The 51,021-nt window shown below is 60.0% G+C and carries 49 protein-coding genes and 4 tRNA genes; 30 read left to right on the top strand and 23 right to left on the bottom strand.

Features of this window, described 5'->3' with window-relative positions:
- Positions 1-187: 187 nt before the first annotated feature.
- From msrQ to BBF94_RS24990, 6 genes are all read right to left on the bottom strand, one after another.
- Positions 188-811: a protein-methionine-sulfoxide reductase heme-binding subunit MsrQ gene (gene msrQ / locus BBF94_RS25015; protein ID WP_065261611.1), complete on the bottom strand. Its 624-nt coding sequence runs from the start codon at positions 809-811 to the stop codon at positions 188-190.
- Entirely contained in the window at positions 811-1,824 is a 1,014-nt protein-coding gene (gene msrP / locus BBF94_RS25010) for a protein-methionine-sulfoxide reductase catalytic subunit MsrP (protein ID WP_065261610.1), read from the bottom strand. The genes msrQ and msrP overlap by 1 nt, the downstream gene beginning before the upstream one ends.
- A gap of 63 nt (positions 1,825-1,887) precedes the next feature.
- The gene (gene pssA, locus BBF94_RS25005) at positions 1,888-2,745 is read right to left on the bottom strand and encodes a CDP-diacylglycerol--serine O-phosphatidyltransferase (protein ID WP_065261609.1); all 858 of its coding nucleotides are present in this window, start codon (positions 2,743-2,745) and stop codon (positions 1,888-1,890) included.
- Between the two features lie 149 nt (positions 2,746-2,894).
- On the bottom strand, positions 2,895-3,911 hold the full coding sequence (gene ilvC / locus BBF94_RS25000; protein WP_017903922.1) for a ketol-acid reductoisomerase: 1,017 nt from the start codon (positions 3,909-3,911) through the stop codon (positions 2,895-2,897).
- Positions 3,912-3,959: 48 nt separating this feature from the next.
- Positions 3,960-4,451, bottom strand: a complete 492-nt coding sequence (gene ilvN, locus BBF94_RS24995; RefSeq protein WP_003205610.1) for an acetolactate synthase small subunit — start codon at positions 4,449-4,451, stop codon at positions 3,960-3,962.
- Positions 4,452-4,453: 2 nt separating this feature from the next.
- The gene (locus BBF94_RS24990) at positions 4,454-6,178 is read right to left on the bottom strand and encodes an acetolactate synthase 3 large subunit (protein WP_065261612.1); all 1,725 of its coding nucleotides are present in this window, start codon (positions 6,176-6,178) and stop codon (positions 4,454-4,456) included.
- A 400-nt stretch (positions 6,179-6,578) separates the two neighbouring features.
- Here BBF94_RS24990 and BBF94_RS24985 point away from each other — a divergent pair, with 400 nt between their 5' ends.
- On the top strand, positions 6,579-6,995 hold the full coding sequence (locus BBF94_RS24985; protein WP_065261608.1) for a DUF4124 domain-containing protein: 417 nt from the start codon (positions 6,579-6,581) through the stop codon (positions 6,993-6,995).
- Between the two features lie 18 nt (positions 6,996-7,013).
- On the opposite strand, the gene BBF94_RS24980 is transcribed toward BBF94_RS24985, so the two are convergent.
- Genes BBF94_RS24980 through mrcB form a run of 3 tightly spaced genes read right to left on the bottom strand, consistent with a single transcriptional unit; the run spans position 7,014 to position 10,445 of the window.
- On the bottom strand, positions 7,014-7,349 hold the full coding sequence (locus BBF94_RS24980; protein ID WP_065261607.1) for a YqcC family protein: 336 nt from the start codon (positions 7,347-7,349) through the stop codon (positions 7,014-7,016).
- A complete protein-coding gene (locus tag BBF94_RS24975) occupies positions 7,349-8,104 on the bottom strand; it encodes a tetratricopeptide repeat protein (protein WP_065261606.1) in 756 nt (251 codons plus the stop codon). Before BBF94_RS24975 ends, BBF94_RS24980 begins: the two co-directional genes overlap by 1 nt.
- A gap of 16 nt (positions 8,105-8,120) precedes the next feature.
- Positions 8,121-10,445: a penicillin-binding protein 1B gene (mrcB, locus tag BBF94_RS24970; RefSeq protein WP_065261605.1), complete on the bottom strand. Its 2,325-nt coding sequence runs from the start codon at positions 10,443-10,445 to the stop codon at positions 8,121-8,123.
- 117 nt (positions 10,446-10,562) lie between these two features.
- Here mrcB and BBF94_RS24965 point away from each other — a divergent pair, with 117 nt between their 5' ends.
- From BBF94_RS24965 to BBF94_RS24950, 4 genes are all read left to right on the top strand, one after another.
- The gene (locus tag BBF94_RS24965) at positions 10,563-12,119 is read left to right on the top strand and encodes a bifunctional aminoglycoside phosphotransferase/ATP-binding protein (RefSeq protein WP_065261604.1); all 1,557 of its coding nucleotides are present in this window, start codon (positions 10,563-10,565) and stop codon (positions 12,117-12,119) included.
- Positions 12,120-12,210: 91 nt separating this feature from the next.
- Positions 12,211-12,555 (top strand): pentapeptide repeat-containing protein, encoded by a 345-nt coding sequence (locus tag BBF94_RS24960; RefSeq protein ID WP_065261603.1) that lies wholly within the window; start codon positions 12,211-12,213, stop codon positions 12,553-12,555.
- A gap of 207 nt (positions 12,556-12,762) precedes the next feature.
- Entirely contained in the window at positions 12,763-13,035 is a 273-nt protein-coding gene (locus BBF94_RS24955; protein ID WP_003228231.1) for a TfoX/Sxy family protein, read from the top strand.
- Positions 13,036-13,050: 15 nt separating this feature from the next.
- Positions 13,051-13,842, top strand: coding sequence for a Crp/Fnr family transcriptional regulator (locus tag BBF94_RS24950; RefSeq protein WP_065261602.1), 792 nt, complete (start codon positions 13,051-13,053; stop codon positions 13,840-13,842).
- Positions 13,843-14,058: 216 nt separating this feature from the next.
- On the opposite strand, the gene BBF94_RS24945 is transcribed toward BBF94_RS24950, so the two are convergent.
- From BBF94_RS24945 to BBF94_RS24930, 4 genes are read right to left on the bottom strand one after another with little or no spacing between them, the layout of a single operon-like run.
- On the bottom strand, positions 14,059-14,907 hold the full coding sequence (locus BBF94_RS24945) for a ChaN family lipoprotein (protein WP_065261601.1): 849 nt from the start codon (positions 14,905-14,907) through the stop codon (positions 14,059-14,061).
- 21 nt (positions 14,908-14,928) lie between these two features.
- Positions 14,929-15,696, bottom strand: a complete 768-nt coding sequence (locus BBF94_RS24940) for a heme ABC transporter ATP-binding protein (RefSeq protein WP_065261600.1) — start codon at positions 15,694-15,696, stop codon at positions 14,929-14,931.
- A complete protein-coding gene (locus BBF94_RS24935) occupies positions 15,696-16,679 on the bottom strand; it encodes a FecCD family ABC transporter permease (protein WP_176704504.1) in 984 nt (327 codons plus the stop codon). The genes BBF94_RS24940 and BBF94_RS24935 overlap by 1 nt, the downstream gene beginning before the upstream one ends.
- Before the next feature lie 50 nt (positions 16,680-16,729).
- Positions 16,730-17,602 carry a heme/hemin ABC transporter substrate-binding protein gene (locus BBF94_RS24930; protein WP_065261598.1) on the bottom strand — a complete coding sequence of 291 codons (873 nt, stop codon included), beginning with the start codon at positions 17,600-17,602 and terminating at the stop codon, positions 16,730-16,732.
- A 163-nt stretch (positions 17,603-17,765) separates the two neighbouring features.
- Between BBF94_RS24930 and BBF94_RS24925 the strand changes: the two genes are divergently transcribed.
- Entirely contained in the window at positions 17,766-18,083 is a 318-nt protein-coding gene (locus BBF94_RS24925; RefSeq protein ID WP_065261597.1) for a Rieske (2Fe-2S) protein, read from the top strand.
- Here BBF94_RS24925 and sfsA read toward each other — a convergent pair.
- The gene (sfsA, locus tag BBF94_RS24920; protein ID WP_065261596.1) at positions 18,080-18,793 is read right to left on the bottom strand and encodes a DNA/RNA nuclease SfsA; all 714 of its coding nucleotides are present in this window, start codon (positions 18,791-18,793) and stop codon (positions 18,080-18,082) included. The genes BBF94_RS24925 and sfsA overlap by 4 nt on opposite strands.
- Complete coding sequence (locus tag BBF94_RS24915; RefSeq protein WP_065261595.1) at positions 18,793-19,965, bottom strand: pyridoxal phosphate-dependent aminotransferase; 1,173 nt, start codon at positions 19,963-19,965, stop codon at positions 18,793-18,795. Before BBF94_RS24915 ends, sfsA begins: the two co-directional genes overlap by 1 nt.
- A 333-nt stretch (positions 19,966-20,298) precedes the next feature.
- On the opposite strand from BBF94_RS24915, the gene dksA reads away from it, so the two are divergent.
- The 14 genes from dksA to BBF94_RS24850 all read left to right on the top strand — a co-directional run bounded on the left by dksA (position 20,299) and on the right by BBF94_RS24850 (position 39,644).
- Positions 20,299-20,742, top strand: a complete 444-nt coding sequence (gene dksA / locus BBF94_RS24910) for an RNA polymerase-binding protein DksA (protein WP_065261594.1) — start codon at positions 20,299-20,301, stop codon at positions 20,740-20,742.
- Positions 20,743-20,825: 83 nt separating this feature from the next.
- Positions 20,826-21,722 carry a tRNA glutamyl-Q(34) synthetase GluQRS gene (gluQRS, locus tag BBF94_RS24905; protein WP_065261593.1) on the top strand — a complete coding sequence of 299 codons (897 nt, stop codon included), beginning with the start codon at positions 20,826-20,828 and terminating at the stop codon, positions 21,720-21,722.
- Between the two features lie 77 nt (positions 21,723-21,799).
- Positions 21,800-21,976, top strand: a complete 177-nt coding sequence (locus BBF94_RS27805) for a hypothetical protein (RefSeq protein WP_003176118.1) — start codon at positions 21,800-21,802, stop codon at positions 21,974-21,976.
- Complete coding sequence (locus tag BBF94_RS24900) at positions 21,960-24,914, top strand: sensor histidine kinase (protein WP_176704503.1); 2,955 nt, start codon at positions 21,960-21,962, stop codon at positions 24,912-24,914. Before BBF94_RS27805 ends, BBF94_RS24900 begins: the two co-directional genes overlap by 17 nt.
- Positions 24,915-24,936: 22 nt before the next feature.
- The gene (locus BBF94_RS24895; RefSeq protein ID WP_065261591.1) at positions 24,937-26,373 is read left to right on the top strand and encodes a sigma-54-dependent transcriptional regulator; all 1,437 of its coding nucleotides are present in this window, start codon (positions 24,937-24,939) and stop codon (positions 26,371-26,373) included.
- A gap of 729 nt (positions 26,374-27,102) precedes the next feature.
- On the top strand, positions 27,103-28,491 hold the full coding sequence (locus BBF94_RS24890) for a polynucleotide adenylyltransferase PcnB (RefSeq protein WP_065261590.1): 1,389 nt from the start codon (positions 27,103-27,105) through the stop codon (positions 28,489-28,491).
- A gap of 3 nt (positions 28,492-28,494) precedes the next feature.
- Positions 28,495-28,980 (top strand): 2-amino-4-hydroxy-6-hydroxymethyldihydropteridine diphosphokinase, encoded by a 486-nt coding sequence (folK, locus tag BBF94_RS24885; RefSeq protein WP_065261589.1) that lies wholly within the window; start codon positions 28,495-28,497, stop codon positions 28,978-28,980.
- 380 nt (positions 28,981-29,360) lie between these two features.
- Positions 29,361-30,161, top strand: a complete 801-nt coding sequence (panB, locus tag BBF94_RS24880) for a 3-methyl-2-oxobutanoate hydroxymethyltransferase (RefSeq protein ID WP_065261588.1) — start codon at positions 29,361-29,363, stop codon at positions 30,159-30,161.
- Positions 30,158-31,018 carry a pantoate--beta-alanine ligase gene (gene panC / locus BBF94_RS24875; RefSeq protein WP_065261587.1) on the top strand — a complete coding sequence of 287 codons (861 nt, stop codon included), beginning with the start codon at positions 30,158-30,160 and terminating at the stop codon, positions 31,016-31,018. Before panB ends, panC begins: the two co-directional genes overlap by 4 nt.
- A 358-nt stretch (positions 31,019-31,376) precedes the next feature.
- The gene (pgi, locus tag BBF94_RS24870; RefSeq protein ID WP_065261586.1) at positions 31,377-33,041 is read left to right on the top strand and encodes a glucose-6-phosphate isomerase; all 1,665 of its coding nucleotides are present in this window, start codon (positions 31,377-31,379) and stop codon (positions 33,039-33,041) included.
- Between the two features lie 191 nt (positions 33,042-33,232).
- Entirely contained in the window at positions 33,233-35,170 is a 1,938-nt protein-coding gene (acs, locus tag BBF94_RS24865) for an acetate--CoA ligase (protein ID WP_065261585.1), read from the top strand.
- Between the two features lie 100 nt (positions 35,171-35,270).
- On the top strand, positions 35,271-36,287 hold the full coding sequence (locus BBF94_RS24860) for a class I SAM-dependent rRNA methyltransferase (protein WP_065261584.1): 1,017 nt from the start codon (positions 35,271-35,273) through the stop codon (positions 36,285-36,287).
- Positions 36,288-36,396: 109 nt separating this feature from the next.
- The gene (locus BBF94_RS24855; protein ID WP_065261583.1) at positions 36,397-39,348 is read left to right on the top strand and encodes a DUF748 domain-containing protein; all 2,952 of its coding nucleotides are present in this window, start codon (positions 36,397-36,399) and stop codon (positions 39,346-39,348) included.
- Positions 39,348-39,644, top strand: coding sequence for a DUF2845 domain-containing protein (locus BBF94_RS24850; protein WP_065261582.1), 297 nt, complete (start codon positions 39,348-39,350; stop codon positions 39,642-39,644). Before BBF94_RS24855 ends, BBF94_RS24850 begins: the two co-directional genes overlap by 1 nt.
- A 161-nt stretch (positions 39,645-39,805) precedes the next feature.
- Here BBF94_RS24850 and BBF94_RS24845 read toward each other — a convergent pair whose 3' ends face one another.
- Together BBF94_RS24845 and BBF94_RS24840 are read right to left on the bottom strand one after the other, a co-directional pair.
- The gene (locus BBF94_RS24845; protein WP_065261581.1) at positions 39,806-40,162 is read right to left on the bottom strand and encodes a BON domain-containing protein; all 357 of its coding nucleotides are present in this window, start codon (positions 40,160-40,162) and stop codon (positions 39,806-39,808) included.
- Positions 40,163-40,461: 299 nt separating this feature from the next.
- Complete coding sequence (locus BBF94_RS24840; RefSeq protein WP_065261580.1) at positions 40,462-40,905, bottom strand: pilin; 444 nt, start codon at positions 40,903-40,905, stop codon at positions 40,462-40,464.
- A gap of 226 nt (positions 40,906-41,131) precedes the next feature.
- Here BBF94_RS24840 and pilB point away from each other — a divergent pair, with 226 nt between their 5' ends.
- From pilB to yacG, 5 genes are read left to right on the top strand one after another with little or no spacing between them, the layout of a single operon-like run.
- Entirely contained in the window at positions 41,132-42,832 is a 1,701-nt protein-coding gene (pilB, locus tag BBF94_RS24835; RefSeq protein ID WP_065261579.1) for a type IV-A pilus assembly ATPase PilB, read from the top strand.
- 2 nt (positions 42,833-42,834) lie between these two features.
- Positions 42,835-44,052, top strand: a complete 1,218-nt coding sequence (locus BBF94_RS24830; RefSeq protein ID WP_065261578.1) for a type II secretion system F family protein — start codon at positions 42,835-42,837, stop codon at positions 44,050-44,052.
- Between the two features lies 1 nt (position 44,053).
- A complete protein-coding gene (locus tag BBF94_RS24825; RefSeq protein ID WP_065261577.1) occupies positions 44,054-44,926 on the top strand; it encodes a prepilin peptidase in 873 nt (290 codons plus the stop codon).
- Positions 44,923-45,546, top strand: a complete 624-nt coding sequence (gene coaE, locus BBF94_RS24820) for a dephospho-CoA kinase (RefSeq protein ID WP_065261576.1) — start codon at positions 44,923-44,925, stop codon at positions 45,544-45,546. Before BBF94_RS24825 ends, coaE begins: the two co-directional genes overlap by 4 nt.
- Entirely contained in the window at positions 45,543-45,743 is a 201-nt protein-coding gene (yacG, locus tag BBF94_RS24815; RefSeq protein WP_011335983.1) for a DNA gyrase inhibitor YacG, read from the top strand. The genes coaE and yacG overlap by 4 nt, the downstream gene beginning before the upstream one ends.
- Positions 45,744-45,748: 5 nt before the next feature.
- On the opposite strand, the gene BBF94_RS24810 is transcribed toward yacG, so the two are convergent.
- Together BBF94_RS24810 and BBF94_RS24805 are read right to left on the bottom strand one after the other, a co-directional pair.
- On the bottom strand, positions 45,749-45,964 hold the full coding sequence (locus tag BBF94_RS24810) for a hypothetical protein (protein WP_065261575.1): 216 nt from the start codon (positions 45,962-45,964) through the stop codon (positions 45,749-45,751).
- Positions 45,965-46,029: 65 nt separating this feature from the next.
- On the bottom strand, positions 46,030-46,719 hold the full coding sequence (locus tag BBF94_RS24805) for an energy-coupling factor ABC transporter permease (protein ID WP_065261574.1): 690 nt from the start codon (positions 46,717-46,719) through the stop codon (positions 46,030-46,032).
- Positions 46,720-46,852: 133 nt separating this feature from the next.
- Between BBF94_RS24805 and BBF94_RS24800 the strand changes: the two genes are divergently transcribed.
- From BBF94_RS24800 to BBF94_RS24780, 5 genes are all read left to right on the top strand, one after another.
- On the top strand, positions 46,853-47,479 hold the full coding sequence (locus tag BBF94_RS24800; protein ID WP_065261573.1) for a DUF1780 domain-containing protein: 627 nt from the start codon (positions 46,853-46,855) through the stop codon (positions 47,477-47,479).
- Complete coding sequence (locus BBF94_RS24795) at positions 47,476-48,003, top strand: MOSC domain-containing protein (protein WP_065261572.1); 528 nt, start codon at positions 47,476-47,478, stop codon at positions 48,001-48,003. The genes BBF94_RS24800 and BBF94_RS24795 overlap by 4 nt, the downstream gene beginning before the upstream one ends.
- Before the next feature lie 51 nt (positions 48,004-48,054).
- Positions 48,055-48,228 (top strand): DUF3094 domain-containing protein, encoded by a 174-nt coding sequence (locus BBF94_RS24790; RefSeq protein WP_065261571.1) that lies wholly within the window; start codon positions 48,055-48,057, stop codon positions 48,226-48,228.
- Positions 48,229-48,294: 66 nt separating this feature from the next.
- Positions 48,295-49,593, top strand: coding sequence for an NAD(P)/FAD-dependent oxidoreductase (locus BBF94_RS24785; protein ID WP_065261570.1), 1,299 nt, complete (start codon positions 48,295-48,297; stop codon positions 49,591-49,593).
- 209 nt (positions 49,594-49,802) lie between these two features.
- The gene (locus BBF94_RS24780) at positions 49,803-50,210 is read left to right on the top strand and encodes an HvfA family oxazolone/thioamide-modified RiPP metallophore (RefSeq protein ID WP_065261569.1); all 408 of its coding nucleotides are present in this window, start codon (positions 49,803-49,805) and stop codon (positions 50,208-50,210) included.
- A gap of 142 nt (positions 50,211-50,352) precedes the next feature.
- Here the strand turns inward: BBF94_RS24780 and BBF94_RS24775 are convergent.
- The 4 genes from BBF94_RS24775 to BBF94_RS24760 all read right to left on the bottom strand — a co-directional run bounded on the left by BBF94_RS24775 (position 50,353) and on the right by BBF94_RS24760 (position 50,768).
- Positions 50,353-50,429, bottom strand: a tRNA-Pro gene (locus BBF94_RS24775).
- Between the two features lie 97 nt (positions 50,430-50,526).
- Positions 50,527-50,602, bottom strand: a tRNA-Lys gene (locus BBF94_RS24770).
- Between the two features lie 5 nt (positions 50,603-50,607).
- Positions 50,608-50,684 (bottom strand) — tRNA-Pro (locus BBF94_RS24765).
- 9 nt (positions 50,685-50,693) lie between these two features.
- Positions 50,694-50,768: transfer RNA gene (locus tag BBF94_RS24760), tRNA-Asn, on the bottom strand.
- Positions 50,769-51,021 lie beyond the last annotated feature (253 nt).

The raw sequence follows: 51,021 nt of genomic DNA, 5'->3' as shown, positions 1-51,021 counted from the left end.
TCGATCGAGAAGACCGAACCGTCAAAAGAGCCAAACACCACCGCTCTTTCAACTCCTTCCAGGCTTCGATGAACTGAAGCAACTCGCCATCGAAAATCGCTGAACTCATTGAATCTCAAGGAGTTTTCCGTTTCGACAGCGCCGGAAGTGGGGCGAATTATAGACATCTGAAATTCGCCGTCAACACTTAATTTCGCTTTTCTTGCAGAACGCGTCTTTTCCCCAACAAACGCGGGATTCGGCGAGCGACTGGCGGAAGGCGAAACATGAGAAGCAGTCCCCCCATGAAGGCGTAGAGCGCCCACTCCTTGAGATCAGCGCGCACAATCCAAAGCATATGCAGCAGTCCAAGCCCGAGAATCACGTACACCAGGCGATGTAATTTCTTCCAGCGCACGCCCAAACGACGCTGACTATAGCGATTGGACGTTACCGCTAATGCCAGCAACCCCAGAAACCCGAGCGTGCCGACAATAATGTACGGACGCTTGCGCAACTCCACGCCCAGTTGAGACCAGTCGAAACCCAGAATGAATGCCATGTAACTGCATAAATGCAAAACCACATATGCAAAACACCACAGCCCCACCTGCCGCCGCACAGCAATCCAGCCGGCCCATCCGGTGAGCCTCTGCAACGGCGTCATACTCAAAGTAATCAGCAACAACACCAACGCCCCAAGCCCAAGCCGATCAACCAGAACTTTCCCGGGGTCCGGTCCGAGCAGACCTTCAAAGGCCTGATAGAACCACCACAACGGCCAAACCATCGCGGCGATGAACACGCCCACACGCCAGAACGGATATCGCATCAGTAGTTCTTCCGCAGATCGAGCCCTGTATATAAAGAAGCGACCTCATCCGAGTAGCCGTTGAACATTTGCGTATCACGCACATTCGGTTTGAACAGACTATTGGGAAGACGTCGCTCCCGCGCCTGAGTCCAGCGAGGGTGGTCGACCGTCGGGTTCACATTCGCGTAGAAACCGTATTCATCCGCTGCGATGCTTTGCCAGGTCGTCTTTGGCTGCTCACTGACCAGACTGATACGCACGATGGATTTGACACTCTTGAAACCGTACTTCCACGGCACCACCAGACGCAACGGCGCACCGTTCTGATTCGGCAATTCCCGACCGTACATGCCCACAGCCAGAATCGCCAACGGATTCATTGCCTCATCCAGACGCAGGCCTTCTACATAAGGCCAGTCGATCAGGGCAAACCCTGAACGCTGTCCAGGCATGCTCTTGGGATCCTGCAGGGTTTCAAAACGGATGTACCTGGCATTGGAGGTCGGCTCGACCTGCTTGAGCAGCGCCGAAACAGGGAAACCGATCCAGGGAATAACCATCGACCACGCCTCGACACAACGCAGACGATAGATGCGCTCCTCCAACTGGTAAGGTTTCATGAAGTCTTCCAGTGCATAGCGCCCCGGCTTACCCACCTCCCCGTCCACCACCACACTCCAGGGTTCGGTCTTCAGCGATCCGGCATTGGCTGCCGGATCCCCCTTGTCGGTACCGAACTCATAGAAGTTGTTGTAGTGAGTCGCGTCCTTATAGGGCGTGATCGCCTCATCCTTGACGTCCACGGCTCCCCATTTGATAGAAGACTTCTTCTCGGCAAACCAGGCGGGCGCATTGCCAGACTCGACATCGGCATAACGGGTGGCCTCTTCGGCACTGCCCCAGCGCGGCAGACTGCTCAGGGCCAGACCGGCCGCCGTAGCACCGAGCAATTGTCGGCGAGAGAGATAAATGGATTCAGGCGTGACGTCCGATTCGTGGCAATCGGACGCTTTGGGAAATTTGATCAGCATGACTACTCCGCAGTTTTGGAGGACAGATGCACCCATAGACTGCGGAGTATGAGGGAAATTACATCACTCGACGTTTTTGTGGCGACGAAGATGCAACAAGTACTGCACTGGCCCCGAAGCCGCATAGGCAAGGAACACCAATAACAGAATGCGCGGAGGATCACTGAACACAACGGCGAACACCAGCACCACGGCCAGAATCGCAACGAAGGGTACGCGCCCCTTCAGATCCAGTTCCTTGAAGCTGTTGTACTTGATGTTGCTGACCATCAGCATACCGGCAGCCGCGACCATCAGTGCAACGAGGAACGACATCTTCGAACCCTGGATCCCGTAATCGCTGAATGCCCAGACAATCCCGGCGACCACACCGGCAGCCGCCGGGCTGGCCAGACCGATGAAATAACGCTTGTCGGCAGTCCCTACCTGAGTATTGAAGCGCGCCAGACGCAACGCCGCACCCGCAACATAAATGAAGGCGACCATCCAGCCGACCTTGCCCATGTCACCCAGCGCCCAGCCAAACGCGAGCAATGCGGGCGCGACGCCGAAGGCAACCATGTCCGACAGCGAGTCGTACTCGGCACCGAATGCACTTTGTGTATTGGTCATGCGCGCCACACGACCATCGAGACCATCGAGCACCATGGCGACGAAGATCGCGATGGCCGCGAAGGCGAAGTACTTGCTGGCGTTTGCCGCGTCCCCGGCGCTCAACGCAGCCTGAGCACTCATCGAGTTGATGATGGAGTAGAACCCCGCGAACAGGTTCGCGGTGGTGAACAGGTTCGGCAGAAGATAGATACCACGATGCCGGACTTTCCGACCTTCTGCGTCATGCCCTTCTTCGACATGTTCATCGATGGGCAGCAGGCTTTCGGCGTCTGAAGCCTGGTTCGGCTCTTCGGGGCGTTCGCTCATGAACATTACCTTGCAACGGATTGGACATTTTCGACAGGTGTCTGGGACGACGGTTCGACCACAAACGATGCAGCTTTATACCAGAACAGCCCGCCCATACGAAAAAACGCGGCCAGGGCCGCGTTTTTTTTCTTACAAGGGTCGACGACTCAGTTTTTGGTTTTGTCGACGATCTTGTTGGCACTGATCCACGGCATCATGGAGCGCAGTTGCTCACCGATGATTTCGATACCGTGTGCAGCGTTGTTACGGCGCTTGGCGGTCATCGAAGGGTAGCCGGTAGCACCTTCGCTGATGAACATCTTGGCGTATTCACCGTCCTGAATACGTTTCAGGGCGTTGCGCATGGCCTGACGGGATTCGGCGTTGATCACTTCCGGACCGGTCACGTACTCGCCGTATTCAGCGTTGTTGGAGATCGAGTAGTTCATGTTGGCGATGCCGCCTTCGTACATGAGGTCAACGATCAGTTTCAGTTCGTGCAGACACTCGAAGTAGGCCATTTCCGGCGCGTAGCCAGCTTCGACCAGGGTTTCGAAACCGGCTTTCACCAGCTCGACGGTACCACCGCACAGAACGGCCTGTTCGCCGAACAGGTCGGTTTCGGTCTCGTCCTTGAAGGTGGTTTCGATGATGCCGGTACGACCGCCACCAACGCCTGCAGCGTAGGACAGCGCAACATTCTTGGCATTGCCCGAGGCGTCCTGATAGATCGCGATCAGATCAGGAATACCGCCGCCTTTCACGAACTCGGAACGTACAGTGTGGCCTGGCGCTTTCGGCGCGATCATGATCACGTCGAGGTCGGCGCGCGGAACGACCTGGTTGTAATGGATCGAGAAACCGTGGGAGAACGCGAGGGTAGCGCCTTTCTTGATGTTCGGCTCGATTTCGTTCTTGTACAACTGGCCCTGGAACTCGTCCGGGGTCAGGATCATGACCAGGTCGGCGGCAGCGACAGCGGTAGCCACGTCAGCGACTTTCAGACCGTGGGCTTCAGCCTTGGCAACGGTAGCCGAACCTTTACGCAGACCAACGGTAACGTCGACACCGGAGTCTTTCAGGTTGCACGCTTGAGCGTGGCCCTGGGAGCCGTAACCGATGATGGCAACTTTCTTGCCCTGGATGATCGACAGGTCACAGTCTTTATCGTAGAAAACTTTCATGAATTTCCCCTTTATATCCAGGCCGCTCAGGCCATTCGCTAATTTGGTTTAGATGCTGAGTACTTTGTCGCCGCGGGCAATACCGGTCACGCCACTACGGACGGTTTCCAGAATCGAGGCGGTGCCGATGGACTGAATGAAGCTGTCGAGCTTGTCGCTGGTACCGGTCAGTTGAACGGTATACACGCTGGCACTGACGTCGACGATCTGTCCACGGTAAATATCGGTGGTGCGCTTGATCTCGGCGCGCTGTGCGCCGGTGGCCTTGACCTTGACCAGCATCAGTTCGCGCTCGATGTGAGCGCTTTCCGACAGGTCCACCAGCTTGACCACTTCGATCAGCTTGTTCAGGTTCTTGGTGATCTGCTCGATGATTTCATCGTGGCCGACAGTGGTCAGCGTCAGACGCGACAGGGTCGGGTCCTCGGTTGGCGCCACGGTCAGGCTTTCAATGTTGTAGTTGCGCTGCGAGAACAGGCCGACTACGCGAGACAAAGCACCGGGTTCGTTTTCCAGAAGCAAGGAAATAATGTGCCGCATGATTAGGTACGCTCCGTCTTGCTCAGCCACATATCGCGCATCGAGCCGTCTTTGATCTGCATCGGGTAGACGTGCTCGCTGGTATCAACCGAAATATCGATCACGACCAGCCGATCCTTCAGGGCGAACGCTTCTTCCATCTTCGACTTCAAGTCTTTCGACTCGGTGACACGAATGCCGACGTGACCATAGGCCTCGGCGAGCTTGACGAAATCAGGCAGCGATTCCATGTAGGAATGCGAGTGACGGCTGTTGTAACTCATGTCCTGCCACTGGCGAACCATACCCAGCACGCCGTTGTTCAGAATGACGATTTTCACCGGCAAACCGTACTGCAAGCAGGTGGACAGCTCCTGGATGTTCATCTGGATACTGCCTTCACCGGTGACGCAGGCGACGTCAGCCTCAGGGAAGCTCAGGCTGATACCCATCGCCGCCGGCAGACCGAAGCCCATCGTGCCCAGACCACCGGAGTTGATCCAGCGGTTCGGCTTGTTGAACTTGTAGTACTGCGCAGCGAACATCTGGTGCTGGCCCACATCGGAGGTCACAAAGGCATCGCCCTTGGTCACTTCGCACAGGGTTTCGATCACGGTCTGCGGCTTGATCTTGCTGCCGTCGCCCTTGTCGTAAGGGAACAGACCGCGATCACCACGCCACTCATCGACCTGCTTCCACCAACTGGCCACGGCGTCCTTGTTCGGGGTTTCGCCGATTTCCTTGAGGATCGCAACCATTTCGGTCAGAACGCTTTCCACCGGGCCGACGATTGGCACGTCAGCCTTGATGGTTTTGGAAATCGAAGCCGGGTCGATGTCGATGTGAATGATCTTGGCGTTCGGGCAGAACTTTGGCGCGCCGTTGATCACACGATCGTCGAAGCGCGCACCGACCGCCAGGATCACGTCGGCGTGGTGCATCGCCAGGTTCGCGGTGTAACTGCCGTGCATGCCGAGCATGCCGATGAACTGACGATCAGTGCCCGGATAGCCGCCCAGGCCCATCAAGGTGTTGGTCACCGGCAGGTTGAGCATTTTCGCCAGCTCGGTCAGCGGCGCGGAGCCATTGCCGAGAATCACGCCGCCACCGGAGTACAACACGGGACGCTTGGCCGCCAGGAGCATTTCCGCCGCCTTGCGGATTTGCCCGGAGTGACCGCGAACGGCGGGGCTGTAGGAACGCAGTTTGGCTTTCTTCGGGAAGATGTATTCGAACTTCTCGGCCGGATTGGTCATGTCTTTCGGGATATCGACCACGACCGGACCCGGACGACCGGATTGCGCCAGGTAGAAGGCTTTCTTCATGACTTCCGGAATTTCCGAAGCGTGCTTGATCATGAAGCTGTGCTTCACGATCGGCCGGGAGATACCGATCATGTCGGTTTCCTGGAACGCATCGGTGCCGACCATGGTGCTTGGCACCTGACCGGAAATGATCACCATCGGAATCGAGTCCATATAGGCCGTGGCGATACCGGTGATGGCGTTTGTGGCGCCTGGACCGGAAGTCACCAGTACCACGCCGGCTTTACCGGTGGCACGGGCATAGCCGTCAGCCATATGGGTAGCCGCCTGCTCGTGACGAACCAGGATGTGGGTCACTTCCGGTTCTTTGAACAGGGCATCGTAAACATGAAGGAGAGCACCACCCGGGTACCCGTAGATATATTTGACGCCTTCGTCACGCAAGAAGCGGACGAGCATCTCACCGCCAGATAAAAGCTCCACGTTGTTCACCTCTAAAACGCCAGAATACCGTCCGCAAAAAGGCGAACGGGTCTTAATAGGTTTACTTCTCGGCAGAGCATGAGCGACGGTGGTCGCCGACTACGTCAGCACTGACTGAGCAAGTATTGGGATCGTCCCAAGTGTTGCGGGCCTTTCCCACCCAGCGCGAGGTAACGCGTTGCGGGTGTAACAGGTCGACGCGGATAGGCGCCTCATGATCTGCCGAGAGGGTCTGCTTCTGGCAGTCCCTGTACAGCGGACTTTGGATTCTTCTGTTTCGCCCTCTCCAAGTCAAGCCGTCAACGTGCTTAATTGTGGGTAACCACATGAGAACGCAAGAAAAAACCTGAAAAGCGCTACTCTGTTAGCGTCAATTGCGCAATTTTGCCAAGGAATCAGCATGCGAACGCTTCTCGCCGCTCTGCTGATCGGCCTCAGCCCCTGGTGCCTGGCCGGTCAGATCTACAAATGGGTCGATGCTCAAGGTGTCACGCACTTCGATGCACAACCGCCGCAAGGTCAGCCGGCAACGACAGTGCAAACGCCGCCCTCGCCTCCCCCGCGTCCGCCAGCCATACCCGGCAGCGGCCCGCTGGGTGATCAGAAAGCCATCGATGACAAGGTCAGAAAACAGGTCGCCGACCAACAGAACCAGCTCAAGGTCTTTTGCGAACAGGCACGCACGAATCTGGCGCAGCTGCAGAACAATCCGCGCCTGAGGGAGGAAACCGAAGGAGAGCTGCGCCGCCTGAGCGATACGCAACGTCAGGAACGTATCGCGGAGACGCAGAAACAGATCGCCGAAAACTGCCAGTGATCCCTGGCAGTCGGCGGTTCAATGAGTTGCAGTGATCAGCAGATCGAACTCTTTGAGCAATACCTGCAACTGCCGGTCCTGGCCCTGCAGATTGCGCTGGGCGAAGACCATCTGGGCCATTTCCTGAATGCCCGAGGCTTTGGGTAACGGCAGATCCTGCTCAAGGATCATCTTCATCCGCGGCAGAAAGATCCATTGCAGCCACTGCTCGAACTCGAGGGTGTCGACCGAGAACGGCTCGACACTGCTCAAGGCTTCGACAGAAGGCTGGACCTCGTCCCACCAACCCTGGGCACGCAGTTCACGCTCGATCAACAGCAGTTGATCGGCGACTTTCGAGAGACGCGGGTCCATCACAGCGAAACCCTGGCTTTCTGACGCGCCAGTGCAGCGCCAGCAGAATCACCCTGCTTTTCGCGAGCCTGGGCGATCAGCTCCCAAAGGCTGGCCTGCAGGTCCGGACGACCGTTAGCCATGGTCAGCGCACGGCGGGCGGTTTGCTCGGCTTGCGGGGCATCGCCCTGGGCCATGCGCACTTGCGCCAGACGGTAAAGCACTTGCGGCTCACGCGGTGCAACGCGCTGAGCACGCTCGAGGCTGGAGGATGCGCCATTCAGGTCGCCTCCGGCCTGCTGTTGCTGCGCAGTGGTCAGCAGAGCGAGGACCGGGCCGTCCAGTTGCTCATCTGCGGACAAACCGCCGCCACTGCTGGCCGAAGGAATGCCGCTCGGCGATGAAGGCATGCTGTAGCTGCCGGAGCTGATCGGCGCGGACTCGACCGGCGAAGGGTTGTAGGGGCCCGGTGTGATACCGCCAGAGGCCGGCCCCGGAACGATCGGCGAAGTGCTGATCGGTGCCGACGTCGCGGCGCCGCCACCGGGCACCATCACCACTACGCCAGTATCGCCCTGCGGGATGGCCTGGGATTGCGCCTGACCTTGTACCGGGCGCTTGACCGTGGTTTTGCGAAAGCCGCCATTGGCTGAAAGACGCTCGCTGTTGGACACGGTTGTGCCGGCGTCCACCACCGGGATCGAACCACGCTGTACGGTGGAGCAGCCGCTGAGCAAAGCCACGGCGGTCACCGCTGGAATCAACCACTTGTTCACTTGAAACCCTCTTCGCTTAATTCATCCAGCCCTTGACCCAATCCATCACCGACTCGCCCGATGTCGGGCTTTCGCCCGCACAGGATGCGCCGGATGGCGGTTCGCTGCCGCGAATATACGGCATCTGCACGGCGCCGGGACAGTTGGCATCAGAGCCCTGGCCGGTACGCGAATCGACCCACGCCTGAACCACGTTGTCCGGCTGCGGCATGTCCAGCGGCAGCGGATCGGCCTTGCGCATGAAACTGGTCCAGACCTGCAATGCGCCGGTGGCACCGGTGAACGGCGTCTTGCCGTTATCGTCGCGACCGAGCCAGACCACCGCCAGCAGATCCTGACTGAAACCGGCGAACCAGCTGTCGCGCGAATCGTTACTGGTGCCGGTCTTGCCGGCCAGTGTCAGGGTTTTGGGCAGCACGTTGTAGACCGAGCTGCCGGTACCTTCACGCATGACCCGCTGCATGGCGTTCTGGATCAGGTAAATCGACGCCGGATCGAAACGCTGCTCGATCTGGAACGGATAACGTTTGAGCGGCTCGCCTTCGGCGGTCAGTACACTGCGAATCCCGCGCATCGGCGTATTGAAGCCGCCGTTGGCCAGTGTCTGGTACATGGTTGCCACTTCGATCGGCGTCATGCCACCAGCCCCCAGCAGCATCGACGGGAACGCCGGAAACTCTCGGGTCACACCCAGGCGCCCGATGGTCTTGAGCACGTTCGGAACACCCACTGCCAGCCCGAGACGCGAGGTCGACAGGTTGTACGAATGCGCCAACCCCTGATAAAGGAAAACCGTACCGTGGGAGCGACGGTCATAGTTCTGCGGTTTCCAGACCTGGCCGTCCGCGCCCTTGATGGAAAGCGGATCGTCCGACAGCCAACTAGTGAGCGTGTACTGGCTCGGTTTTTCCAGCGCCGTCAGATAAACCGCAGGCTTGACCAGGGAGCCGATCGGACGCACCGCATCCAGCGCCCGGTTGAACCCGGCGTAACTGGCCTGACGGCTGCCGATCATCGCCTGGACTTCACCGGTCTCCGGGTTGGTCACGACCATTGCCGCTTCCACATCATCGGAACCCTTGCGGCCGGCAAGACGCTTGAAGGTGTCATTGACCGATGCTTCCGCCTTCATCTGCAGGATCGGGTCGAAGCTGGTGAAAATCCGCAGCCCTTCTTCGGTCAAGTCTTCGTCACGGTAGTCTTCACGCAACTGACGCTTGACCAGATCGATGAAGCCCGGGAATGAACTGTCGGCCAGTTTGCCGCGTGTGGTCACGCCCAACGGCATTTTCTTCGCGGCCTCCACTTGTTCGGCAGAAGCAACGCCCTGTTGCTCAAGCACATCGAGCACCAGGTTGCGTCGCTCCAGCGCCCGCTCCGGGTTGCGACGCGGGTTGTAATAGGACGGCCCCTTGACCATGCCGACCAGCAACGCGACCTGATGCAGTTTCAGTTCGGACAACGGCTGGCCGAAGAAGAACTGGCTGGCCAGACCGAAACCGTGCACCGCCCGCTGCCCGTCCTGACCGACGAAGACCTCGTTGAGGTAGGCCTCAAGTATTTCCTTCTTGTCGTAATGCAGCTCCAGCAGCATCGCCATCATGGCTTCGGTGAGCTTGCGGGTCAGGCTGCGTTCGTTGGTCAGGTAGAAGTTCTTGACCAATTGCTGGGTCAACGTACTGCCACCCTGGGTCATCCTGCCGCCAGACGTGTTGACCCAGATTGCCCGGGCGATCGACTTCGGCGACACGCCCCAGTGGCTGTAATAATCCCGGTCTTCCACCGCAACCAGGGTTTCCAGCAGATACGGCGGGACCTGATCGAGCTTGATCAGAATCCGGTCTTCAAGGTTTTTCGGGTAGATCCCGCCAATCAGCAGCGGCTCCAGACGCACCACCGACAGCTTCGAACCATTGATCGCCGAAAGTTCGGCCACGTAGTCACCGGAGAATCGCACACGAACCGGCTGCGGTTTCTCGAGACCTTCATAGAACTGGAAGCCGCGGGTGTTCAGATCGACAGTGTTACCGTTGACTGCGGCTGCGCCGGGACCGTTGCTCACGGCTTCGCGGCGATAGCCCAGGGCATCGAGTTCGGTGAGGAAATCGTCCTTGCTCAGCTTCTGTCCGACGAACAGCTCGAGCGGGCGCGCGTATACCTTGGCCGGGATGGTCCAGCGCTTGCCGGAGAATTTCTCCTGCACCACGGCATCGAGGTAAACGGCGAAGCCGGCCAGCACCACAAGGCCGACCAGACTGAGTTTCAAGGCCCAGCCCAACCATGGGCGCAGGCCCCGGGAAGGTGGTTTTTTAGGAGTGCGGGGGGATCGAGTACGAGTCATGGCGGCGGATTATACGCACTTTATTCATACTCAACAGGAGCGCTCCGAGGTTTGCGTCGAGCGGGCGAGCGGCCATAATGGCGACCTCGAATTCCCCCAGTCTCTGAAGGATCGCCTGTGAGCCAGTCCCTGATCGCTGCCCTGCAAAACCCGGCCTTATACCCGCACCCTGTCGAAGGGTTCCAGGTCATCGAAACCCACATTTCGTGGGTCCTGCTCACCGGTCCTTACGCTTATAAAGTGAAGAAACCGGTGAACTTCGGCTTTCTCGATTTCACCAGCCTCGAATCCCGCGAGCATTTTTGCGGTGAAGAGCTGCGTCTCAACCAGCGCCTGACCGACGATTTGTATCTGGAAGTGATTCCGGTCACCGGCACCGCTGAAACGCCGCAATTGGGCGGCGAAGGCCCGGCCATCGAATACGTGCTGAAAATGCGCCAGTTCCCGCAAACCGGTCTGCTGAGCACCCTGCAAGCCAATGGCGAACTGACCACCACCCACATTGACGAAATGGCCGAGCAGATCGCTCGTTTCCACCTCAATGCGCCGAAGGTCCCGGCCGGGCACGATGCCGGCACGCCTGAAAGCGTGATGGCGCCGGTTCGTCAGAACTTCGAGCAGATCCTGCCATTTCTCAGCGACAAGGCTGATCTGTTGCAACTGGATGCCCTGCAAGCCTGGGCCGAAAGCAGCTTCGAACGTTTGAAACCACTGTTCGCACAGCGCAAGGCCGAAGGTTTCACTCGCGAATGCCACGGCGACATTCACCTGGGCAACGCTACGCTGATCGATGGCAAGGTGGTGATCTTCGACTGCATTGAATTCAACGAGCCGTTCCGTTTCACCGATGTCTGGGCCGACACCGGTTTCCTGGCGATGGACCTTGAGGACCGCGGTCTGAAATCCCTGGCCCGTCGTTTCGTCAGCCAATACCTGGAACTGACCGGCGATTATCAGGGCCTGGAAGTGTTGAATTTCTACAAGGCCTACCGCGCACTGGTCCGTGCGAAAGTCGCGCTGTTCAGCATGCCGGCCGACGCGACTCCGGTACAGCGCGCCACCACTTTGCGCCAGTACCGCAACTACGCCAACCTGGCAGAAAGCTACAGCACCATTCCTTCGCGCTTCATGGCGATCACCCATGGCGTCTCTGCTGTCGGCAAAAGCCACGTGGCCATGCGCCTGGTCGAAGCGCTGGGCGCGATTCGCCTGCGTTCCGATGTCGAGCGCAAGCGTCTGTTCGGCGAACAAACCATCGCCAACGATGTACAGGCCGGGATCTACAGTGCCGATGCAAGCCTCGCTACTTATGCTCGTCTGCATGAAATCGCCAACGTGATCCTGCACGCCGGTTTCCCGGTTGTGATCGATGCCACTTACCTCAAGCGCGAACAACGTGACGATGCAGCCAAGGTTGCCGAGGCCACCGGCACGCCGTTCCTGATCCTCGATTGCAACGCACCACAAGCGGTGATCGAGAGCTGGCTGGCGATTCGTCAGGCAGACAAGAAGGATCCGTCCGACGCCACGCTGGCCGTGATCGAAGCCCAGCAGGCCAATCGTGAAGCGCTGACCCCGGACGAAATCCTGCGCAGCAAACGCGTGCAGACCAATGAATCCGGAACTCTGGATACCGTCGTGGCACAAATCCGCCAGCGTCTGCCGGGGCTGTAAGAAACTATTTCGGCCGTGAAGCCCTCGCTCGCTTCACGGCCGCCAAATAGTGGCACTATACTGGCGTCATAAAACCAACAGGTGATCTGACATGAGCCAGCCGAAACTTCTCGACACCCCGCTTTATGCCTTGCTGCACAAGGACGACATTGCCGGTTTCAACAAGGAACGCCCGAAAGACGGCCCGATCGACATGGTCGGTGGTGATTTCCGCGGCCTCGATCTGCGTGAACTGAACGCCGACGGCGTGGATTTCCGGGACGCCTACTTCCGTTCCGCCGACTTGCGTGGCATTGACTTTCGCAATGCATCACTGGAAGGCGCCAGCCTGGCCCATGCGCAGATCTCCGGTGCTTACTTCCCCCCGGAACTCAGTGCCGATGAAATCCTGATGTCGATGAATTTCGGTACGCGTCTGCGTTATCGCACCCGCTGAAACGCGTTGAAACCAACCCGTCCAGCGCCCCCGCTTTGCGCTGGACAAGGTGCTATTAGTCTCTCCCCGCCGTATTCCTCAGTGAAAAACTGACACCTCTTAGAAGCTTTTGCGTCGAATCCGACCAAACAACCACGCTTTTCCTACTGATGGCTACACTCCTGAGAAGATCGCCCACGCACCATTCGGCCGTCGCAAGGAGGCTTGATGAATGATGAACTGCAACACCTGAAGAATCTTGGCAAGACGTCGGCGCAGTGGCTGCATGCCGTGGGCATCCACAGCGCCTCGGATCTGCGTCGCCTGGGCGCCGTGGATGCCTACCGGGCCGTGCGTACGCGCGGGTTCCGGGCGTCGAAGGTGTTGTTGTATGCGATCGAAGGGGCATTGATGGATGTGCACTGGAACGACATTCCCGCCGAACGCAAGGATGCTCTGAACAAACAGCTTGAAGCCATTTCTTCTCGCCACAAGAACTGACGGGCACTCACCTTCATGTACCTGCTCGGGGAACAATCGGCGCCGGCCGAGGCGCTCATCAATCATTTGCAGAGCCTACCCGCTCAATGGCTGCCGGGGCTTGCGCCATGCGGCCCCGCCCTGGAACTGGAGGCCTCGCAGGATCTGCTGGCGCAATTGCCAGGCGATCAACTCTTTCTACTGACAGAGGGCACCATCAATGGTCGCCTCGGTGGCCGCGCGTTGCTCTATTGGCAGGAAGGTGACCTGATCGGCCTGCAACAAGGCCCGGAGTGGGCGGACTGCATCCTTTGCTGCGATGCACCAGTGAGCTTGCAACCGTTCCGGCGCAATGACCTGTTTCAACATCTGCGTTCGGATCCTGCACGCTTGGACTCATTTCTGAACTATCTGCTCGGGCAAATGGCACTGCTGACTCATGCCGTCGCCGAACTGAAGCCGAGAGAGTTTCGCAGTACCAATGGATTCAAACGGGTCGAGGCTGGAGAGGTGTTGATCCGCGAGGGTGATCCCGCTGATCACGTATTCGTGATCATCGAAGGACATGCGCAGGCATTCGTCGGCGGTCACAAGGTTGGCGACGTGCCCAGGGACGAGATTTTTGGCGCCATGGCGATATTCACCGGAGAGCCGCGTAACGCCACTGTCGTCGCTTGCGAACCGAGTACCGTGATGCTGATTCCCGGTGATCAGTTTTTGAGCATGACCCGCAGCAATCCGAAGATCGCCCACAGCCTGATCGAAAGCATGGCGCGGCGCATCGATCAACTCAACAGGCAGCTCACCGCCCTTGAGCGTCCAGGCTGAAAACCTGAGTTTTCAGCCATTCACCAGACGATTCAAAAGAAACGAAAAAACATCGATTGACATGTTAATGAGAATCGCTATGATTATCACAACTGATCGCGAGATCAGTCGATATTCTGAAAAGCCCTTGGTTCGGACTCTCAGATTATCTCCTCATCAGGCTAATCACGGTTATTTGACCCGGTTCTTCCGGGTCTTTTTTTGCCCGCAAGAACGTCATTTGCCGAATTGTTTGCGCATCTCGGCACAGTAATCCGGTTTCGGTGCAGCAGGCGTGAACCAGACATAATCGGCCATGGCCGGCGTAACCTCGCTGCCCTGCTCCGCCAGCATCAACACGGTCGGTGCTTCAGGTGCGCCCAGATCCAGCATATGCAGCGGTACGCCAATATCCTTGCGCGCGTGAAACGCACCGGCCAACAGCAATGCAGGCGCGGGTGCAGCCAACAAGCGGACAGCCATGCGCCGATCCCGTTGCTGCTGGACCGCCACCATCGCCGGCATTTGCGATTGAGGCAGCAAGCCACAGTGAGAATCGCTGATCTGCCGTGCCAGTTCGTCTTTCACCGACGCGACGCTACTGCGCTCCCCTTTCAGAATGGGAGGCTTGCGATAAAACCCACGAATTTCAGTGTCATCGAGATTGGCCGTCAGCAGCGGATAGGGTTGTGAAAGCGCAAACCGGACAATCGGCCCATACAGGTTCCAGTCCCATCCGTCCTGCCACGCCAGTTCGACCGCAAGATCAGCGGGCGGCTTGGATGCACGCCGCACTCCATCGACCCGCGCTTGTTGATCGGGCGTCAGCATTTCCAGTAACAGACTGCCCTGAGAACGCTTTTCGCCGAGATTCTGCAGCAGCCACAATTGCACGGCATGGTGATCGGCGTTGTCATGCTGCTCGCCGATGATCACCCGCGCCGGCTTGCCCAGGCGCGCCAAAAGCTCCTGCGGGGTCATCGCAGCTCCGCTGCGCAGATCAACAATCTCGCCGCTGAGCGGAGGCGGCGTCACATGCTGGCAAGCGCCCAGTAACAACACTGCAATCAGCACCATCGCGCGCATGTTTTCACCTTGATGATTGAATCAGCGGGCGATGATCAGCGGATGCCCGCGTTCCGGATGTGGCTGCACCAGTACTTCCAGACCGAAAACGGCCTTGAGCGACTCAGGACGCAATACCTGCGCAGGTGTATCCAGCGCTACCGGGCGTCCGCCGTCAAGCAGCAGGATACGATCACAATAGCGCGCCGCCAGGTTCAGATCGTGCAGAATCACCATGACCGCCGCGCCACGACCGGCAAACTCGCGCACCGCCTGCAACGTGGTGTGCTGATGCAATGGATCGAGCATCGAAGTCGGCTCATCCAGCAGCAAGGTCTGACCGGCCTGCCCCGGCCATAATTGCGCCAGCACGCGGGCCAGGTGTACCCGTTGACGTTCGCCACCGGACAGCGCGAGATAACTGCGCCCGCTCAGGTGTCCGACATCGGCGGCCGCCAATGCATCGGCCACAATCTCGGCGTCGCGAGCTCTTCCGCTCTGATAAGGCAAGCGCCCCATACCGACCACCTCTTCGACACGAAAGGCGAAATCCAGTGTCGAGACCTGCGGCAGTACCGCCAGGCGACGGGCACGCTGAGTGCCGCTCCAGCGATCGAGGCTTTCACCGTCGAGAAGGACATTGCCTTCGCTGGCACGCAGTTCACCGCATAACGCCCCGAGCAAGGTACTTTTGCCGGCGCCATTGGGGCCCAGCACGCCGAGCACTTCACCCGATTCCAGTTGCAGGCTGACATCAGCCAGCACCGTCTTGCGGCCACGACGGACCAGCAGATTGTGCGCACTCAGCATCAGGCACGCCCCCGCAACAGCAGATAAAGGAAAAACGGTGCGCCGATGAATGCGGTGACGATACCGATCGGCAACTCCGCCGGCGCCAGTGCCAACCGCGCCACCAGATCCGCCAGCAACAACAGACTGGCGCCTGCCAGCACCGATGCGGGCAGCAACACGCGATGATCGGGGCCGGCGAGCAGGCGCACCAGATGCGGCACCACCAGCCCGACGAAACCGATCATCCCCGCCGCCGCCACCGCGGCACCGACACCCAGCGCCGTGCAGAACACCAGTTCGCGCTTCAACCGCTCGACATCGATTCCCAGATGCCCGGCTTCCGACTCACCGAGCAACAGTGCATTCAAGGCCATGGCCCGGCGCGGCAGCCACAATGCGACACCGGCGCTGATGATCAGCAACGGCCACAATCGCGCATAACTCGCACCATTGAGACTGCCGAGGTTCCAGAAGGTCAGGGTACGCAGGGTGGCGTCGTCCGCCAGATAGGTGAAAAGCCCCACTGCCGAACTGGCCAGCGCCGTCAGGGCGATGCCTGCCAGCAACATGGTCGCGACATGGGTCTGCCCATTGCGACGGCCGAGCCGATAGACCAATGCCGTCACCCCAAGACCACCAAGAAACGCACACACCGACAACAGGTACGGCCCGAACCACTCCGGCAGACCGCCGAAAAACGTACCGCCGACAATCGCCACCGCCGCCCCTAGCGCCGCGCCGCTGGACACACCGACCAGTCCGGGATCGGCCAGCGGATTGCGAAACAGTCCCTGCATCGCCACCCCCGACAGCGCCAGCACGCCGCCGACCGCCAGCCCGAGCAAGGTACGAGGTAAACGAATCTGCCCGAGAATCAGCTCAGCCTGCTCCAGTCCCTCAGGTGCCAGTGGCAAGCCGATCATGCGCAATGCAGCGCGCAAGGTATCGAACAGCGGCAGACTGACCGGCCCCAGGGCCAGTGACAGCCAGGTGGCCAACAGGCACAGCAGAATCAGGCCGGTGAACAAGCCACGGGGTTTGACCAGCGTGGTCATTGGCCGCTCACACCCGGATAGAAACCGTCAGACAGGGCTTTCAATGCGGCCGGCAAACGCGGCCCGAGACCGCCGACCAACAACGTCGGATCTACTTCCAGCACGCGCCCGGCCTTGGCCGCCCGGCTGGAGTCGAGAATCGGGTTTTCCTTGAACAGCGCCGCTTTCGCCGCGTCGCCGGTCAAGGCGCGATCAGCGAACACCAGCACTTCAGGATCGAGCCCGGCCAGCGACTCCATGGAAAACGGCTTGTAGCCGGTGTGGGTGGCCAGGTTGTGTCCGCCCGCCTGTTGCAGCATCCAGTCGGCGGCGGTGTCCCTGCCGGCAATCAACGGTTTGCCGCCCGCATGCCCCAGCAGCAACAGCACACCCGGTGCTTTCTGTTTCGACTGCACCGCAACCACGAGCGCCTGCTGTGCGTCGAGTTGCTGTTGATAACTTTGCAGCAGTCGCGCCGCCTGAGTCTCGGCGCCCAGCAACCGCCCCAGACGGGTGACGTTCTTTTCCAGCGTCGGCAGATCCGGTTGGGCCGAAAACAGTTCCACCTGCACCTTGGCACTGCGAACCTGCGAAATCACCGGCGGCGGTCCCATTTCCTCGGTGCCGATCAGAATGTCCGGACGCAGGCTGAGAATACCTTCGGCCGAAAGACTGCGCTGATAGCCGATGCTCGGCAGCGATTTGAGGGATTGCGGATGCTGGCTGGTCGTGTCGACGCCCACCAGTCTGGCCTCGCCGCCCAGGGCACTCACCCACTCGGACAAGGCACCACCGGCGCTGACCCAGCGTTGCGGCAATTGGGCCGCAATAGCCTGGTAACTGACCAGAAGTCCGACACACAGTGCGGCAACGCGAGTAATCAGGCGCATAGGCAGCATTCCTTCATGGGATTTTCCCGGGCATCGAGACGGCAGGCCAAGTATCCTCGGCAGCGCCACCGCACAACGGGCGAAGGCGGCCATTTGATAATTGTTTGCATTTGAACGTCAAGCTCGGACATATCCGGACACGACCTGACACTTGAGGATAGCCATGAAGTTTCTGTGCACGGGCGCCGATCTGGGCGAGGCCGGCAGCCGCGGTTTCGAGATCGACGGGAAAAGACTGTTCGCCGTGCGCCGGGCCGGAAGGGCCTACGTCTACCTCAACCGTTGCCCGCACCGCGGCGTCGGGCTCGAATGGCAGCCCGACCAGTTCCTCGATCCGAGCAACAGCCTGATCCAGTGCGCCACCCATGGCGCACTGTTTCTGATCGAGGACGGTGAATGCGTAGCGGGACCGTGCGCCGGGCAATCCCTGACGGCCATTGATTGCCGTGAAGACGCCCAAGGGCTGTGGGTCGACGTTTAACCGTCGAGCAATACATCCAGACGGCGATCGATCAACATTTCCTCATGGTTCAATCGCACCCCATAAGCCAGCACCTCAACCCCGTTCGCCACCGCTTCGCGCAAGGCATCGGCGTAAGAAGAATCGATTTCCACGGCAGGACGCACTGCCTCGATGCCGGTCAGGTTCACGCAGTACAGCTGCACGGCCCGAATTCCGTCGCGCGCCAGATGCGCCAATTCACGCAGATGTTTGGCGCCTCGCTGTGTCACCGCATCGGGAAATGCCGCCACCGCCGTACCGTCGAACCCCAGCGTGACACTCTTTACCTCCACGTACGCCGGTCCGCCCGGGTAATCGAGGCGAAAATCGATGCGGCTTTTTTCCTGCCCGTAGGCCACTTCGCGTCTCAGCGCGGTAAAACCGCTCAGTTCGCTGATGACACCAGCCTGCAACGCCTCTTCCACCAACCCGTTGGCGCGACCGGTGTTCACACAGAACAATCGCCCCTGCGGGGTTTCGCCGATTTCCCAGGTACCGGGCAGCTTGCGTTTGGGGTCATTCGAGCGACTGAACCAGACCTGCCCGCCCTCGACCTGACAATTGAGCATCGAGCCAGTGTTCGGGCAGTGAATCGTCAGCAACTCGCCGTCAACGGTTTCGATATCGGCAAGAAAACGCTTGTAACGGCGGATCAATCGCCCTTCTTCGAGAGGAGGATGAAAGCGCATCAGCCTTGCCAGCTCTTCAAGCCGCGACCAATGCGTTCCACCGCTTCCTGCAGGCGAGGGAGGTCCTGCGTATAGGCAAAGCGCACATGATGGCTGGCCTGATAACGCCCGAAATCCAGGCCCGGCGTGAACGCCACATGTTCGGTTTCAAGGAAGTGGCGGCAGAACGCGAAGGCATCGCCACCAAACTGGCTGATATCGGCATACAAGTAGAACGCACCTTCTGGCTCGACTGCGATGGTGAAACCCAGCTCCCGCAACGCGGGCAGCAGGAAATCGCGTCGACGGCCGAATTCGGCCCGACGTTCCTCGAGAATCGCGATGGTATCCGGCTCGAAGCAGGCCAGCGCTGCCTGTTGGGCCATGCTCGGGGCACTGATGTAGAGGTTTTGTGCGAGCTTCTCCAGCTCACTGATTGCTGCATCGGGTGCCACCAGCCAGCCAAGGCGCCAACCGGTCATGCCGAAATATTTGGAGAAACTGTTGAGCACAAATGCGCTGTCGTCGACTTCCAGCACACTCGCCGCCTCGGCGCCATACGTCAGGCCGTGATAAATCTCGTCCACCACCAGATGCCCGTGACGCGCCTTGAGGGCTGTGGACAACCCTGCCAGTTCGTCACGGGTCAGAATCGTGCCGGTCGGATTGGCAGGCGAAGCGACCAGGGCGCCGACACTGTCGTGATCCCAGTAGCGCTCTACCAGATCCGGCGTCAGTTGATAGCGTACATCCGGCCCTACAGGCACAAGCTGCGCCGCGCCCTCGACCAGTCGCAGAAAGTGCCGGTTGCATGGATAACCGGGGTCGGCCAACAACCAGTGCTTGCCCGGATCCACCAGCAACGCACTGGCCAGCAGCAACGCCCCTGAACCGCCCGGCGTGATCAGAATCCGCCGGGGGTCGATATTCAGGCCGTAACGGGTCTGGTAAAAGCCGGAAATCGCCTCACGCAGCTCGGGAATCCCACGCGCGGCGGTGTAACGGGTCTTGCCCGCCGCCAGCGCCGCCTGCCCTGCGCGAATGATCGGTTCGGCCGTAGTGAAGTCCGGCTCGCCGATTTCCAGATGGATCACATCGTGGCCGGCGGCCTGCAATTCATTGGCCCGCGCCAGCAACGCCATCACATGGAACGGTTCGATCGCACGACTGCGCGCACTGTAGGGCTGAGCCATTGGCCTTCCTTCAACGAGTGAAAAAAGACGATTCTACCCATCTGCCGGAACGAGCGAGAGCCCGCCGTGGTCACAGCCTCAGGAACACTGGACTGTAACAAGACAAACGTACGCTCCAGGATTGACTAAAATCAGTGATTGTCAGGGCTCCAGCACCACCAGACATGGCCTGGCAAACATTTGCAGGCACCGCCGGCCGCGGGCTCGACATCCGGGAGTAGCGCGGGCCGGATTGATCTGGTAAGTTCGCCCGCTTGCAGTCGCAGGGCCGGCAGGTGTCGGTGATGGAGCAATCCTGCGCAATGGATTACAAGAGTAGAGGCGGTCCATTTCATGCCCACCCAAGCAAAGCAACAGGCAAGTCAGACACTCAGCGGTTTCGAGCCTTACGTCCCCAAAGAGGGCGAAGAGTACATGGGCGCCCCCATGCGCGCGCACTTCACCAAGATCCTGTCCAAGTGGAAACAGGAGTTGATGCAGGAAGTCGACCGCACTGTTGATCACATGAAAGACGAAGCGGCCAACTTCCCTGATCCGGCCGACCGGGCCAGCCAGGAAGAAGAGTTCGCCCTCGAACTGCGCGCCCGCGACCGCGAGCGCAAGCTGATCAAGAAGATCGACAAGACCCTGCAACTGATCGAAGACGAAGAGTACGGCTGGTGCGACTCCTGCGGCATCGAGATCGGCGTCAAGCGCCTCGAGGCCCGCCCGACTGCCGACATGTGCGTCGACTGCAAGAACCTTGCGGAAATCAAGGAAAAGCAGGTCGGCAAGTAATCCCGACCTGAACGAAGAACGGAGCGTGTGAACGCTCCGTTTTTGTTTCTGCTGTTTTTACACTCTCCAGTAGCATCGCTCTCATGACTGCCAACACCTCCCCCGCCTACATCGGCCGCTTTGCCCCGACGCCCAGTGGACACCTGCACTTCGGCTCACTGGTGGCCGCACTGGCCTCTTATCTGGATGCCCGCTCGGTAAACGGTCGATGGCTGGTGCGCATGGAGGATCTCGATCCACCCCGGGAGGAGCCGGGCGCGCAAGCCGCGATTCTCAAGGCGCTGGAAAGCTACGGTTTCGAATGGGACGGCGAAATGGTCCGCCAGAGCGATCGGCATGAAGCCTACGCCCAAGTGCTGGACAGTCTGTTCAGCCATGGTCTCGCCTACGCCTGCACCTGCTCGCGCAAGCAACTGGAGCCTTATCACGGTATCTATCCGGGGCTCTGCCGAAATCTCGGCCACAGCCAGGACGACGCCGCGATCCGCCTGCGTGTGCCGGAGCTGGAATATCACTTCCTGGACCGGGTGCAGGGGGAATACCGCCAGCACTTGGGCCGCGACGTCGGTGATTTCGTGATCCGCCGCCGTGACGGGCTCTACGCCTACCAACTGGCGGTAGTGCTCGACGACGCCTGGCAGGGCATCACCGACATCGTGCGCGGCGCCGATCTGCTCGACTCGACGCCACGTCAGCTTTACCTGCAAGAGCTGCTGGGATTGCGCCAACCCCGTTACCTGCATTTACCGTTGATTACTCAGCCGGACGGCCACAAGCTGGGCAAGTCTTATCGCTCGCCGCCGCTGCAGGCCGACCAGGCCACCCCGCTATTGTTGCGAGCCCTGCGTGCACTGGGACAAGACCCCGGGCCCGAACTGGCCGACGCCTCGCCGCAGGAACTGCTGAAATGGGGCAGCGCCCACTGGGATGCGGCGAAGATACCGCGCACACTGACCCTGCCCGAAGCGCAACTGCTGTGACGACACTTGCAGTGGCGCGCCCATCCGTTACCATCGCCGCACGTTTTCGGGCACGCGCATAAAAAAGAGAGGCCGGGATGTACATCTATCGCTTGGTCCTGCTTCTGGTCGTGGGGATCTACCTGTTTTCTCCAGCCATCATGGATTGGTGGATCGACGCCACGGGCGCCTGGTATCGCCCTTATCTGCTCTGGCTGATCCTGATTGTCGTGACCTTCATCCTGCAGAGCCAAAAAGATGCCGATGAGCTTTAGCCTGACCCACATGCTGCTGATCAGCGCCGCCTACCTGGCCGCGCTGTTCGGGGTGGCCTGGATCAGTGAACGGGGCATGATCCCCCGGGCGATCATTCGCCACCCGCTGACCTACACCCTATCGCTGGGGGTCTACGCCAGTGCCTGGGCGTTTTACGGAACGGTGGGCCTGGCCTACCAGTACGGCTACGGTTTTCTGTCCAGTTATCTCGGGGTCTCCGGCGCCTTTCTGCTGGCGCCGGTGCTGCTGTATCCGATCCTGAAGATCACCCGCACTTATCAACTGTCGTCACTGGCGGACCTGTTCGCTTTCCGCTTCCGCAGCACCTGGGCCGGTGCGCTGACCACGATTTTCATGCTGATCGGCGTCCTGCCGTTGCTGGCGCTGCAGATCCAGGCCGTGGCCGACTCCATCGGCATTCTGACCGGCGAGCCGGTGCAGAATCGCGTGGCCTTGGCGTTCTGTGCGCTGATCATCCTGTTCACGATCTTCTTTGGCTCGCGCCACATCGCCACCCGTGAAAAACACGAGGGGCTGGTGTTCGCGATTGCCTTCGAATCGGTGATCAAACTGGCGGCGCTTGGTGGTGTCGGCCTCTACGCCCTGTACGGCGTGTTCGACGGCCCGCAACACCTTGAACTGTGGCTGTTGCAGAACCAGACCGCCCTCGCCGCCCTGCACACGCCCTTGCAGGAAGGTCCATGGCGCACGTTGCTGCTGGTGTTTTTCGCCTCGGCGATCGTAATGCCGCACATGTATCACATGACCTTCACCGAAAACCTCAATCCGCGCTCGCTGGTCAGTGCGAGCTGGGGCCTGCCACTGTTCCTGCTGTTGATGAGTCTGGCAGTGCCGTTGATTCTCTGGGCCGGCCTGAAACTCGGTGCGACCACCAACCCCGAGTACTTCACCCTCGGCATCGGTATCGCCGCCAACAGCAAGGCCCTGGCCCTGCTGGCCTACGTCGGCGGTCTGTCGGCGGCCAGCGGCCTGATCATCGTCACCACCCTGGCGCTGTCGGGCATGGCCCTGAACCATCTGGTGCTGCCGCTCTACCAGCCGCCGGCCGAAGGCAACATTTATCGCTGGCTGAAATGGACGCGCCGCGCGTTGATCGTCGCGATCATCATGGCCGGTTTCTGTTTCTACCTGATGCTCGGCGCCGAGCAGGACCTGGCCAACCTCGGCATCGTCGCTTTCGTGGCGACCCTGCAATTCCTGCCCGGCGTGCTCTCCGTACTGTATTGGCCGACCGCCAATCGGCGCGGCTTCGTGGCCGGCCTGCTTGCCGGGATTGTGGTCTGGGTAGTGACCATGCTGCTGCCGCTGGTCGGCAATCTGCAGGGGTTCTATATTCCGCTGCTGAACATGATCTACGTGCTGGACGACACCAGTTGGCATATGGCGGCCATCGCCTCGCTGGCAGCCAACGTTCTGATGTTCACGCTGATTTCGCTGTTCACCAATGCCAGCCCGGAAGAAGCCAGCGCCGCAGAAGCCTGCGCAGTGGACAACGTGCGTCGTCCGCAACGCCGGGAACTGCATGCCGCCTCGCCGCAGGAGTTCGCCACACAACTGGCCAAGCCATTGGGCGCCAAGGCCGCGCAAAAGGAAGTCGAACAGGCTCTGCGCGACCTTTATCTGCCTTTCGACGAACGCCGCCCGTATGCCCTGCGCCGATTGCGCGACCGCATCGAGGCCAACCTGTCCGGCCTGATGGGCCCCAGCGTGGCCCAGGACATGGTCGAAACCTTCCTGCCATACAAAGCCGGCGGCGAAAACTACGTCACCGAAGATATCCACTTCATCGAGAGCCGTCTCGAGGACTATCACTCGCGCCTCACGGGTCTTGCCGCCGAACTCGATGCCCTGCGCCGCTACCACCGCCAGACCTTGCAGGAACTGCCGATGGGCGTGTGCTCGCTGGCCAAGGATCAGGAAATCCTGATGTGGAACAAGGCCATGGAAGAACTGACGGGGATTGCCGCGCAACGAGTGGTCGGCTCGCGCCTGAACACCATCGCCAATCCGTGGAAAGAGTTGTTGCAAGGCTTCATCAACCTGCCCGACGAACATTTGCACAAGCAACATCTGGCCCTCGATGGCCAGACCCGCTGGCTGAACCTGCACAAGGCCGCCATCGACGAACCGCTGGCCCCCGGTAACAGCGGCCTCGTGCTGTTGGTGGAAGACCTGACCGAAACCCAGATGCTCGAAGACAAACTGGTGCATTCCGAGCGCCTGGCCAGCATCGGTCGTCTCGCGGCCGGCGTGGCCCATGAAATCGGCAACCCGATCACCGGCATCGCCTGCCTTGCACAAAACCTTCGGGAAGAACGCGAAGAGGATGGCGAACTGACGGAAATCAGCGGGCAGATCCTCGAGCAGACCAAACGCGTATCACGCATCGTGCAGTCGCTGATGAGTTTCGCCCACGCCGGCAGCCACCAGCACAGCGACGAGCCCGTCTGTCTGGCGGAAGTGGCGCAGGACGCCATCGGCTTGCTGGCCTTGAACCGACGCAACTTCGAAGTCCAGTTCTACAATCTGTGCGATCCCGAGCACTGGGTCGAAGGCGACCCGCAACGGCTTGCCCAGGTGCTGATCAACCTGCTCTCCAACGCCCGCGACGCCTCGCCTGCAGGCAGTGCGGTGCGGGTCAAGAGCGAAGCCGGCGAACACACGGTCGATCTGATCGTGGAGGACGAAGGCAGCGGCATTCCATCGAGCATCATGGACCGATTGTTCGAACCTTTCTTCACCACCAAGGATCCTGGCGAAGGCACCGGTCTGGGCCTTGCACTGGTCTATTCCATCGTTGAAGAGCATTATGGACAAATCACCATCGACAGCCCGGCCGATGTTCAGAGCCAGCGCGGCACCCGTATCCGGGTGACTTTGCCGCGCCATGTCGAAGCGACGTCCGCTGTGAACTGAGACCGTCGAGAGAATCGAATCAATGCCGCACATTTTGATCGTCGAAGACGAAACCATTATCCGCTCCGCCTTGCGCCGCCTGCTGGAACGCAACCAGTATCAGGTCAGCGAAGCCGGTTCCGTGCAGGAAGCACAAGAACGCTTCAGTATTCCCACATTCGATCTGATCGTCAGCGACCTGCGACTGCCGGGCGCCCCGGGCACCGAGCTGATCAAGCTTGGCCAGGGCACGCCGGTGCTGATCATGACCAGCTACGCCAGCCTGCGCTCGGCGGTGGACTCGATGAAGATGGGTGCGGTGGATTACATCGCCAAACCTTTCGACCATGACGAGATGCTGCAGGCCGTGGCGCGGATCCTGCGCGATCGACAGTCGGCACCGGCTGCCGGCGAAGTCGTTGCCGGTAAAACCGCCAATGGCAATGCCAAGTCCACCGCCGACAGCGGCAATGGCGAGATCGGCATCATCGGCTCCTGCCCTCCGATGCAGGATCTTTACGGCAAGATCCGCAAAGTCGCGCCGACCGATTCCAATGTCCTGATCCAGGGCGAGTCCGGGACCGGCAAGGAGCTGGTGGCCCGCGCCCTGCACAACCTGTCGAAGCGCGCCAAGGCGCCAATGATCTCGGTGAACTGCGCAGCCATTCCCGAAAGCCTGATCGAGTCCGAGCTGTTCGGCCACGAGAAAGGTGCGTTCACCGGGGCCAGCGCCGGTCGCGCCGGTCTGGTGGAAGCGGCGGACGGCGGCACGCTGTTCCTCGACGAGATCGGCGAACTGCCTCTGGAGGCTCAGGCCCGTCTGTTGCGTGTGCTGCAGGAGGGTGAAATTCGCCGGGTCGGTTCGGTACAGTCGCAGAAAGTCGATGTCCGACTGATTGCCGCCACCCACCGTGACCTCAAGAGCCTGGCGAAAATCGGCCAGTTCCGTGAAGACCTGTACTACCGTCTTCACGTGATCGCATTGAAACTGCCGGCCCTGCGCGAGCGCGGTGCCGACGTCAACGAAATCGCCAATGCGTTCCTCGCTCGCCAGAGCGCTCGCATCAACCGCACCGACCTCAAGTTTGCCGCCGATGCCGAACAGGCGATCCGGCACTATTCCTGGCCGGGCAACGTGCGAGAGCTGGAAAACGCAGTCGAGCGTGCCGTCATCCTGAGCGAAAGCCCGGAAATCTCCGCCGACCTGCTTGGCATCGATATCGAACTGGGGGATCTGGAAGACGATGAGTTCATCGGCCTGCCGGCACAACCGGCCGGTAACGCCGCCAACAGCAGCCACGAGCCGACCGAAGACCTGTCGCTGGAAGACTACTTCCAGCATTTCGTACTCGAGCATCAGGACCACATGACCGAAACCGAACTGGCGCGCAAACTGGGCGTCAGCCGCAAATGTCTGTGGGAGCGCCGCCAGCGTCTGGGCATCCCACGGCGCAAGACCGGGGTTGCCAGCGAGAGCTGAACGTTACCTGTCGAGTGTGCGGGTAACCGTTGAATGTGTGAAAAAACTGTTACCTCAGTCTTTTCACGTAACAGAAGCCGGGGTTATCGGTAACGAAACCCCGGCTTTTTTTCGCCCCCAAAAAACGGTCATATCGACCTAACCCCTTGTTTTACTGGGGTTCGCAAAAGTTGGCACGGCACCTGCTATATGTCTGGTACAAGAACAATAACAAGCAATGCACAAGACAATAAAAATAAGACGAATCGACTCACGCACAATAAAAACAAGACGGCGAGAGACGCAGCTAACTGATTCTTTTGGAGAGGCATTGTATTTGGGGCTTGTCCCACGACCAGGCCGAGAACAACAAAAACTGTCCTAAGACAGAGCCTGTACTGGTTGGATCGCAAGATCACTGCAATTCAGCGACCAAAGCAATCCGTTTGCTCTTGGCTCCCGATTGGGAGGGTCATGAAGAAAAGCTTCATGGCGAGGGCGCTCAACAAAAACAAGAAGCCCGAATCAATAATAAAAAGAGCACGCAACTACTTCTTGGGGAGCTTCGGCTCCCCTTGTAGTTTCCCACCCCGCAAAATCCTCGAAATCGCCCCGCTTTACCCTTGCAGCTGCGGCTTTCAGCTCATATCTGCCGTGTCCTACACCATCCCTCGACTAAATGCTAGAATCCTCGCCCATCATGCGGCCATTCTCTGGTATGGCCGAACATTCCTTCAAACAGTGCATCCCATGCTGAAGAAGCTGTTCCAGTCACTCCGAACGCCCCGGCGTCGTACGCAACACATCCGCAGCACGCCTGAAGTCCTCAACAGCGGCCAACATTCGCTGCAAAAGGCGCAATTCAGCCGATACGCGGTCAACATCGTCGAACGTCTGCAGGGCGCCGGCTACCAGGCCTATCTGGTCGGTGGTTGCGTGCGAGACATGTTGCTGGGCATCACACCCAAAGACTTCGACGTCGCCACCAGCGCCACCCCCGAACAGGTTCGCGCCGAATTCCGCAACGCGCGGATCATCGGCCGCCGCTTCAAGCTGGTACACATCCATTTCGGTCGCGAAATCATCGAGGTCGCGACATTCCGTGCCAATCACCCGCAAAACGAAGACGACGAAGACAACAACCAGTCCTCGCGCAACGAGAGCGGGCGCATTCTGCGCGACAACGTTTACGGCACCCTGGAAGAAGACGCGCAACGCCGCGACTTCACCATCAACGCTTTGTATTACGATCCGGTCAGCGAGCGCATCCTCGATTACGCCAACGGCGTACACGACATCCGCAATCATCTGATCCGCCTCATCGGCGATCCGAAGCAGCGTTACCAGGAAGACCCGGTGCGGATGCTGCGGGCCGTGCGTTTCGCCGCCAAGCTCAACTTCGGCATTGAAAAACACACCGTCCAGCCCATCCGCGATCTGGCACCGATGCTGCGTGAAATTCCTTCGGCGCGACTGTTCGAGGAAGTGCTCAAGTTGTTCCTGTCCGGACATGGCGCCATCACCTTCGAGATGCTGGTCGATCTGCAATTGTTCGCGCCGTTGTTCCCGGCCAGTTCCGACGCACTGGAATACAACCCGGAATACACCCATACGCTGATCAGCGAGGCACTGACCAACACCGATCTGCGGATCAAGCAAAACAAACCGGTGACCCCGGCGTTCCTGTTTGCCGCGCTGCTGTGGCCAGCCCTGCCGGCTCGCGTGTTGCGCCTGCAGGAGCGCGGCATGCCGCCGATTCCGGCGATGCAGGAAGCGGCCCACGAGCTGATCGCCGAACAGTGCCAGCGCATTGCGATTCCAAAACGTTTCACCCTGCCGATCCGCGAGATCTGGGACATGCAGGAACGCCTGCCACGCCGCAGCGGCAAACGTGCCGACCTGTTGCTGGATAATCCGCGCTTCCGCGCCGGCTACGACTTCCTGCTGCTGCGTGAAAGCGCCGGCGAGCAGACCGACGGTCTGGGCGAATGGTGGACCGACTATCAGGACGCCAATGACAGCGAACGCCGCGACATGATCCGTGATCTCAGCGGCAAGGAAGACGGGACCGGCGCCCCACGCAAGCGTCGTCGCAGCAGCGGCGCCAAGCGCAAACGCGCCGGCGCTTCGGGCGAATAAGGCATGGAGCGTATCTACCTCGGCATGGGCAGCAATCTGGCTGACCCCGCCGAACAATTGCGCAGCGCGGTCGATGCCTTGGCGCATCTGCCGTGTACAACACTGGTCGGTGTATCGGCCTTTTACCAGAGCGACTCGCTGCTGCCGGGTCAGCCGCGGTACACCAACGCGGTCGCCGCACTCGACAGCACACTCGCCCCGCTGGAATTGCTCGACGCCCTGCAAGCTATCGAAAACGATCAGGGTCGCGAACGCCTGGAGCGCTGGGGGCCTCGCACGCTGGATCTGGACATTCTGCTGTTCGGTGATCGCCTGATCGACGAGCCGCGCCTCAAAGTCCCGCATTACCACATGCAGGAACGCGCGTTCGTCCTCTATCCCCTGGCCGAACTGGCCCCCGAAAGTCTGCGCCTGGCCGATGGCCGGACACTTGCAGATCTGCTCGCAGCCTGCCCGTTCGTCGGCCTCGAACGCATTACCTCAAACTGATACCACACCCTGTGGGAGCGAGCTTGCCCGCGAAGGCAATCTGACCGTCAATATTTGCATTGGCTGACTGACCGCTTTCGCGAGCAAGCTCGCTCCCACAGGGTTTTTTGTAGGACGAAAATCCTGCGAATCAGGCCCGCCGCCCCGCTGAATCGCATCAGTAACGCCGGTAACACTCCCCTCGTAACAATGCGGTAACACATGCAATTGACTTCCTGAGGCCTCATCACGACTATAGGCGTCCCGCTGCCGCCAACCCGGCATACAAGGGCGCAATCCAGGCCTTATAAGCACGACAAAAGAGCGTGCGCCTGAATAGATGACGAATCACGCGCGTTACTCGCAGTAGTTTCCAAAGCGCCTGAACGAGGATTTCTTACATGCCAGCCATCACCCTGACCACGCTCCAGAGCCTCAAGCAGAAAGGTGAAAAGATCACCATGCTGACCTGCTATGACGCGACCTTCGCCCACGCCTGCAACGAGGCCGGTGTCGAAGTGCTGCTGGTGGGCGACTCCCTCGGCATGGTCCTGCAAGGTCACGACAGCACCCTGCCGGTGACCATCGAGGAAATGGCCTACCACACCGCCTGCGTCAAGCGCGGCAACACCGACGCCCTGATCCTGGCCGACCTGCCGTTCATGGCCAACGCCACCCTCGAACAGACCATGACCAACAGCGCCAGGCTGATGCAGGCCGGTGCGCACATGATCAAGGTCGAAGGTGCGCTGTGGCTGGCGGAATCCATCCGCCTGCTGGCCGAACGCGGTGTACCGGTCTGCGCCCACATGGGCCTGACTCCGCAAGCCGTGAACATTCTCGGTGGCTATAAAGTGCAGGGGCGTAACGAAAACCAGGCGCGCCAGATGCGCGCCGACGCAATCTCTCTGGAGCAGGCGGGCGCCGCGATGTTGCTGCTCGAATGCGTACCGAGCGAACTGGCCGCCGAAATCACTCAGGCGGTGAAAATTCCGGTGATCGGCATCGGCGCCGGCACTGATACCGATGGCCAGGTACTGGTCCTGCACGACATGCTCGGCCTGTCGATCAGTGGTCGCGTTCCGAAATTCGTGAAGAACTTCATGCAGGACCAGAACAGCATCCAGTCCGCGCTGAAGGCTTACGTGAACGAAGTCAAAGCCGCCACTTTCCCCGGGATCGAACACGGATTCTCCGCATGAACACCGTCAAAACCGTACGTGAACTGCGTGCCGCCGTAGCCCGCGCCCGCAGCGAAGGCAAGCGCATCGGCTTCGTCCCGACCATGGGCAACCTGCACAGCGGCCACATCGCACTGATCACCAAGGCCAGGCAACGCGTGGATTTCGTGGTCGCGAGCATTTTCGTCAACCCGCTGCAGTTCGGCGCCGGCGAAGACCTCGACAAGTACCCGCGCACCCTGGCGGCGGATCAGGAAAAGCTGCTGGAAGCCGGCTGCTCCCTGTTGTTTGCCCCGACCGTCGAAGAAATGTACCCCGACGGCATGGCCGGCCAGACCCGGGTCAGCGTACCGCTGCTTTCCGAAGGACTGTGCGGCGCCAGCCGCCCCGGGCACTTCGAAGGCGTGGCGACCGTGGTCAGCAAGCTGTTCAACATGGTCCAGCCGGATCTGGCGATTTTCGGTCAAAAGGACTATCAGCAGCTGGCGGTGATCCGCGCACTGGTGCACGACCTGAACATGCCGATCCAGATCATCGGCGAGCCGACCGTACGCGCTGCCGACGGTCTGGCGCTGTCGTCGCGCAACGGTTTCCTCAACGAACAGCAGCGTGCCGTGGCGCCAGTCGTTTACCGCGCCCTGAGCAGCATTGCCGAGTCGATCCGGCAGGGCGAGCGCGACTTCCCGGCCTTGATCCAGGCACAGCGGCAACAGCTGGAAGCCGCCGGCCTGCGCCCGGATTACCTGGAAATCCGCCACGCCCTGACCCTGCGTCCGGCCACGGCAGAAGATCGTGACCTGGTGATTCTGGTGGCGGCGTTCCTCGGCACCACTCGGTTGATCGACAACCTGCACCTGAACCTCGATACCCCCGCCTGAACACCGCAACAGCAAAATGAGGGAGCCAGCCTGCTCGCTCCCTCATTCGTGCCGCATCCCCTTCCAGACCGTATTGCTGCCTACCCACCCATCGTGCAAACTGCCCGCCGTTCGAGGCGCGCGATCATCAGGGACTTGCTCGCATTATTCGCCGTCTGTCGGTCTTTCCTGTTATCGATGTTAAAAAAGTACAGGTAACAGGTCAGAAGAAGCCAAGACAGATCGCCGCGCCGGGTTTACTGTATTCGCCCTGCGCCAATGTAATCGTGTCGACGCAGTTGCCCCCCTCGCCCAAACATGGCGGGGAGGTCTTTTCAGTGTTCAAAAGGCCGTTCAAGTAAAAAGGAAAACCGCAGCGATGGCGTACTACCGCACTCCTCATGACGTTACCGCTCTGCCTGCCTGGCAGGCGTTGAAAGACCACCGCCAAGCCATGCAGGATTTCAGCATGCGCGAAGCCTTCAACGCCGATCCGCAGCGCTTCACTCAGTTCACCCTCAGCAGCTGCGGACTGTTTCTCGATTATTCGAAGAATCTGATCAACGCCGAGACCCGCAACCTGCTGGTGGGTCTGGCCAATGAAGTCGATCTCAAGGGCGCGATCAAGGCGCTGTTCGACGGCGAAATCGTCAACTCTTCCGAAGGCCGTCCGGCACTGCACACCGCCCTGCGCCGCCCTGTCGGCGACAAACTGTCGGTCAACGGCGTCAACGTGATGCCGGAAGTGCACAAGGTGCTGAACCAGATCACCGACCTGGTCGGCAAGATCCACGACGGCCTGTGGCGCGGTTACACCGAGAAGCCGATCACTGACGTGGTCAACATCGGCATCGGTGGTTCGTTCCTTGGCCCGGAGCTGGTCTCCGAAGCCTTGCTGTCCTACGCCCAGAAAGGCGTGCGCTGCCATTACCTGGCGAACATCGACGGCAGCGAATTCCACGAACTGACGCAGAAGCTGCGCGCCGAGACCACACTGTTCATCGTGTCGTCGAAGTCGTTCAACACCCTCGAAACCCTGAAAAACGCCCAGGCCGCCCGCGCCTGGTATCTGGCCCAGGGCGGTTCGGAAGCCGAGCTGTACCGTCACTTCATCGCCGTATCGAGCAACAACGCGGCGGCTGTGGCATTCGGTATTCGCGAAGAGAACATTTTCCCGATGTGGGACTGGGTCGGCGGTCGTTATTCACTGTGGTCGGCCATCGGTCTGCCGATTGCCCTGGCCATCGGCATGTCCAACTTCAAGGAACTGCTGTCCGGTGCCTATACCATGGACCAGCACTTCCAGAGCGCGCCGTTCGAACAGAACATGCCGGTCCTGCTGGCCTTGCTCGGCGTGTGGTACGGCAACTTCTGGGGCGCGCAAAGCCACGCGATCCTGCCGTACGACCACTATCTGCGTAACATCACCAAGCACTTGCAGCAGCTGGACATGGAATCCAACGGCAAGAGCGTGCGTCAGGACGGCACCCCGGTGTCCACCGATACCGGTCCGGTGATCTGGGGCGGCGTCGGTTGCAACGGCCAGCACGCTTACCACCAGTTGCTGCACCAGGGCACCCAACTGATTCCGGCCGACTTCATCGTGCCGATCGTCAGCTTCAACCCGGTATCCGACCACCATCAGTGGCTGTACGCCAACTGCCTGTCCCAGAGCCAGGCGCTGATGCTCGGCAAGACCCTGCCGGAAGCTGAAGCCGAACTGCGCGACAAAGGCATGAGCGAAGATCAGGTGCAGAAACTCGCACCGCACAAGGTGATCCCGGGCAACCGTCCGAGCAACACCCTGGTGGTCGAGCGCATCAGCCCGCGCCGTCTCGGCGCACTGGTGGCGATGTACGAACACAAAGTCTTCGTGCAGAGCGTGGTCTGGGGCATCAACGCCTTCGACCAGTGGGGCGTGGAACTGGGCAAGGAACTGGGCAAGGGCGTCTACAACCGTTTGGTCGGCAGCGAGGAAACCGCCGCCGAGGATGCGTCCACCCAAGGTCTGATCAACTACTTCCGCGGCCGTCACCGCGGCTGATCCGATCGCACTGCAGTAACCCTGTGGGAGCGAGCTTGCTCGCGATTTCGGTTATTCATTCAACATCGACGTTGACTGAAACTCCGCTATCGCGAGCAAGCTCGCTCCCACAGTCGTTTGTGGATGACTTGAACCTCCTGGACTCTCGGCGCATCTTTATCCTTGTCGCACAACAAGAATAAGGAACCGTCATGTTCGATATCAGCACGTTCCCCAAAGCCGATGCCGTCCGCCGGGCAGCCCAGTTGAGTCAGGACGACTACCAGCGCCTGTACCGCGAATCCATCGAACACCCCAGCACTTTCTGGGCCGATCAGGCCACACGCTTCCTCGACTGGAGCACCCCGTGGCAGACCGTCCAGCGCTATGACCTGAAGACCGGCGAGGCTTCCTGGTTCGCCGGGGCGAAACTGAACGTCAGTCATAACTGCATCGACCGCCACCTGGCAAAGCGCGGCGACCAGACCGCCATTGTCTGGGAAGGCGACGATCCCGCCGAATCCACGCAGATCACCTACAACAAACTCCATCACCACGTCTGTCGCCTGGCCAACGTGCTGAAAAGTCGTGGCGTGAAGAAAGGCGACCGGGTGTGCATCTACATGCCGATGATTCCCGAGGCGGCCTACGCCATGCTGGCCTGCGCACGGATCGGCGCAATTCACTCGGTGGTGTTCGGCGGTTTCTCTCCTGACTCGTTGCGCGACCGTATCCTCGACGCCGACTGCCGCACCGTGATCACCGCCGACGAAGGCGTGCGCGGTGGCAAGTTCGTGCCGTTGAAACAGAATGTCGACAAGGCCCTGCAAAGCTGCCCCGACGTCAGCACTGTTGTCGTGGTCGAACGCACGCAAAACAAGGTCGACTGGGTCGAAGGCCGCGACCTCTGGTATCACCAGGCCATGCGCGACGTCAGCGACGATTGCCCGCCGGAGCCGATGGACGCCGAAGACCCGCTGTTCATCCTCTACACCTCCGGCAGCACCGGCAAACCCAAAGGTGTGCTGCACACCACCGGCGGTTACCTGTTGCAGGCGGCGATGACCTTCAAATACGTGCTCGATTACCGCGACGGCGAAGTGTTCTGGTGTACCGCCGACGTCGGCTGGGTCACCGGCCACAGCTACATCGTCTACGGCCCGCTGGCCAACGGCGCGACCACGCTGATTTTCGAAGGCGTACCGAGCTACCCGAGCACTTCGCGGTTCTGGCAGGTGATCGACAAACACAAGGTCAACATCTTCTACACCGCGCCGACCGCCCTGCGCGCACTGATGCGTGAAGGCGCTGGCCCCTTGCAGGAAACATCCCGCGAGAGCCTCAGATTGCTCGGCAGCGTCGGTGAGCCGATCAACCCGGAAGCGTGGGAATGGTATTTCAACGTGGTCGGCGAACAGCGTTGCCCGATTGTCGATACCTGGTGGCAGACCGAAACCGGCGGCATCATGCTCAGTCCGCTGGTCAGCGCGCAATGGATCAAACCGGGCTGTGCCACCCGGCCGATGTTCGGCGTGCAACCGGTACTGCTCGATGAACACGGCAAGGAAATCAAGGGTGCCGGCAGTGGCGTGCTGGCGATCAAATCGAGCTGGCCGGCGCAGATCCGCAGCGTCTACGGCGATCCGCAGCGCATGGTCGACACCTACTTCAAGCCCTACCCCGGCTACTACTTCACCGGCGACGGCGCCTGCCGCGATGAGGACGGCGACTACTGGATCACCGGACGCATCGACGACGTGATCAATGTCTCCGGCCACCGCATCGGCACCGCCGAGGTCGAGAGTGCGCTGGTGCTGCACGACAGCATCGCCGAGGCCGCCGTGGTCGGTTACCCCCACGACGTCAAAGGCCAGGGCATCTATGCCTTCGTCACGCCCATGAACGGCGCCGAACCCAGCGATGAGTTGAAGAAGGAATTGCTGGTCCACGTCAGCAAAGAGATCGGCAGCTTCGCCAAACCGGACCTGATCCAGTGGGCCCCGGCCCTGCCGAAAACCCGCTCGGGGAAAATCATGCGCCGGATCCTGCGCAAGATCGCCTGCAACGAACTCGACAGCCTTGGCGATACTTCGACTCTGGCCGACCCGAGCGTGGTGCAGGGGCTGATCGACAAGCGCTTGAACCAGTAAGAGGCTTTGCCGGCGGCGAGCTGCGTGCTCGCCGCTTATGGCTTAAGGCCGAGTTGCTGCTAAACTCCCGCGCCCCGACTCCATCCAGCAAGGCGCCAGCATGTCTTCCCTGAATCAGGCGCTGCGCGCCGCCCTCGATAATCGCCAGGATCTGCTCGCCGAGCTGCACAGCCAGGGTACGGATTGCTATCGCCTGTTCCACGGCAGCCAGGAAGGTGCCGGCGGACTGACCGTCGACCGCTACGGCCCGCAACTGTTGGTGCAGAGTTTCCACCAGACACTGGAGCTCGCCGACCTGCTGCAACTGCACGCCACGGTGAATGAAACGCTGGGCATGCAGACCCTGCTGGTCTACAACGACCGCTCCCGTGGCAACTCGCGCATCGACCGCGAAGATCGCGTCTACCGCGCCGAAGAGGCTGCGCTGGTCGATCTGGTCGGCCACGAATGGGGTCTGAACTACCGCGTGCGCGGACGCCATGCCGGGCAGGATCCGCTGCTGTTCCTCGACCTGCGCAACACCCGCGGCTGGGTCAAGGATCACGCCAGGGGCAAAAGCGTACTCAATCTGTTCGCCTACACCTGTGGGGTCGGTCTCAGTGCGGCCGCCGGCGGTGCCCGCGAGGTGTGCAACCTGGACTTCGCCGAGGGCAACCTGGCAGTCGGACGCGAAAACGGCCTGCTCAATCCGCAGCTGCCGACCATGGCATTCATCCAGTCCGACTACTTTCCGGCGATCCGCCAGTTGGCCGGCCTGCCGATCAGTCAGCGTCGCGGGCAGAAACTACCGAGCTACCCACGTCTCGAACAGCGCCAATACGACCTGGTATTGCTCGACCCGCCCGCGTGGGCCAAAAGCGCGTTCGGTACAGTCGATCTGCTGCGCGATTATCAAAGCCTGCTCAAGCCCGCCCTGCTGACCACCGCCGAAAACGGCGTGCTGATCTGCTGCAACAACCTGGCAAAAGTCAGCATGGACGACTGGCGCGACCAGGTCCTGCGTTGCGCCGAAAAGGCCGGGCGCCCGGTACGCGAATGGAGCGTGATGACACCGGGCCGGGACTTCCCGTCCATGGACGGGCAACACCCGCTCAAGACCCTGATTCTCCAGCTCTGAAACCCGCACAGGACAAATCCCACAGAAAAATCAGGATGCTCCTGGCCTCGAGCAATTGCTTCGGAACCGCAATCGCGTGCCATACTCCAAGGCACTCCGATTCAGACAGATGAAGCCGCACATGCCCAAAGGATTGATTCGCGCGATTGGCGCCCTGTTGACCGCTCTGGCCCTCTACAGCCTGCTGGGTTTTCTGATTCTGCCGGGCATTGCGCTGCGTGTGGCCAACCAGCAACTGGCCAACTACGCCACGCTGCCTGCGCATCTTCAGCGTATCGAACTCAATCCGTTCAGCCTCGAAGTCACACTTTGGGGCCTGGTCATCGGCGAGCCGGGCAAGGAACAGGTCGGTTTCGAACGCCTGTACGCCAACCTGCAACTCGACAGCCTGTGGACAAAAGCCCTGCACCTGTCCGCCATCGAACTGGACAAACCGAAGACCGAAGTCCTGTTCGCCAAGGACGGCAAGCTCAATCTGCTCGGCCTGTTCAAACTGCCGGCCAGCGAACCGACGCCGGCCGACCCGGATGCCAAGCCGTTTCCGCTGCGTATCGACCGGATCAAACTGGCCGGTGGCAACGTGCATTTCGAGGATGCACGCCCGAGCGAGCCGATCGAATTCCTCTACGACAAACTCGATTTCGAACTGAACAACCTCAGCACCCTGCCTGAAGACAACGCCGACATGACCCTGGTCGCCATCGGCCCGGCCGGCGGGCAGATCGACTGGAAGGGCAACTTCAGCCTGATCCCGATTGCCTCCGAAGGCACGCTCAAGGTTACCGATGGCCAGATGAAAGCGTTCTGGCCCTATGTGCGCGACGCGGTGCCACTGGTGCTGGAAAATGGCGTGGTCAGTCTGAGCACCGACTACAAGCTCAACCTGTCCAAGGAAACCGAACTGCTGCTGAGCAACGTCGCGGTCAGCGTCGCGCCCTTTGCGATCAAGGCTCCGGACGGACGTCCGCTGGCAAGACTCGACCGTCTCGACGTCAGCGACACCACCGTGGATCTGGCCAAACAGCAAGTGGTGGTCGGCAAGATCCGCAGCCAGAAACTCGAAACCTGGGCCGCCCTCGAAGCGGACGGGCAACTGGACTGGCAGAAACTGTTCGCCAGCCAGCCGTCCAAACCTGCCGCCAAGGCAGCGGCTGAACCGAAAAGCACTCCGGCCGCAGCCGACTCGCCGAAAACGGAACCGACCGCGCCGGGCAAACCATGGCAAGTGCTGCTCAAGGACGTGCAACTGCGTGACTACAAAGTGCATCTGGCCGACCGCTCGGCAAAGCCCGAAGTCGCTCTGGATGTCACGCCGCTGAACATCGATCTGCAGAATTTCGACAGCCTCAACGGCTCGCCCTTCAACGTCAAACTCGACGCCGGCCTGGGCAAGCAAGGCAAGATCAACGCCGACGGCGTGGTCAACCTGGCGCCGGTCACCGCCCAGCTCAACGTCAAGACCCAGGACATCGACCTGCGGGTCGCGCAGTCCTACATCAATCCGTTCATTCGCCTGGAACTGCGCAGCGGCATGCTCGGCAGCGACCTGAATGTGAACCTGAAAAGCACCGAGCCGCTGGCTCTCAGCGTTACCGGTCGCGCCCAGGTCGATCAGTTGCACACCCTCGACACCCTGAAAACCCGAGACTTCCTCAAGTGGCAGCAGGTGGTGGTCGAAGGCCTGAACTATCAGCATGGCGACAGCCTGTCGATCGACAGGATCAACCTGTTCCAGCCGTACGCGCGCTTCATGATCAACGATGACCGCACCACCAACATCGACGATCTGCTCATCCCGCAGCCTGCCGATTCCGGAACGAAAACCGCAGCGGCAAAACCTGCCGGCAATTCGAAACCGCTGGGCATTCACATTGGCGGCATCGTCATCAATGACGGCTCGGCCAACTTCGCCGACTTCAGCCTGACGCCGAACTTCGCCACTGCAATCCAGCAGCTCAACGGCCAGATCGGCACCATCGACAGCCGTCAGGCAAAACCGGCCAGCGTCGACGTCAAGGGCAAGGTCGATCGTTATGCACCGGTGACCATCAAGGGCGCAGTCAATCCGTTCGACCCGATGGCCAGCCTCGATATCGCCACCAGCTTCAGACGGGTCGAGCTGACCACCCTGACGCCCTACTCCGGCAAATTCGCCGGTTACCGGATCCGCAAGGGCCGACTCAATCTCGACCTGCACTACCTGATCACCAAGGGCCAGCTCAAGGCCGAAAACAAGGTAGTGGTGGAACAACTGCAACTGGGCGAGAAAGTCGACAGCCCGGATGCCGTGAGCCTGCCGCTGAAACTGGCGATTGCACTGCTCAAGGACGTGGACGGCAAGATTTCCATCGAACTGCCGGTCACCGGCGACCTCAACAACCCGCAATTCAGCGTGATGCCGATTGTCTGGCAGACCCTGCGCAATCTGATCGTCAAGGCCGCTGCCGCGCCGTTCAAACTGATTGGCGGGCTGGTCAGCGGCGGTGGGGCGGAAGATCTGGGCACCGTGTCCTTCGCTCCGGGCTCCAGTGAACTGAACAAGGATGCCGAAGCGGCACTGGTGAAGCTGTCGCAAGCGCTGAAGGAACGTCCGGCCCTGCGCCTGGAAATCGAAGGCACTGCCGCCCAAAGCAGCGACGGGCCGTTGCTTGCCGAACAGCGTCTGGAACGCGAATACCAGTACAACTATTACAAGATGCTCCAGCGCCGTGGCGACAAGGTGCCGGCCCAGGCCTCGATGATTCAGGTGCCGGACAATGAAAAAGGTCCGCTGCTCGAAGGCATCTACCGCACCCGCCTGAAAACCCAGCCGCCGGCGGAATGGAAAGATCTGGGCAAGGAAGAGCGCACCGCGAAAATGCGTGCGGACGTGATCAAGTTCTGGAGTTCCAGCGATGTGTTGCTGCGCCAGCTCGGTCAGGACCGTGCCAGCAGCATCAAGGACTATCTGGTGGACAAGGGCCAACTGGCGGACGACCGTGTGTACTTCATCGACGCCAATCTGGGCGAAGCGGAAAGCGACGGTCGCGTGGTGACACAAATGCATCTGGACGCCGAGTGATGAACAATCAATGGCTGGCCGCAATGGCGCTGGCGCTCGTCGCCAGCCAGGCTTCGGCATCCGATACCCTGCGCTGTGGCAGCCAGTTGGTCAGCCTCGGTGATCGCGCCAGCGAAGTGCTGCAGAAATGCGGTGAACCGGTCAGCCGTGATGTCCTCGGCTACAAGCGCAGTGCCAATCGCCGTGAAGAATTTCAGGTCGAGGAATGGACCTACGGCCCGAGCAACGGCATGTATCAATACCTGCGCTTCGAGGGCAATCGCCTGCGGCAGATCAACAGCAAACGCGGCGACTGATCCATTTTCCCGCCCCTTGAATAGAACAGGCCCCGACACGAATGCCAGGGCCTGTAATGGCCACATTCCCTGTGGCCGTTCGCATGAACTCTAAAGTGCGGCAGACGTATTGCTCGGCCCGCCTGTCGCGTCTTCTCCCGGTCCAGGCGAGAAGTCTTGCCTTACTCGGCTTTCAGGCCGTCAGCGGAGACCGCTTTGACGCCCTTGATTTTCTTGGTGATGTCTACAGCCATTTTCTTCTGGGCTTCTGTCACTGCAACAGTGGAGGACAGAGACACGACGCCTTTGTTGGTTTCTACTTTGATGTCAGTGCCTGGAATGCCTTTTTCGGTAACCAGGTCGCTTTTGACTTTGGTGGTGATCCAGGTGTCGGAAGTGGCTTCTTTCGCCTTGGTCATTTCACCGGCAGCCAGGGTCATTGGAGCCTGGGTTGCCTGGGTGGATTGTGCGAATGCGCCGGTGGCCATGGTCAGGGTCAGCGCGGTAGCAGCAGCGGCAGTGATAGCGAACTTCTTCATACGAGTAACTCCTGTTTTTTCTGGAAAGTCTGCTGCGTGTCTTGTCAGCAGGGTTACCGGGTATGTTGCGAAGGCTGTGCCAACTTTCACAAAATAATTAAACCCTTATAAATCAACTAGTTAATAGAATCCGAAATTTTCGGAATCATGCAATTTGCATGACCACCGAATTATCTACATGCAAGTTGCGGCTTTCCGGAAAGTTCCTAACACGCTGAAAAGATTGAAGCTTTTGAGAAATGCCGGGCAAAAGAAAATGCCCCGCAAAGCGGGGCATTTCATGATTCGGCAGCCTGGGATCAAGTACCGCTGCCCGGGCAGCCCTTAGGGGCATAGTCCGGGTTGACTGTCGAAGCACAGCTCCAGACACCGGCTGTATTACCGGTTGCCCCCCCGGAGCGGGTCAGCGTGATGGTTTTGCCCAGCACGGGAGCCGGCGCGTTGGCCAGTGTGCAAACGATGGTGCCGGCCCCTGAGGATGCAGTGCCCGACGCCGTCACGGTGCCGCAATTGGTTGTCGAGTAGGAAGCGCTACCGGTCACCAGCGTCAGTGTCGGATCGGTACCTTGATTGATGGTGTCCTCGAACGGCACCTTCAGCGCGCTGATTTCCGCCAGCCCTGCCGTCACCTTCGACCGTGCCTGGTACTTGGTGTATTGCGGCAGCGCGATGGTTGCCAGGATGCCGATGATCGCCACGACGATCAGCAGCTCGATCAAAGTGAAACCCTGTTGTTTTTTCATAGACTTCCTCCATGCATGAGTCGGAATCTCATGATCTGAACAGGTATCAGCACAGCCCGTGCCAAAACGCTGAAAGCCCTGCACGCTGGGCCTCACCACGCATGCGAGTTCTTTCCTACAACCTGCAACCGCACTATCTGACACTTTTTGTCACCTGCACCGAGGCGGTTTGGCGCTGTCACTTGACTAGGCTATAAGTCATGAACTGTCTGCATCCGGGATTCCCATGAATGACATCGCTCTGAGCGGCCTGGCCAAACAGCTGGTCAAGGCTGAACTGCTCACGGAAAAAAGCGCCCAGCAAGCCTGGCAGCAAGCCCAGCGCAATCGCCTGTCGCTGGTCAGCTATCTGGTCCAGAACAAACTGGTGAAGAGCTGGCAGGTCGCCGAGATTGCCTCGGAGCATTTCGGCATGGCGTTCCTCGACCTCAACTGCCTGGACAAGGAAACCCAGCCCAAAGGGCTGGTCAGTGAAAAACTGGTGCGCCAGCATCACGCCCTGCCCCTGTGGCGGCGCGGCAACAAGTTGTTCGTGGGGATCTCCGACCCGAGCAATCACCAGGCGATCAATGACATCCAGTTCAGCACCGGGCTGAGCACCGAAGCCATCCTGGTGGAGGACGACAAACTCACCGACGCCATCGAAAAGTTCTTCGACACCCACGCTTCCGGTCTGGAAGACATGGCCGACGTCGATCTGGAAGGACTGGATGTCGAAACCGTCGATGACAGCAGGCAGGACACGATCGCAGGACTGGACGCCGATGATGCGCCGGTGGTGCGCTTCGTCCACAAGATGCTGCTGGACGCGATCAAGAGCGGCTCCTCCGATCTGCACTTCGAACCCTATGAAAAGAACTACCGTGTGCGGGTGCGAACCGACGGCATCCTGCGTGAGGTGGCCAAGCCGCCGATTCAACTGGCCGGGCGCATCGCCGCCCGGCTGAAGGTCATGGCCAGCCTCGACATCTCGGAACGCCGCAAACCCCAGGACGGACGCCTGAAGATGCGCCTGTCGAAAACCAAGTCGATCGATTTCCGGGTCAACACCTTGCCGACGCTATGGGGCGAAAAAGTGGTGATCCGGATCCTCGATCCGTCCAGTGCGCAGATCGGCATCGACGCCCTCGGCTACGAGCCGGAGCAGAAAGAGTTGTACCTGGCCGCCCTGAAGCAGCCGCAAGGCATGATTCTGGTGACCGGCCCTACCGGTTCCGGCAAGACCGTGTCGCTGTACACCGGGCTCAACATCCTCAACACCGTCGACATCAACATTTCCACCGCCGAAGACCCGGTGGAAATCAACATGGAAGGCATCAACCAGGTCAACGTCAATCCGAAGCAGGGACTGGATTTCGCCCAGGCCCTGCGCTCGTTCCTGCGTCAGGATCCGGACGTGATCATGGTCGGCGAGATTCGGGACCTGGAAACCGCAGAAATCGCGATCAAGGCAGCGCAGACGGGTCACCTGGTGCTGTCCACGCTGCACACCAACAGCGCAGCGGAAACGTTGACCCGCTTGCACAACATGGGCATTCCCGGCTTCAACATCGCTACCTCGGTCAGCCTGATCATTGCCCAGCGCCTGGCGCGAAAACTGTGCAACCACTGCAAGAAACCCATCGAGATTCCCCGCGAAACCTTGCTCAAGGAAGGCTTCCCCGAGGAACGCATCGGCAGCTTCACGATCTATGAACCCGCCGGTTGCGATCAATGCAACGGCGGCTACAAGGGACGCACCGGGATTTATGAAGTGGTGAAAAACACCCCCGAGCTTCAACGGCTGATCATGGCCGAAGGCAACGCACTGGAAATCGACAGCCAGATGCGTCTGGACGGTTTCAACGACCTGCGCACCTCGGGGCTGATCAAGGCCATGCAAGGCATCACCAGCCTCGAAGAAATCAACCGGGTCACCAAGGACTGAACATGGCGGTCAAGGCAGCGAAAATCAGCGTTTACGCCTGGGAAGGCACAGACAAGAAAGGCAGCCGGATCAGCGGCGAACTGAGCGGACAAAACCCCGCACTGATCAAGGCCCAGTTGCGCAAGCAAGGCATCAATCCCGGCAAGGTGCGCAAGAAGTCCGCGTCGTTGCTGAACCTCGGCAAACGCATCAAGCCGCTGGACATCGCCCTGTTCACCCGGCAGATGGCGACCATGATGAAAGCCGGCGTGCCGTTGCTGCAGTCGTTCGACATCATCGGCGAGGGCTTCGAGAATCCGGCGATGCGCAAACTGGTGGACGAGGTCAAACAGGAAGTCGCCGCCGGCAACAGTTTCGCGGCGGCCTTGCGCAAGAAGCCGCAATACTTCGACGAGTTGTACTGCAACCTGGTGGATGCCGGTGAGCAGTCCGGCGCCCTCGACACCCTGCTCGAACGTGTGGCGACGTACAAGGAAAAGAGCGAAAGCCTCAAGGCGAAGATCAAGAAAGCCCTGACCTACCCCACAGCCGTGGTTCTGGTGGCCGCTGTCGTCACCGGAATTCTGCTGGTAAAGGTGGTGCCGCAGTTTCAGTCGGTATTTTCCGGATTCGGTGCCGAACTGCCGGCGTTCACCGTGATGGTCATCGGCTTGTCGGAATTCATGCAGCAATGGTGGTGGGCGATCCTTGGCGTGCTGGTCGTGGCGTTCTTCGGCACCCGTCATGCCCTGAAGAAATCCCAGGCCCTGCGTGACCGACGCGATGCCTGGCTGCTCAAGCTGCCGCTGGTGGGCACCATGATGTACAAGTCTGCCGTGGCCCGTTTCGCCCGTACCCTGTCGACGACCTTCGCTGCCGGTGTGCCGCTCGTGGAGGCGCTGGATTCGGTGGCCGGAGCCACCGGCAATGTGGTGTTCAAGCGCGCGGTGCTGCGCATTCGCCAGGACGTGGCCACCGGCATGCAGCTGAATTTCTCGATGCGCACCAGCGGCATGTTTCCGAACATGGCGATACAGATGACGGCGATTGGCGAAGAGTCCGGCGCCCTGGACGACATGCTCGACAAGGTCGCCGGCTTCTACGAGGAAGAGGTGGACAACATGGTCGACAACCTCACCAGCCTCATGGAGCCATTCGTCATGGTGGTGCTCGGGGTCATCGTCGGCGGACTGGTGGTGGCCATGTACCTGCCGATTTTCCAACTCGGTTCAGCGATCTGACATGCCCATCGACGAACTCTTCGCGCTCTATCCGCTGGCCTTTGTCTTCACCGCTCTGATACTCGGGCTGGTGGTCGGCAGCTTCCTCAATGTGGTGGTCTGGCGCCTGCCGAAAATGCTCGAGCGCGATTGGCGCCAGCAGGCCCATGACGTGCTCGGATTGCCCGTGGAAACGCCGCTGCCGGTGTACAACCTGATGTTGCCGCATTCGCAGTGCCCCCACTGCGCCCACCGCATTCGTGCCCGGGAAAACATTCCGCTGCTCAGCTACCTGCTGTTACGCGGTCGCTGCTCGTCATGCGCGGCGCCGATCAGCAAGCGTTATCCCTTGACCGAGCTGGTCTGCGGCCTGCTCTCGGCGTTCATTGCCTGGCATCTGGGCTTCGGCTGGCCGGCATGCCTGTTGATCGCGTTGACGTGGGGCTTGCTGGCGATGAGCCTGATCGATACCGAGCATCAACTGTTACCCGACGTGCTGGTGCTGCCGTTGCTGTGGCTGGGCTTGATCATCAACAGCTTCGGGTTGTTCGTCTCGCTGCACGATGCGTTGTGGGGAGCGGTGGCCGGCTACATGACGCTATGGTCGGTGTTCTGGCTGTTCAAGCTGCTCACCGGCAGGGACGGCATCGGTCACGGCGATTTCAAGTTGCTGGCACTTCTGGGAGCCTGGGGTGGCTGGCAGATTCTGCCGCTGACCATCCTGCTGTCCTCGCTGGTGGGCGCGATTCTGGGAGTGATTCTGCTCAAGTTGCGCGACCGCAATACCTCGACGCCGATTCCTTTCGGCCCGTATCTGGCCATTGCCGGCTGGATTGCCTTGCTCTGGGGTGGTCAAATAACCGACTTCTATTGGCAGTTTGTCGGTTTGAAATGAATACCCCTGTGGAAAAACCCTGGATTCTTGGCCTGACCGGCGGCATCGGCAGCGGTAAAAGCGCGGCCGCCCAGCATTTCATCGATCTCGGCATTCATGTCGTGGATGCCGATCATGCGGCGCGCTGGGTGGTCGAGCCGGGTCGCCCGGCGCTGGCGAAGATTGCCGAACACTTCGGCCCCGATGTATTGCAGGCCGACGGCACGCTCGATCGCGCAGCGTTGCGCAAGCTGATCTTCGAAGTGCCGGAACAACGCCGCTGGCTCGAAGCCCTGCTGCATCCGCTGATTGCCGAGGAAATCGCCCATCACCTGGCGCTGGCAAAATCGCCTTACGCCATTCTGGTTTCACCGTTGTTGATCGAATCCGGACAGTACGCGATGACCCAGCGGATCCTGGTGATCGATGCGCCACAACAATTGCAGATCGAACGCACCCTGCAGCGTGACCGGACCAGCGAAGAGCAGGTCCACGCGATCCTGAAGGCCCAGTCCAGCCGCGAAGACCGCGTCAGCCGCGCCGACGATGTAGTGGTCAACGACCGTGACCTTGCGTGGCTGCACAGCGAGGTCGAGCGCCTGCATCACTTTTACCTGACTTTATCCGGAGGCCGATCATGAGCCAGACCCCAACCGTTAATTGCCCGACCTGTGGCGCCCCGGTGGAATTCACCCCCGAGAACAAATACCGGCCGTTCTGCTCGGACCGCTGCAAACTGATCGACCTCGGCGCCTGGGCGTCGGAAGAACACAAGATTCCGGTCGCCCCGGATGCCGAGGACGAATTGTTTTCCGGCGACTTCGACCCACGTCACTGATCGGGTCAGGGCCGCATGAAGCCGTAGTCCTGATCGTCGTCGAGGTTTTCTGCCAGAAAGCGCAACTCGTCGGCCAGGTCCTCGGCGTTGCGCACCGCCTTGCTCTGTTGCACCACCGCACTGAGCAAGGCCCGCAGGCTCAATCCCGGATCGAACCCGACCTCCTGCGCCATTTGCAGACTCTGCCGGGTTTCCTGCCTCGCCCACTCGTAAACACTCATGCCGCTGCTCCTGAAGAGGTTTGGCCGAGCATGAAATGCCGCGCGCGGTATGGATTTGATGTGGGTCAAGACTTGGGATCGTCATCCTTCCAGGGCGCCGAAAGGTAGCGGGTACGGTTGAAGGTCTCCAGCCATTCAGGACTGAACACCACCAGAGCGCTGATGACCATGCCGTTGATGAACGCCTCCGGAAAAATCAGCAGCCACAGGTATCCGATGAAGTCTTCCAGCCACTCCGGCATGGCAAAGAGGCCGTCGTACCAGAGCAGGGTCAGGCTCAGCACCAGACACGCCAGCGCCGACAAGGCCGCTGCGAAGAAACCCGAGCAGAAGATATACACAAACGGATTGCGCGGTTGCGCCCGCTCGACCAGGATCGCCACGCCTTCGGTGATCAGCACCGGCAGCAGGATCAGCAACGCACCGTTGACCCCGACCGCCACAAGATCCTGGCGCCCCAGCAGAACCAGTCCGATCTGTGCGACCAGCCCGCCCACTATCGCCAGCGGCCAGTCGAGCAACAGCGTCACTGCGGTCATGCCGATGAAGTGATAGGAGACACCGGTGTCGAAATCCCTGCGCACCATCCACAGCAGAAAAAGCGCGAACACGGTGCCGAACAGCAAGTGCTGACGGCGGCTGTCACTGAACAATTCGACCCATGGAGCGCGGCAGATCGCCCAGAGCAGCACCGGCAGATAAATCAGCCAGCCGAGGGTCAGACTCGTCGAAGACAGCAGTTCTGCACCGATCATGATCCCATCACCTTCATTCGCACCGCAGACTCCCTTGATTGGCGCTCCTGTGCCGAAGTCTACACCGCCGCCCGGGGGAAACAGCCGATGCAAAGCTTTCTGCTTGTCGCAATTGAACGCTAAGCTTGGGCCTATGGATGATTCGGATTATTTACGCCTGCTGACCATCGCGGCCGAGCAGGCCAACGCTTTCCTGTCCAATGCCCGCAAATGGGAGCGTGAGCGTTGGGTCTGCCAGCGCCTGTTGCAAGGCCTGAATATTCCCTATCGGGCCGACGAATTCGCCCCCGCCGGCGAGCCGCCGGACGTGTTGTTTCGCGATGCCAATTTCGAGGTGTTCTTCGTTCTCGACGAAGGGCGCCGCCTCAACGATGAATGGCGTGATGAACTGCAACGTCGGCGTAGCGCCTTTTCCCTGAGCCAACTGGTGCGCCGTGAAGCCAAGCCACGGCGGATCCCTGCCAACGAGTTCCTGTTGCGGCTGGCACCGACGTTGCGCAAGAAGGCGCATAACTACAAGGAACGCGGCATGGACCTGGGGGAACTGGACATCATCGCCTTCGCCAGCCTCAAACGCGAAGTGCTCGACCTCAACAGCCACTTTCCGCCGCCCACCGAATACCTTCGTCAGGGCTGGCGCTCGTTGTCACTGGTCGGACCGACGTTCGCCCGGGTGCTGTTCGCCCATCCAGATGCACCGGATTTCCTGCGCAGCAACCTGGGCCGCAGCATTCTGTTCGATGTCGGGATCAGTCTGTGACGCCGCTTCAGCAATTGATTGCCGATGTCCCGCAGACCGGACGCGTCTGCTGGATTGGCGTGCGCCCCGAATCCAGGGGACCGATGGTTGTGCTCGATGCGGTCGAAGCGCGGCTTGAAGCCGGTCTTACCGGCGATCATGCCCGGCCCGGGGTGCGCAATGCGCGGCAGGTGACGCTGATTCAGTGGGAACATCTGGCCGTCATCAGCGCCCTGATGGGCCGTTCGGCAGAACAACCGGTCACACCTGAAGAACTGCGGCGCAATCTCGTCATCAGCGGAATCAATCTTTTCAGCCTCAAGGGGCGACGTTTTCGCATTGGTCAGGCGATTTTCGAAACCACGGGCTGGTGTCAGCCGTGCGCGCGCCTGCAGAACAACCTCGGCCCCGGAACATTCCAGGCGGTGCGCGGGCATGGCGGAATCACCGCGCGGGTGTTACAACGCGGGATCATTCGCCTCGAGGACAGGGTGTCTGTCGAACCGGTACCGGACAGTGGCTATGCTGCATTCAATCCCGGTTGAAAACCGCTGTAGCTTGTTCACCTTCAGCAACGTCTACCTGACGAGGCCTTTATGACCAGCCGCCTGAACCCCGAAGACCAGAAGCATGTCGAAGAGTACCTGCAGTTGTCCCAGCACCGTGTCGAGCGCCGGCCATTCCGGCCGTGGATGCTCCTGGTGGTGGTACTGGCAGCGACCATCGGTCTGGGCCTGCTGAGCCGATTTATCAGTTACCTGACGCTATGAGCTGCATCGCGCTCGCTTGGGTTACGACGACAACGATTTCCTTTAAAAACCTTGCGAGCTATTCCCATGTCCCATCGTATTGTCATTGTCGGCGGCGGCGCCGGCGGTCTGGAGCTGGCTACCCGTCTGGGTAAGACTCTGGGCAAGCGCGGCACTGCCAGCATCATGCTGGTCGACGCGAACCTGACGCACATCTGGAAACCGCTGTTGCACGAAGTGGCCGCCGGATCGCTGAACTCTTCCGAAGACGAACTCAACTATGTTGCCCAGGCCAAATGGAACCACTTCGAGTTCCAGCTTGGACGCATGAGCGGGCTCGATCGTGAGCAAAAGAAAATTCAGCTCGCTGCCACCTACGATGAAAACGGCATCGAACTGGTCCCGGCGCGAGAGGTGCCCTACGACACGCTGGTGATCGCCGTCGGCAGCACCACCAACGATTTCGGCACCTTGGGCGCAGCACAGCACTGCCTGTTCCTCGACACCCGCAAACAGGCCGAGCGTTTCCACCAGCAACTGCTCAATCACTATCTGCGGGCACACGCCGGGCAGACCGATGCGGTGCAGCAGATCAGCGTGGCCATCGTTGGCGCCGGCGCGACCGGCGTCGAACTGGCGGCAGAACTGCACAACGCGGCCCATGAGCTGGCGGCCTACGGACTGGACCGCATCAAACCGGAAAACATGCACATCACCCTGATCGAAGCCGGGCCACGGGTGCTGCCAGCGCTGCCGGAGCGCATCAGCGGGCCGGTACACAAGACCCTGGAGAAACTCGGGGTCAATGTGATGACCAATGCGTCGGTCAGCCAGGTCACCGCCGACAGCCTGATCACTGCCGACGGCAATGAGATCAAGGCCAGCCTGAAAGTCTGGGCTGCCGGGATCCGCGCACCGGGTTTCCTCAAGGACATCGACGGCCTGGAAACCAACCGTATCAATCAGCTGCAGGTGCTGCCGACGTTGCAGACCACCCGTGACGAAAACATCTTCGCGTTCGGCGACTGCGCAGCCTGCCCGCAACCGGGTTCGGACCGCAACGTTCCACCACGGGCCCAGGCAGCACACCAGCAGGCATCGTTGCTGGCCAGGTCGCTGAAGCTGCGGATCGAAGGCAAGACCCTGCCGGAGTACAAATACACCGACTACGGCTCGCTGATTTCGCTGTCACGCTTTTCGGCAGTGGGTAACTTGATGGGTAACCTGACCGGCACCGTGATGCTCGAGGGCTGGCTGGCGCGGATGTTTTACGTGTCGCTGTACCGCATGCACCAGATGGCGCTGTACGGCCCTTTCCGCACCGCCATGCTGATGCTGGGCAGCAAGATCGGACGCGGCACCGAACCACGCCTGAAGCTGCACTGATGTAAACGCCGTGGGGGTGGGCTCGCCCCCACGGCGTTTTGTCTTCTACTGTATCTGCCCCCCGCTTTCCCTATCTTCGCTTACAAACGCCCCCTCTCCTCGACACACACGCGATACACCGCCACCGCTTAATGGCCACACCCGGGCGCACCTGCTCCGGCTGATCGCTCTTAACGTGTGGTTGCGCTGTGCAACCGAAGGAGAATGAAATGACCCGCACTTCGAAAATTGGCAAAACCTCCCTTGGCCTGGTCGGTGCCGTAATGGCTGGCGGCCTGATGCTGTCCGGCTCTGTGTTCGCTGCGCAGCCGCTGGCTCAGGGTTACATGGTCGCTTCGGCCGAAACCTCGGTCAAAACCCCGGAGGGCAAATGCGGTGAAGGCAAATGTGGCGATGCGTCGATGGCCAGGACCGATACCGATGGCGACGGCAAAGTCTCCCGCGCCGAATTCCTGAAGGTCGCGCCGCACTCGGACTTCGACAAGATCGACACCAACCACGACGGTTTCATCGACGAACAAGAGGCCTACGACAACGTCAAAGCCAACTACGAAGCCAATGGCAAGAAAATGCCCAAGGGTTTGTTCGAACACCTGAAAGACCGCGACGGCGCCTGATGTCCAGCCCTTCCCGACAAAACAAAGCCGCGCATGCCTTGATGGCGTGCGCGGCTTTGTTTTGTCCGATAGCACTGAAAGAAAAAGCATTTTCCGCAGGCAAAAAAAATCCCCGTATCTTTCGATACGGGGATTTTTTATATGGTCGGGGTAGGGGGATTCGAACTCCCGACATCCTGCTCCCAAAGCAGGCGCGCTACCGGACTGCGCTATACCCCGGTAAAAAAAAGGCGACCTTTCAAAGATCGCCTTCTTCGATCAGCGCTTTTGGCCTCTGATCTTAAGATTCGATCCCAGCGCAAACTGGTTTCAAAAATGGTGGGTCGTGTGGGACTCGAACCTACGACCAATTGGTTAAAAGCCAACTGCTCTACCAACTGAGCTAACGACCCAAAAATGGTCGGGGTAGGGGGATTCGAACTCCCGACATCCTGCTCCCAAAGCAGGCGCGCTACCGGACTGCGCTATACCCCGATTTGAAATTGGCTCCGTGACAGGACTCGAACCTGGGACCCAATGATTAACAGTCATTTGCTCTACCGACTGAGCTATCACGGAACTACATATTTCAAGTTACTGCGGTGAAACTTGCAGCTTCTCGACATCGTTTTCGCATCGCTGCGTTCGTGTGTCTGAGGCGCGCCATTCTACAACCTGGATCACCTTTGTCAACCCCCAAATCGCTTTCAAGTTAATGATTTGCAACTTGTTTCGGATTTCAGCTCAGTGAGCTGAGACCCTGTGGGTGACTGACTGCGGGGCGCACTTTACAAGCCTTTTCCTTAGAGTTCAACAGCCTGGCGAAAAAAAA

It is taken from the genome of Pseudomonas bananamidigenes (assembly GCF_001679645.1).
Lineage (GTDB): Bacteria > Pseudomonadota > Gammaproteobacteria > Pseudomonadales > Pseudomonadaceae > Aquipseudomonas > Aquipseudomonas bananamidigenes.
Note: the sequence above shows the minus strand (reverse complement) of the source record. Positions and strands in the feature narration are given on the sequence as shown.

Bases quoted from the DNA above. Each gene is read 5' to 3' on its own strand.
- msrQ (WP_065261611.1), bottom strand. From the start codon at position 811: ATGCGATATCCGTTCTGGCGTGTGGGCGTGTTCATCGCCGCGATGGTT.
- msrP (WP_065261610.1), bottom strand. From the start codon at position 1,824: ATGCTGATCAAATTTCCCAAAGCGTCCGATTGCCACGAATCGGACGTC.
- pssA (WP_065261609.1), bottom strand. From the start codon at position 2,745: ATGAGCGAACGCCCCGAAGAGCCGAACCAGGCTTCAGACGCCGAAAGC.
- ilvC (WP_017903922.1), bottom strand. From the start codon at position 3,911: ATGAAAGTTTTCTACGATAAAGACTGTGACCTGTCGATCATCCAGGGC.
- ilvN (WP_003205610.1), bottom strand. From the start codon at position 4,451: ATGCGGCACATTATTTCCTTGCTTCTGGAAAACGAACCCGGTGCTTTG.
- BBF94_RS24985 (WP_065261608.1), top strand. From the start codon at position 6,579: ATGCGAACGCTTCTCGCCGCTCTGCTGATCGGCCTCAGCCCCTGGTGC.
- BBF94_RS24980 (WP_065261607.1), bottom strand. From the start codon at position 7,349: ATGGACCCGCGTCTCTCGAAAGTCGCCGATCAACTGCTGTTGATCGAG.
- mrcB (WP_065261605.1), bottom strand. From the start codon at position 10,445: ATGACTCGTACTCGATCCCCCCGCACTCCTAAAAAACCACCTTCCCGG.
- BBF94_RS24960 (WP_065261603.1), top strand. From the start codon at position 12,211: ATGAGCCAGCCGAAACTTCTCGACACCCCGCTTTATGCCTTGCTGCAC.
- BBF94_RS24955 (WP_003228231.1), top strand. From the start codon at position 12,763: ATGAATGATGAACTGCAACACCTGAAGAATCTTGGCAAGACGTCGGCG.
- BBF94_RS24950 (WP_065261602.1), top strand. From the start codon at position 13,051: ATGTACCTGCTCGGGGAACAATCGGCGCCGGCCGAGGCGCTCATCAAT.
- BBF94_RS24945 (WP_065261601.1), bottom strand. From the start codon at position 14,907: ATGCGCGCGATGGTGCTGATTGCAGTGTTGTTACTGGGCGCTTGCCAG.
- BBF94_RS24940 (WP_065261600.1), bottom strand. From the start codon at position 15,696: ATGCTGAGTGCGCACAATCTGCTGGTCCGTCGTGGCCGCAAGACGGTG.
- BBF94_RS24930 (WP_065261598.1), bottom strand. From the start codon at position 17,602: ATGCGCCTGATTACTCGCGTTGCCGCACTGTGTGTCGGACTTCTGGTC.
- BBF94_RS24925 (WP_065261597.1), top strand. From the start codon at position 17,766: ATGAAGTTTCTGTGCACGGGCGCCGATCTGGGCGAGGCCGGCAGCCGC.
- sfsA (WP_065261596.1), bottom strand. From the start codon at position 18,793: ATGCGCTTTCATCCTCCTCTCGAAGAAGGGCGATTGATCCGCCGTTAC.
- BBF94_RS24915 (WP_065261595.1), bottom strand. From the start codon at position 19,965: ATGGCTCAGCCCTACAGTGCGCGCAGTCGTGCGATCGAACCGTTCCAT.
- dksA (WP_065261594.1), top strand. From the start codon at position 20,299: ATGCCCACCCAAGCAAAGCAACAGGCAAGTCAGACACTCAGCGGTTTC.
- gluQRS (WP_065261593.1), top strand. From the start codon at position 20,826: ATGACTGCCAACACCTCCCCCGCCTACATCGGCCGCTTTGCCCCGACG.
- BBF94_RS27805 (WP_003176118.1), top strand. From the start codon at position 21,800: ATGTACATCTATCGCTTGGTCCTGCTTCTGGTCGTGGGGATCTACCTG.
- BBF94_RS24900 (WP_176704503.1), top strand. From the start codon at position 21,960: ATGCCGATGAGCTTTAGCCTGACCCACATGCTGCTGATCAGCGCCGCC.
- BBF94_RS24895 (WP_065261591.1), top strand. From the start codon at position 24,937: ATGCCGCACATTTTGATCGTCGAAGACGAAACCATTATCCGCTCCGCC.
- BBF94_RS24890 (WP_065261590.1), top strand. From the start codon at position 27,103: ATGCTGAAGAAGCTGTTCCAGTCACTCCGAACGCCCCGGCGTCGTACG.
- folK (WP_065261589.1), top strand. From the start codon at position 28,495: ATGGAGCGTATCTACCTCGGCATGGGCAGCAATCTGGCTGACCCCGCC.
- panB (WP_065261588.1), top strand. From the start codon at position 29,361: ATGCCAGCCATCACCCTGACCACGCTCCAGAGCCTCAAGCAGAAAGGT.
- panC (WP_065261587.1), top strand. From the start codon at position 30,158: ATGAACACCGTCAAAACCGTACGTGAACTGCGTGCCGCCGTAGCCCGC.
- pgi (WP_065261586.1), top strand. From the start codon at position 31,377: ATGGCGTACTACCGCACTCCTCATGACGTTACCGCTCTGCCTGCCTGG.
- acs (WP_065261585.1), top strand. From the start codon at position 33,233: ATGTTCGATATCAGCACGTTCCCCAAAGCCGATGCCGTCCGCCGGGCA.
- BBF94_RS24860 (WP_065261584.1), top strand. From the start codon at position 35,271: ATGTCTTCCCTGAATCAGGCGCTGCGCGCCGCCCTCGATAATCGCCAG.
- BBF94_RS24855 (WP_065261583.1), top strand. From the start codon at position 36,397: ATGAAGCCGCACATGCCCAAAGGATTGATTCGCGCGATTGGCGCCCTG.
- BBF94_RS24850 (WP_065261582.1), top strand. From the start codon at position 39,348: ATGAACAATCAATGGCTGGCCGCAATGGCGCTGGCGCTCGTCGCCAGC.
- BBF94_RS24845 (WP_065261581.1), bottom strand. From the start codon at position 40,162: ATGAAGAAGTTCGCTATCACTGCCGCTGCTGCTACCGCGCTGACCCTG.
- BBF94_RS24840 (WP_065261580.1), bottom strand. From the start codon at position 40,905: ATGAAAAAACAACAGGGTTTCACTTTGATCGAGCTGCTGATCGTCGTG.
- pilB (WP_065261579.1), top strand. From the start codon at position 41,132: ATGAATGACATCGCTCTGAGCGGCCTGGCCAAACAGCTGGTCAAGGCT.
- BBF94_RS24830 (WP_065261578.1), top strand. From the start codon at position 42,835: ATGGCGGTCAAGGCAGCGAAAATCAGCGTTTACGCCTGGGAAGGCACA.
- BBF94_RS24825 (WP_065261577.1), top strand. From the start codon at position 44,054: ATGCCCATCGACGAACTCTTCGCGCTCTATCCGCTGGCCTTTGTCTTC.
- coaE (WP_065261576.1), top strand. From the start codon at position 44,923: ATGAATACCCCTGTGGAAAAACCCTGGATTCTTGGCCTGACCGGCGGC.
- yacG (WP_011335983.1), top strand. From the start codon at position 45,543: ATGAGCCAGACCCCAACCGTTAATTGCCCGACCTGTGGCGCCCCGGTG.
- BBF94_RS24810 (WP_065261575.1), bottom strand. From the start codon at position 45,964: ATGAGTGTTTACGAGTGGGCGAGGCAGGAAACCCGGCAGAGTCTGCAA.
- BBF94_RS24805 (WP_065261574.1), bottom strand. From the start codon at position 46,719: ATGATCGGTGCAGAACTGCTGTCTTCGACGAGTCTGACCCTCGGCTGG.
- BBF94_RS24800 (WP_065261573.1), top strand. From the start codon at position 46,853: ATGGATGATTCGGATTATTTACGCCTGCTGACCATCGCGGCCGAGCAG.
- BBF94_RS24790 (WP_065261571.1), top strand. From the start codon at position 48,055: ATGACCAGCCGCCTGAACCCCGAAGACCAGAAGCATGTCGAAGAGTAC.
- BBF94_RS24785 (WP_065261570.1), top strand. From the start codon at position 48,295: ATGTCCCATCGTATTGTCATTGTCGGCGGCGGCGCCGGCGGTCTGGAG.
- BBF94_RS24780 (WP_065261569.1), top strand. From the start codon at position 49,803: ATGACCCGCACTTCGAAAATTGGCAAAACCTCCCTTGGCCTGGTCGGT.